Below are 57,671 nucleotides of genomic sequence, written 5' to 3' on the forward strand. Positions count from 1 at the left end.
GCATCGGCAAAATCCTCGCCCAGCATGCGCTCGGTCAGCCCACTGACGTTTCTCTCGCGCCCTACGCGCTCGACCGGTTCGCCAGCGGCGCGCTGCTGGCGGGCAAATACGGCTCCGGTGCGGTCTCCTGACTGCGGGACGTAAAGGATGCGCCAGTCATGACAATCGATCTTCCGGTTCCGGTCAAACGTGTGGTGGATGCCATCGTGTGCGTGCGGGTAAGCGCAATCCGACCTCACTCATACAGGGCCAGATATTCATGCAGCGACTGAAGAACGGCGGCGCCCTCTCCGACAGCGGCGGCGACTCTCTTCACCGAGCCGCTGCGAACGTCGCCGACCGCGAAGATGCCCGGTCGGCTCGTTTCCAGAAATCGCGGCGGGTGGTCTGACGCACTCGCCTTAAGTGCGTCGGAGCCGGTGAGCACGAAGCCGTTCCTGTCCAGCGCAACACAGTTTCCGAGCCAGCCGGTATTGGGCTGCGCACCGAGAAACAGGAAGACGTGCCGGATCGGCTTCTGTTCGATCTCCCCTTGCCGGTCCCACTTGATCGATTCAAGCCGCGCCTCGCCGTAAAGCTCGGTCACCTGGGTCCGCCGATGAACGGTGATGTTGGACGCCGCATCGATGCGCCTGATCAAATAGTTCGACATGCTCGTGCTGAGTCCGTCGCCGCGAATCACGATGTGGACATGCCGCGCAAATCCCGCGAGGAAAACCGCTGCCTGACCGGCTGAATTTCCGCCGCCAACGATGATCAGTTCTTCGTTGGCACAAAACGCGGCCTCCATGAAGGTTGCGCTGTAGTAAACGCCGCGTCCCTCGAAATGCTCGAGGTGCTCCAGCGGCGGTTTCCGATAACGCGCGCCAGTCGCGACGACGACGGCGCGAGCATAGACGTGCTCGTCGTAATTGAGCCGAATGTGAAAAGGCGGTGCGTCCTGGCAATCGATGCCGAGCGCTTCAATAGGTACGCCGACCTCGGCACCGAATTTGCGGCATTGCGACAGGCCGCGGCCGGCAAGCGCCTGGCCCGAGATGCCCGTTGGAAACCCGAAGTAGTTTTCTATCTTTGAGCTGGTGCCCGCCTGGCCACCCGGCGCCTTGGTGTCGAGGACCGCGACCTTCAAGCCTTCTGAGGCCGCGTATACCGCCACCGCGAGACCTGCAGGTCCGGCGCCCACCACGACCACATCGAAGCGCTCGCCATTCAGCCTGTCGGGACTGAGACCGATTGCATCAGCCACGGCGCGGTGCGTCGGGCACTTCAGAACGTGACCTTGCAGCGTGATGACCACCGGTATATCCGCTTCCGTCGCGCCATGGCGTTCGAGAAGCGCCCGCGCTTCCTGATGCTCGACGATATCGAAGTAGGCCGATGGCTGAGCGTTGCGGCTCAGAAAATGCCGAAGACGGAACGTGGCCGCAGACGCCGAACTGCCAATGACCAGAATGCCCCCGCTCTGGTCCTGAATGAAAGCGACCCGGCGCAGGATGAACGCACGCATGATCGTTTCACTTAATTCCGCTTCCGCGACGACGAGCGCGCGCAGCGATTCCTCGTCGACAACGATGACTTCGCAATCGCTGGTGGCGCGCGCCGTTGCCACCGCGGCGCGGCCGGCAAGCGTTCCGACCTCACCGGTGAAGCTGCCCGGACCGTGCGAGCCCAGCACATGGAGATTGTCTCCCGAGCCTCTCGTCGCCTCGATTGTTCCCGAGACGATGGCGAACACGGGAATGTGCCGGTCGCCTTCGGAGAACAGCACGTCGCCCTTTTCCAGCTTGCGTCGTTCACCGTACCTCTCCAATAGGGCAAACTGCCTTTCATTCAGCGTTGGAAAGATCTGATGGTGACGGCTGCCGCCTGAATCCAGTTCTCCGGATCCGCGCGAAGATTTATCGCTCATGGACGCATTCCAAATGAGTGGGCACAGATTGTGACCCTGGTGAGCACCTTGAGGGCACGAATAGTCAAAAGGACTGGAGACTGCACACCCGCGCTATTCGTACTGATTGTGTACCTGAATTTCGTCTGCAGTAAAGCGCGTGAAGCTGGCTGGCTCGCTCGCACGATGGCTGTGATTCAGCGGGCCGCATCAGACAACCAACGCCGCACCCGCCCCACGCCCTGCGTGTGCCAACGCCAGCGCCAGCCTTGCCCCTACCTCGGCATTGTGTTTCACGAGCGCGATGTTTGTCGCCAGGCTGCGTCCACCCGTCAGCGCCTTGATGCGCGCCAGCAGGAAGGGCGTCACGGCCTTGCCGGTGATGCCTTGCGCCGTGGCCTCGGCGAGCGCCTGCTGAGTCAGCGCGTCGATCTCTTCGACACTCATCGCTGCCGCTTGCGGCACCGGCGTGCTCAACACCACGCCGCCCACGAGGCCCAGGTCCCACTTGGTACGGATGAAGCGCGCCTGCTCCGCCGCGTCGTCCAGCCTGAAGTCCGCACGAAAGCCGCTGTCGCGCGTGTAAAACGCGGCGAAATTGTCCTGCTCGCAACTGAGCACCGGCACGCCGTGCGTTTCCAGGTATTCCAACGTGAGTCCGATGTCCAGGATGGACTTCGCCCCGGCGCAGACCACCGCCACCGAGGTCTTCGCCAGTTCCTGCAGGTCGGCCGAAATGTCGAAGGTTTCCGGCGCTTCCCGATGCACGCCGCCAATGCCGCCGGTCACGAAAACCTCGATGCCGGCCAGCGCGGAACATATCATCGTGCCGGCCACTGTCGTGGCGCCAAGCCCGCCGCCGGCCAGCACCGCCGGCAAGTCGCGGCGGCTGACTTTGTGCACCTGGTCAGAGCGGCCGAGCAGTTCCAGCTCGTCGTCCGAAAGGCCGATGCGGATTCGCCCGCCGATCAGTGCGATAGTCGCGGGCTCGGCGCCCAGGTCACGGATCAAGGCCTCCACTTCGCGCGCAGTGCGAACGTTCTCCGGATAGGGCATGCCGTGAGCGATGATGGTCGATTCCAGCGCCACAAGCGGGCGGCCGGCGGCCTGTGCGGCGGCCACGGGCGCGCTGCAGGTCAACCATGGGTGTGCAAGGTCCGCGACCATGTCGATGTATTCGGTGATGTAATTCGCCTAAGTATGCAACACAAGGCCGGTCCACGGGTCGCGTGCTGCAGCGCGATGGCGCCTATCATTAAGCTACCGTCGAGAGAATGTCGAGCGTCTGACGGGTGTCGCGCACACGGCGCTCGTGATGCAAAAGGAACGACACCGACGCGCCGAGCGCGTGGGATGGTCGATTTCAGGCCGGGAGGTTCCATGCCACCGCTACGCGCAAGCAATCTGCTCCAGTCGAAGGAAGGCGCCCGCCTCCATGGTCCGGAACTCGACCGCTGGCGCCGCTGGGGACCGTATCTGAGCGAACGGCAATGGGGCACCGTTCGCGAAGACTACAGCGAATACGGCACCGCCTGGGACTACTTTCCGCACGATCACGCGCGCAGCCGCATGTACCGCTGGGGCGAGGACGGCATTGCCGGATTCGGCAACGACCCGCTCGACTGGTGCGTATCGCTCGCGCTCTGGAACGGACACGATCCGATCATCAAGGAACGGCTCTTCGGCTTGACGAATGAGCAGGGCAATCACGGCGAGGACGTGAAGGAGCTTTACTTCTATCTCGACGGCACGCCAACGCATTCGTACATGAAGATGCTGTACAAGTATCCTCACGACGCGTACCCGTACCAGGATCTGATCGACGAAAACCGTCGGCGCGGCGCCGATCAGCTGGAGTATGAAATACTCGATACGGGCGTGTTCGACGACAACCGCTACTTCGACGTCTACGTCGAGTATGCGAAGCACACCCCCGACGATATCGTGATGCGCGTTACCGTCGAAAACCGCGCGGATCAGCACGCGGCGCTTCATGTGTTGCCGCAATTCTGGGCGCGCAACAGATGGGCGTGGTCGGGCAAGCCCGGCAAGCCGTCGCTCACGCTGGCGTCGGATACAGAGAAAGGCGCGTACGTCGTCGCGCACAATCCCGCGCTCGGAACGACGATCGTGACAGCGTCGGCGCAACAGCCGATCGAGTGGCTCTTCTGCGAAAACGAAACGAATGTGCGCCGCATTTTCGGCTTCGAGGGAGCGGGGCCGTTCAAGGACGGCTTCAATGACTACCTCGTCGACGGCGACGAGCAGGCCATCCGGCGCGACAAGGGCACCCGCGCCGCCGCGCATGTAGTCCTGCGGTTCGCGCCTCATGAGCGCTCGGTGCTGTATCTGCGCTGGCGTCCCGAATCGTCCCTGGCCGCGGCTCGGGATGACGCGCCGCTCGACATGGACGCGCTCTTCGCGCGCCGGCACGCGGAGGCCGACCAATTCTATGCGGCGCTTCAGCACGACATTCCCGACGCCGATGCGCGGCTCGTGCAGCGTCAGGCGCTCGCCGGCATGCTGTGGTCGAAGCAGTACTACCAGTTCGACGTGACGCGCTGGCACGACGGCGATCCCGGCCAACCGACGCCACCGAGAGCACGCAGGCGCGGCCGCAACGCGGACTGGCGGCACATGTGCAATGGCGACGTCGTGTCGATGCCCGACAAATGGGAGTACCCATGGTATGCGTCGTGGGATCTCGCGTTTCATGCGGTCGCGTTCGCCATGATCGATCCCGACTTCGCGAAGAAGCAATTGCTGCTGCTCGTGAAAGAACGCTACATGCATCCGAACGGGCAATTGCCTGCCTACGAGTGGGCGTTCGGCGATGCGAATCCGCCGGTTCATGCATGGGCGACATGGCGTGTGTATGAACTCGACCGCGAGGTGACGGGCGTTGGCGATCACGCCTTTCTCGAAGTCATGTTCCACAAGCTGCTGCTCAATTTCTCGTGGTGGGTCAACCGCAAGGACGCGGACGACCGCAACATCTTTCAGGGCGGCTTTCTTGGGCTCGACAATGTCGGCATCTTCGACCGGTCCTCGCCGCTGCCGACCGGCGGCCGCATCGATCAGGCCGATGGCACGGCATGGATGGCCTCCTACGCGCTCGACCTGATGCAGATCGGCCTCGAACTGGCGATGACGAACAGCGCCTACGTCGAAATCGCGGTGAAGTTCTTCGAGCACTTTCTGTATATCGCGGAAGCGGTCAGTTGCAGCGAAGGCTGCAGAACAGGGTTATGGGACGGCCAGGACGAATTCTTCTACGACGTGTTGCATCTTCCGGACGGTACCCGTGTGCCAATGCGCATTCGTTCGATCGTCGGACTGATTCCGCTGTTCGCCGTGCACGTGCTCGAGGATCGGGTGTACGGTCATCTGCCGGGATTGCGCGAACGGCTGGCGTGGTTTCTCGACCATCGGCCGAATCTGGCAAAGCTGGTGTCACGCTGGACCGAGCCCGGCACCGGTAACACCACGCTGCTCTCGCTGTTGCGCGGGCAGCGGATGACAGCGCTGCTGCGCCGCGCGCTCGACGAAAGCGAGTTTCTCTCCGAGCACGGCGTGCGCGCGCTGTCCCGTGTACATCGCGATGCACCGTACGTCTTCGGCCATGACGACGTGAGCGTCTGCGTTCAATACCAGCCGGCCGAATCGGACTCGCGTGTTTTCGGCGGCAATTCGAACTGGCGCGGGCCAGTCTGGATACCGGTCAACTACCTGCTGATCGAATCGCTGTATGAGTTCCATCGCTATTACGGCGATGAGTTTCGCGTCGACTATCCGACGGGATCGGGCAACCGTTTTTCGCTGGGCGAGATTGCCGACGACCTTGCACGGCGGGTCACCACGCTCTTTCTCAAAGACGCACAAGGCGTGCGGCCCGTGATGGCCGCCTATCCGATGCTGCAAGCCGACCCGCGGTCGCAGGATCTCATCCTGTTCCATGAATACTTCCACGGCGACAATGGACGAGGCGTCGGCGCTTCGCATCAGACCGGCTGGAGCGGGCTCGTCGCGCTGCTGCTCCAGCCGCGCATGATGAAGCTATCCCATGTGGCGCTCGATGTTGCATCGGTGGCCACGCCGGTGGGCCCGCCGGTGACCGAAGAGACCGCACCGGTTATGGCCCGGTAGCGTTCCGGCCGCCGGATGTCGATGAAACCGGGCGGATTTTCCGGGCAACAAAAAACCCGCGAAGCCTTTGGCTATCGCGGGTTTCAGAACTTTGTCGGAATCGGGCGGAATACTTCCTGGTGCCGGGGACCGGACTCGAACCGGCAAGCTGTGAAGCGGCGGATTTTAAGTCCGCTATGTTTACCAATTTCATCACCCCGGCAGGGGTCGGAACCACACGTGGACGCGAATTCTACCATTGCCCGGCGAGCGCACCAAACCGGCCCAGTCCGGTCGTAATCCACCTCCACCCTCGCCCGCAGGGACAAAAACCGGAGTCATCCGCAAGTCATAAACCTTCCCGATAATCCGCTCACGAAAACGTTTACAACCTGAGCGGAAAACGATGAGCCCAACGATCAAGGATGTGGCCGCCCACGCGGGTTTTTCCATCGCCACGGTCTCGCGCGCGATCAACGCGCCGCACACCGTGAACCCGGTCACGCTCGACAAGGTGCGTCAGTCCATCGACGCCCTCAACTTCCGCCCCAGCCCGCTCGGCCGCCAGCTGCGCGGCGAGCGCACACGCCTCATCGGCGTGATCCTGCCGACGCTCGCCAACCCCGTGTTCGCCGAATGCCTGCAAGGCATCGACGAGCTCGCCGCGGCGCAAGGCTACCGGCTCATGCTGATGACCACCCAGTACGATGCCGACCGCGAACGCCACGCCATCGAAACGCTGCGCGAACATCGCGTGGAAGGCCTGATCCTGACCGTCGCCGATGCCGACACGCACCCGCTGCTCGACGAGCTCGACCGCGCCGGCCTGCTCTATGTGCTGATGCATAACGACACGGCGCGGCGTCCGTCGGTCTCGGTCGACAACCGCCTCGCCGCGTTCGACGGCGTACGCATGCTGATCGCGCACGGCCATCGCCGCATCCTGATGCTCGCAGGCACGCTCGCCGCCTCGGACCGCGCCCGCCAGCGGCATCTCGGCTACGCGCAGGCAATGCAGCAGGCCGGCCTCACCCCCGCGCCCGCGCTCGAAGTCGATTTCAACGCCGACGAACTGGCGCCGTCCGTGCTCGCGCATCTGACCAGCGGCCCGAACCGCCCGACCGCTCTCTTCTGCAGCAACGATCTGCTCGCCATGGTCGTGATGCGCGGCCTGCGCCGGGCACGGCTGCAGATTCCGCGCGACATGTCGATTCTCGGCTTCGACGGACTCCCGATGGGCGAATTGCTGTCGCCGCCGCTGGCAAGCGTCTGCGCGCCGAATCGCGAGATCGGCTGCGCCGCCTGGCGGCGTTTGCTGGCCCGCGTAACCGGCACTGACGAAACGTCAGGCGAAACGTCGCCCACGCTGACGCTGCCGCACAGCTTGCGCGAAGGCGCCACCATCGCGGCGATTTCGAGCCGTACCGACAATTCGCCGGTGCGCGCTTCAACGTCGGCCGAGAGACCGTTTGCATGAGTCGTTTGCCCAAACCGCGCGCTCAAGCCGTTCGCCATGCCCCGTTGCCACGCCTCGTTGAATCATCCAATTCGAACCCCGAACCACCCGCTCTCTTCCGCTCCAGGAGACCCGCAGTGATCCGCTCTTCAACACGCTTTGCTTCATCGATCAAGCCGCTCTGGCATCGCCTCGTCCGCACGACGACTACCGCGCTCGCGACCGGCATGATCGTCGCCACCGCGCTCGCCGCCCTCGCGCCGCAAGCGGCCCACGCCGACGAAACCGCGATCTGCTACAACTGCCCGCCCGAATGGGCCGACTGGGCGAGCCAGATCAAGGCGATCCAGCAAAAGACCGGCATCCGCGTGCCGTTCGACAACAAGAACTCCGGCCAGTCGATTGCGCAACTGATGGCCGAGCAGAAGAGCCCGGTCGCGGACGTGGTGTATCTCGGCGTCTCGTCGGCGTTCCAGGCGAAAGACAAAGGCGTCATCCAGCCGTACAAGCCCGCGCACTGGGACGACATTCCGGCGAACATGAAGGACCCGCAAGGCTACTGGTTCACGATCCACTCGGGCACGCTGGGCTTTTTCGTCAACAAGGACGCACTCGAAGGCAAACCGGTGCCGCGCTCGTGGGCCGATCTTCTGAAGCCTGAGTACAAAGGCATGATCGGCTACCTCGACCCGTCGAGCGCGTTTGTCGGCTATGCGGGCGCGGTCGCGGTGAATCAGGCACTCGGCGGCACGCTCGACAACTTCGAGCCGGGCCTCGACTGGTTCCGCAAGCTGAAGGCCAATGCGCCGATCGTGCCGAAGCAGACCGCCTATGCGCGCGTGATGTCCGGTGAAATCCCCATCCTGCTCGACTACGACTTCGACGCCTACCGTGCGAAGTACAAGGATCACGCCAACGTCGAGTTCGTGATTCCGCAGGAAGGCACGATCTCGGTGCCGTACGTGATGAGTCTCGTGAAGGGCGCGCCGCATGAAGCGAACGGCAAGAAGGTGCTCGATTTCGTGCTGTCGGACGAAGGCCAGAAACTGTGGGCCGACGCTTATCTGCGCCCGGTGCGCGCGAATGCGATGAGTCCGGAAACCGCCGCAAAATTCCTGCCTGCAAGCGACTATGCCCGCGCCAAATCGGTCGACTTCGGCAAAATGGCCGAGAAGCAGTCGAGCTTCGGCGAGCGTTATCTGCAGGTGATGCATTGAACGACGTCACGTTCCCGCTGCGCTGGCGCATCGCCTTGATCGCGCCGGCGCTGGCGGTCTTCATCGCATTCTGGCTGCTGCCGATGGGGGCGCTCGCGCAGATTAGCGGCGACGGTCACGCATTCGCGACCTATCGCGCGATGCTGACGAATCCGCGCTACATGTCGAGCCTCGGCGCGACGGTCGTGTTGTCCGCAGCGGTCACGGCGACGACGCTGGTGCTCTCGGTGATCGCCGGTTTGCTGCTGGCGCGCCGTGAGTTTCCGCTCAAGCGCACGCTGCTCGCGCTGCTGACGTTTCCGTTGGCATTCCCTGGCGTCGTGGTCGGCTTCATGGTGATCATGCTGGCCGGACGCCAGGGTTTGATCGGCGCGTTGTCGCTGAAACTCACCGGCGACCGCTGGGTGTTCGCCTACTCGATGAGCGGCCTCTTTCTCGGTTACCTTTACTTCTCGATTCCTCGCGTGATCGTCACGGTAATGGCATCGGCGACCAAGCTCGATGCTTCGCTCGAAGAAGCCGCGCGTTCGCTCGGCGCATCGTCATGGCGTATCACGCGCGACATCGTGTTGCCCGCGTTGTCGCCGGGTCTGATCGCTGCGGGCGCCGTATGTTTCGCCACCGCGATGGGCGCCTTCGGCACCGCCTTTACCCTGGCCACCGACATCGACGTATTGCCGATGACCATCTACACCGAGTTCACGCTGAACGCGAACATGGTGACCGCCGCGGGCCTGTCCATCGTGCTCGGCATCGTCACGTGGGCCGTGCTGGCGTTCGCTCGCAGCGTGAGCGGCTCGGCTGTCGCGGCAAGCGCATGAGCGGCGTGTTCAAACCCGACGACAAGACTTCGATGAATTCCATCACGGCTCCCGTCAGGCAGCCCGCAAAACCGCGCGCGCGGCGATTCGGGCTGCCCACCTCACGCGCGTGGCTCGCAGCCGGACAATGGCTCGTTACGCTTCTGCTATGCGCATTTCTGATCGTACCGGTCGTGATGTCGATCATGGCCGGACTCACGGTCAATTACTTCAAGGGCATATCGAGCGGACTCACGCTGCGCTGGCTCGGCGAAGTGTGGACGCAATATCACGGCTCGGTATTTCTCTCGCTCGAAGTGGCCGCGGCGACCTTGCTGATCACGCTGCTGACCGGCGTGCCGGCCGGCTACGTGCTGGCGCGCAGCAAGACGCGGCTCTCGCGCATCATCGAAGAGTTTCTGGTGCTGCCGATCGCCCTGCCCGGCCTCGCTTCCGCGCTCGCGCTACTGGTGGTCTACGGCGGCTTCACGATGTTTCGCATGAGCGTCGCGTTTATCGTCGTCGGGCACGTGGTGTTCACGCTGCCGTTCATGGTGCGCGCGGTCGCCGCCGTGTGTGCGAGCAGCGATCTGCGCACGCTGGAAGAAGGCGCCGCGAGCCTCGGCGCGAGCTTCTTTCAACGCTTCGTGACGATCGTGCTGCCGAATGCGCGGCCGGGGATCGTCGCAGGCGCATTGGCTGTGCTGACACTGTCGATCGGCGAATTCAACCTCACGTGGATGCTGCACACGCCCGACACCAAGACGCTGCCGGTCGGTCTCGCCGACACCTATGCATCGCTACGCATCGAAATCGGCAGCGCCTACACGATTCTGTTTTTCATCATGACGATGCCGCTGCTCGTCGCAATGCAATGGCTCGGCGTCGATGCGACCGGTCAGCGCAGCGCGGGGAAACAACGCACCGCTGCCCGCCGTTCGAAGCCTACACCGACGTCCCCATCATGAAACTCGACTCCGTTCCCATCACGCTCACGCAATGCGCGAAAACGTTTCGCGGCACGCGCGTGCTCGAACCGCTCGATCTGCACATCGGCGCCGGTGAGACGCTGGTATTGCTCGGCCCGTCCGGTTGCGGCAAGACCACCACGCTGCGCATGATCGCGGGCCTCGAGACGCCCGACGCCGGCGGCAGCATCGCATTCGGCGACGAAGACGTCACCGCCCTGCCGATCGAAAAACGCCAGGTCGGCATGGTGTTCCAGAGCTACGCGCTGTTTCCGAATCTGACCGTGCGCGGCAACATCGGCTACGGACTGAAGATCAAACGCGTGCCGGCTGAAACCGCACGGCAACGCGTCGACGAATTGCTCGCGATGATGCGTCTCACCGCGCACGCGGACAAACCCATCGATCAGCTATCGGGCGGCCAGCGTCAGCGCGTTGCATTGGCGCGCGCACTCGCCGTGCAACCCCGCGTGCTGCTGCTCGACGAACCGCTGACCGCGCTCGACGCGCGTTTGCGCGACACCTTGCGCAGCGAGATGAATACGCTGCTGCGCGAACTGGGCATCACGACGGTGTATGTGACCCACGATCAGGCCGAAGCGATGGAACTCGGCGACCGCATCGTCGTGATGAGCGCGGGGCGCATCGAGCAGATCGGATCGCCGCGCGACATCTACTACCGTCCGGCGAATCGCACGGTCGCGCAGTTCGTCGGCACGATCAACCGGCTGGCAGGCGAACGGCGCGATGGTCTGCTGACAACCACGGGCGGCGCCGTCCCCCTTCCCCCTGGTTCCGCGCAAACGGGCACGGCCAACGAATATTTCTTCCGCCCTGAAGACGCATATCTCGCCGACCCAGCCAGCGCACAATTGCGCGGCAACATCGAAAGCACGGCCTTTCTCGGCGAGCGCACCCGGCTGACGATCGGCGGCGCGGCACCGGACGCCTTGCTGATCGACGTCGCGGGCCGCGTGGAACTCGCGCGTGGCACACCGGTCGGGATTTCAATCGTGCAGGACGCGCTGATTGCGCTATCGTAATGAGATAGCGCCGTGTTTCTGGCGCGCCATAAAAAGGACATCCCCATGCTACTGGCTCAAATCAGCGACCTGCATATCAAACGGCCCGGCGCGCTGGCTTATCGCCGCGTCGACACCGGCGCCTATCTCGCGCGCACCGTCGCCGCGCTCAATGCGCTGGAGCCGCGTCCCGACGCGGTGATCATGACCGGCGACCTCGTCGACCAGGGCGACCCGGAGCAGTACGCGCACCTCAAAACCCTGCTCGCGCCGCTCGAGATTCCCTACTTCCTGATGGTGGGCAATCACGACGAGCGTACTGCGTTGCGCGCGGCGTTTCCCGAGCGCGCCGAATTGCATAGTGGCGGCGAGTTCGTGCACTACGCGGTCGATGTCGGACCGCTGCGCGTGATCGCGCTCGATTCGATGGTGCCAGGCGAAAGCGCCGGCAATCTGTGCGATGCACGGCTCGCCTGGCTCGAGAACCAACTCGATGCGGCACGCGGCAAACCGACGGTGGTCGCGTTGCATCATCCGCCGTTCGTCTGCGGAATCGGGCACATGGATGAATTGCGGCTCGATCCCGCTGCCGCCGACAAGCTCGCCGCGTTGATCGCGCGTTATCCGAACGTGGAGCGGGTGATCTGCGGCCATGTGCATCGGCCGATGTTCGTGCGTTTTGGCGGCACGATCGCGTGCGCGGTGCCGGCGCCCGCGCATCAGGTCGGGCTCGATCTGCGCGACGACGCGCCCTCCGCGTTCGTGATGGAGCCGCCCGCGTATGCGCTGCATCGCTACGATCCGGCGACGGGCATCGTCACGCATCACGCGTATGTCGACGCAGCGGATGGCCCGTATCCGTTCTACGAGCCTGAGGGCGACCTGATCGATTGACGGTGTCGCCTCGCCGCTTCAGGCGGCGACGAAAGTTTGCCGCACGCGCTCGGACAGCCTGAAATACGGTATCCCGAGCGCGGCGGCGGCGAGGGCCTGAATGAAGCCCTCGAACGGAATGGCGATGTCGATGCCGATCACGTGGGTCATGTGATCGCCGAGCAGATAGGCAAGGACTCGCATGACGACAATCGCCAGCAGCCACGCCTGCACCTGCACCGGAAAACGCGCCGATTTGCGGCGTGCGAGCAGCGCCAGCCAGCCTGCGCCGGCAACGATGAACGATCCGATGATCACGTCGCAGCCGACCATCGCGATCACGGTGCGATACCAGCCGTGCGTTTCAGGGCGCACGAATACCGCCAGCAGTTCCCATTCGAGCATCAGCTTGAGCGGATCGCGCAATGCGACCGCGGTTGAAAGCGCCCATGCGGCAAGGCCGATCAGGGCGATGAGCAGCCCGCCGCCGATTCGTCGGGGTTCGGGTTTCGAGGATGTGTTCATGAAGTCGGTCACGTAGTGGATCCTGTTGCGCGCGCCGATTCTACGAACGAAAGCCGAACGACCATCTCATTTTGTCCGCGAAGCCTGCGGGAAGCGCTCAGCGCCGAACCGGGTTTCCGCTTTTGGTTGCGCGGCACCGGTCTCGCGCCGGCATACCTTCACGCCCATGCGGCGCCGCAAACCGCGTGAGGGGCCGTCAGCACGATCGTTCCCGCTCCGGTATGATCGGCACGCTTGAGGACCGCGCATGGGCCGGTCCATCGACAGCCCCCTCTCATGTCCACATCCGACGCTTCCACTCCCGCTTCCGCCGACCGGTCGTTGCGCGGCTTGCTGCTTCTGCTCGCGACGATTGCCGGTGTGGCCGTTGCCAACATCTACTACAACCAGCCGCTGCTCGACAATTTGCGGCAATCGTTCCCGAACAGCGCGTCGTGGGTCGGCGCGGTGCCGGCCGTGACGCAGCTCGGCTACGCAGCCGGGATGCTGCTGCTCGCGCCGCTCGGCGATCGCTTCGATCGACGCCTGCTGATCCTGTTGCAGATCGCGGGCATGTGCGTCGCGCTGGTGCTGGCGTCCACGGCGCCGACGCTGCCGGTGCTGATCGCCGCGAGTCTCGCGATTGGCGTGCTCGCCACCATCGCGCAGCAGGCGGTGCCGTTCGCGGCCGAACTCGCACCGGCTACCGAGCGTGGCCATGCCGTCGGCACGGTGATGAGCGGATTGTTGCTGGGGATTTTGCTGGCGCGGACGGCGGCGGGCATCGTCGCCGAGTATTTCGGCTGGCGCGCCGTGTTCGGCGCTTCGGTGGTCGCGCTGCTGGTGCTGGCGGTGGTGATCATCATGCGCCTGCCGAAGAGCAGGCCGACCTCGACGCTGCCGTACGGCAAGCTGCTGGTCTCGATGTGGCACCTGGTGGTCGAGCATCGCGCGCTGCGCGAAGCCTCGCTGACCGGAGCGGCGATGTTCGCGGCGTTCAGCATTTTCTGGTCGGTGCTGGCCCTGCTGCTGGCGGGCGCGCCGTTTCATCTTGGACCGCAGGCGGCCGGGCTATTCGGAATCGTCGGCGCCGCGGGGGCAATGGCCGCGCCGCTCGCCGGCAAGTTTTCCGACCGGCGCGGGCCGCGGGCCATTATCACGATATCGATCGTGCTGGTGGCGATTGCGTTTGTGGTTTTTGCGTTGTCGGCAAAGAGTATTGCCGGATTGGTGATCGGCGTGATCGTCCTCGATATTGGTGTACAGGCTGCGCAGATTTCCAATCAATCGCGGATTTATGCGTTGAAGCCCGATGCGCGAAGTCGCGTGAATACCGTTTATATGGTCGCCTATTTTATTGGTGGCGCTGTCGGGTCGGGAGTGGGCGCCGCGGTTTGGCCGACGTTCGGGTGGGTTGGCGTGAGCGTTGCCGGGGTTGCTTTTGCCGGACTGGCGGCGTGGAATCATTTGAGGCTTGCCGCCGGCATTCAAGCTTAGCGATTGTTTGCCTGTGCGGCGCTTGTGTTTGTCTGCCGACGGCGCCGGTCTTTCCTTGACTCGTTATGGGTTATCGGCGCCGCCCCTGCGCGGGCGGCACTTTCTCACCGACGACGCAAACGCCGGAGCGCGCCTACAATAGAGTGGCAGCGCCACCGATAGCGCCGCCCCGTCATTTTCAACAGACAATCGGACCGGATCGACCGGTGTGGGCCCGGTCAAACGAAAGCTAGCCAGGCTAGCGCGCGCCGTAAGCCTTGAGCACGTCAACCAACGTATTCTCGACAAGGAGAACTATCATGAATCGACTAATCGCTTTGCTTCTCATTGCAGGGACGGCTGCGCTCGCGGGTTGCAATACGATGGCGGGAGTCGGACAGGATATTTCGAAGGGCGGCAACGCCATCACGAACTCAGCCGAACAGGCGAAGTAAGTTAGCGACAGCCAATCGTCCGCCGGGCACCTCCCGGCGCCTTGCCATGCAGGATTCTTCATAGCCCGTCGCGGGAGATCGCGGCGGGCTTTTTTTATCGTCTCTTTTTTGTCGGCTCTATCGCATGCCATGCACGCAGGCGGGTTCGCGAGCTTATTGCCCCGTCAGCGTGTTCGTCAGCTCGACGCTCGGCGTGCTGGTGTTGCCGTTCTGTGCAATCAGCAGATGGATCCGCCCCGGCATGAGCTGTCTCAGCAACGCGTGTGCCGCAGGGTTCGATACAGCTGCCGGCACCGAAAGAATGCCTGACGGACCTGCGGGTCGCGCGGATTAGAATTTTTCCTCGGCGGGTTGGCGCGTTCGGCGGTGTATCGTTCGCGCACAACCCATACTTACACGGTCCCCTGCATGTCTTACCCACATTTACTCGCTGAACTCGACCTCGGCTTCACCCGCTTGCGCAATCGCGTGGTGATGGGTTCGATGCACACCGGCATGGAGGATCGTTTCTGGAACTACCCGAAACTGGCCGCGTATTTCCGTGAGCGCGCGAAAGGCGGCGTCGGCCTGATCGTCACGGGCGGAATCTCACCGAACCGGCAAGGCTGGCTGCTGCCTTTCGGCGGCACGCTGAACTCGGTGTTCGATCTGCGCAATCACCGCTTGTTGACCGACGCCGTGCATGCCGAAGGCGGCAAGATCGCGCTGCAGATCCTGCATGCGGGCCGCTACGGGTATCAGCCTTTTGTCGTGTCGGCGTCGGCGCTCAAGTCGCCGATCTCGAAGTTCAAACCGCGCGCGCTCACCGAAGCCGGCATCGCGCGAACCGTGCGCGACTACGCACGCTGCGCACGCCTTGCCCAGCGCGCCGGTTACGACGGCATCGAGATCATGGGCAGCGAAGGCTATCTGCTCAACCAGTTCCTGTGCCCGCGCACGAACCGGCGTACCGATCGCTACGGCGGCAGCATCGAGAACCGCATGCGGCTCGCGCGCGAGATTGTCGAGCGCGTTCGCGCGGCGTGCGGCGAACGCTTTATCGTGGTGTACCGGCTCTCGCTGATCGATCTGGTCGAAGGCGGCAACACGTGGGAAGAAACCGTGCAGGTCGCCCAGGCGCTCGAAGCCGCCGGCGTCACGATGTTCAACACCGGAATCGGCTGGCATGAGGCGCGGGTGCCGACCATCGTGACCTCGGTGCCGCGTGCCGCATTCGCTGCACTAAGCGCGCGGTTGAAGGCTGCCGTCAAGGTGCCGGTGATCGTGTCGAACCGCATCAACACGCCCGAGGTCGCCGAGGAACTGCTCGCTCAGGGCGCGGGCGATCTGGTGTCGATGGCGAGGCCGCTTCTCGCCGACCCGGAGTTCGTGCTGAAGACGGCCGAGGGACGCGCGCACGAAATCAACACCTGCATTGCCTGCAATCAGGCCTGCCTCGATCACACGTTCAAGAACCAGCGTGCAAGTTGTCTCGTGAATCCACGCGCGGGACGCGAGACCGAGCTGATCTATCGGCCGATCGCGGGCCAGCGGGCCGCGCGCTCGGTGGCGGTGGTCGGCGCGGGTCCGGCGGGACTTTCCGCGGCGACCGTTGCAGCGTCGCGCGGGCATCGCGTGACGTTATTCGATGCGAGCGCAACGATCGGCGGCCAGTTCAATCTGGCGATGCGCGTGCCGGGCAAGGAAGAGTTCAGCGAAACGATCCGCTATTTTCAGAGCCAGTTGGAGCGGCATCGCGTCGACGTGCGGCTCGATACGCGCGTCGATCCTGCATTGCTCGCGGCCGGCGGTTACGACGATGTGATCATCGCCACCGGCATCGTGCCGCGGAGCCCGGCGATCGCCGGCATCGACGGGCCCAACGTGCTGTCTTATGTGGATGTGTTGCGCGGCGCGCCGGTGGGACGACGCGTCGCGGTGATCGGTGCGGGCGGGATCGGTTTCGATGTCAGCGAGTTCTTGCTGCATCGTTCGGGCGACCCGCTGCCCGTTCCGCGCGATACATGGCTCGACGAATGGGGAGTCGACCTTGCGGTGCGGGAACGCGGCGGATTGAAACCGCCGGCGCCGGCCCAGCCGGTCCGCGAAATCTGGCTGCTGCAGCGCAAGACGGGCAAACTCGGCATGGGGCTCGGCAAGACCTCGGGCTGGGTGCATCGCGCGACGCTGGCAAGAAACGGGGTGAAGATGCTCGGCGGCGTGTCGTATCAGGAGATCGGCGAACGCGGTTTGAAGATCGCGCGTGACGGTGTCGAAGAATGGCTTGAAGTGGACACGATCGTCGTGTGTGCGGGACAGGAGTCGTTGCGCGACCTGATTCCGGAGACAGCGGCACGCGCTGCGGATGGATCGAATCGCGCGCGTGGGACCGGCCGCGCAAACGGCGCTAAAGGCGCGAATGGCCCGACCGGTACGAACGGTCCGCGCTATCACGTGATCGGCGGCGCAAAGGTGGCAACCGAACTGGACGCGAAACGCGCGATTCGCGAGGGCGCGGAGGTGGCAGCGGCGCTCTGAAGCAACGCAACGTGGAAGACAATGAGCTGGCGACGCGCAACAGACAGCAGGCCGCCGCCCTCCTCAGGCAAGCCCCTTCTTCCGGTAATCGAACCAGAAAGACAGGCCCACGCTGGCCAGAATCACGATCGTCGCGATCACCGTCGAATGCGTGACCGGCTCGCCGAGCAACAACGCACCGAGCGCCACCGCAACCACCGGATTCACGTACATGCAGCTGCTGGCGATGATCGGACTCGTATGCCGGATCAGAAAACCATACGCCACGTAGGCAGTCATCGTCCCGATCAGCATCAGATAGACGAAGGCCAGCACCGGCAGAAAATGCACGTCCATCATCCGCTCACCCGTCACCCAGGCGACTATCGTCGACATCGCGCCGCCAAGGCCGATCTGCAACGACGTCGAGAGAAACAGGTCCGACGGCAGCTTCAGCCGCCCGGCCAGATGCGCGCCGCCGGCCCAGAAAAGCGCACCGCACAGAATCGCCAGGCTGCCGCCCGCCGATCCCGACGCGCTGTCGCCATGACTCAGGATTGCAATGCCCACCAGCCCGAGACCGACCGCGAACCATTCGCCTCTGCCGATCTTGCGCCCCGCCACCGCCGCGATCACCGTCGCGAACAGCGGCACAGTCGCGACCATCACAGCGGCGGTGCCGGTGCCGACCGTGCGCATGCCGTAGGCCAGCATGCCGCTCGACAAGCCGACCAGCATCGTGCCGACAAGGCCGGCATTGCGGATTTCAACCGCGCTCGGCCAGACCGGCGTGCGGCGTGCGGCGAAGATGAAAAGCCCTATTCCGGCAAACAGATTGCGTAACCCGGACAGCAGCAAGGGCGGAAACGAACCGAGCGCGACGTGCACGGCGAGATACGTCGACCCCCACACGAGATAGACGACGGCGAGCGCTAGCGCGATTTGCCCATTACGGGACTGCGGCAAACGGATCGGAAAACCGCGCGGGAAGCCACGCGATGAACCACGCGAAAAGCGGCTGGGAAGTTGCGGCGCCATGTGTTCAGCCCGCCCATGCCGCTCGAGGTGCTGCGCCCCCGCTGAAGACCCTGTATCGGGATGGCGGACACCGCATCGGCGATGCGGTCTGACGGGCGAGGCTGGCGGACATGTCGGTGGAACGGAAGGACGATAGATGGCCAATGGGGCCACAACGCCGCGGGGATCGATGGAAATCGACCCGCGGCTACACACGCCAAATGTTCGGCGCGCATCGCATTATGCAGTAAGCGCCCACCGCGCCGGCTGAAAGAATCGTAACTTTTTTGCGTGCCTGCAACAGAAAAGCCGGGGACGTCGCCCCGGCTTTGGACCCACCCGCGACACCGGCGCTCAAGCTATGCAACCGGCATCGCCGGCAAAGCTCAGTTGGCCATGGCGCCCGATGCTTCGTGCTTCATGCCCATCGCGTCGCCGCCCTTCTTCATCTTGTCGTGCTTCTTCATGGTGTCCTTCTTCATGCTGTCCTTCGACATGGTGTCTTTGGACATCGAATCCTTCGACATTGTGTCTTTGGACATCGAATCGTTGGACATGGCGCCGCTTGCCTGAGCGAACGCGGCGCCGCCGCTGGTCAGGAGGGCGACGGCCATTGCTGCGATTGCGAACTTTTTCATGGGATGACTCCGTTTTGTGATGGATGATTCTGAACCGGCTTCCAGGTGGCGCCGGGGTGCTTCCGAAGCTTCTGCCGCCCGGGGTCGCGCGTCCGTCATTGCACGCGCCGACCCGCGCGCGTCAGGAGCCTCCGAACCAGTTGTAGCCCTGGTCGACCCAATAGCCGCCAGGGAACGTGTTGGTGACGAACATCTCGACGATGTGTTTCGGATTCTTGTAGCCGAGCTTGGTCGGCATGCGCAGCTTCATCGGGAAGCCGTATTTCGCGGGCAGGCGTTCGCCGTCGTAGGAAAACGTGAGCAGCGTTTGCGGATGCAGCGCGGTCGGCATGTCAATGCTTTCGTAGTAGTCGTCGGCGCATTTGAAGCCGACGTACTTCGCGCTCGTGTCCGCGCCGATGCGCCGCAGAAAATCGGCAAACGGCGTGCCGCCCCAGCGGCCGATGGCGCTCCACCCTTCCACGCAGATATGCCGCGTAATCTGCTCGGCATGCGGCAGTGCGTACAACTCGGGCAAGGTCCAGACACGCTGACCGGTCACGAGGCCGCTGATCTTCAGCTTGTAGTCGGAAGGGTCGACGTCGGGGACCTCGTCGATGCCGTAGAAGGCGTTGAACGGAAACGGCCGCGTGATCTGTGCTTCGGTGTAGGTCGGTGCGAGCTGTTTCGGATCGAACAATGCGGCTTGCGCACGGTCGTTCAGACGCGACACCGCCATCAGGAATGCGTTGACCGAGTCGTTGTCGGTGAGCGAGCAGCCCGTCAGCATCGACAGGCCGCCGAGCGTCAGCAGGCGCTTGCCGAACAGGCGCCGCGACGGCATCGCGAGTTCGTGCCGCGCGTCGATCAGGATCGCGTCGCGGTCGAGCTTGCTGTCACGCATCAGTGCGAGCGTTCGATCGGGTTGTGTATCGGGCTTGGTCATGATTCGATGTCCTTAAGCTTTGCGTATCTGCGTATCCGTGCGTGTATCGGTGAATTAGCGTCCGCGCAGCATCGCCAGCAGCGAGCGCGGCACGAGCGCCACCATCACCAGATGCACGACGATGAACGCCGCCATCAGGGACATGGCGCAGAAGTGGACGACACGCGCGTTGTCGTAGCCGCCCATCAGTTCGCGCAGCAGCGGAAACTGCACCGATTTCCAGATCGCGAGGCCCGAGAGCACCAGCACGATCAGATCGCACACGACAAACAGGTAGGCGAATTTCTGCACCGCGTTGTAGACACGCAGATCGGCATGCGAAAGCTTGCCGGTCAGCGCGGCGATGAAATCGTGCAGCACGGCGCGCGGCGAGACCGGCAGGAACTTGCGCACGAAGCGCCCACTGACCAGATTCAGCGCGAGATAGACCACACCGTTGAAAACCAGCAGCCACATCGCCGCGAAGTGCCATTGCAGCGCGCCGCCGAGCCAGCCGCCGAGCGTGATTGCCGGGGGAAACATGAAGTCCTTGAAGATCGGCGACGCGTCGTAGATGCGCCAGCCGGACAGCATCATCACGATGGCCGCGAGCGCGTTGAGCCAATGCGTGACGCGCACCCACACCGGGTGAATCGTGCCGCTCCGCGGCGTGGCGGGCGGAGCGGTTTCGCTGAGCGCATGAGGGGTTGCCATGAGAATCTCCGATGAAATGGGGCGTGTCGCGGGGCCGTCGCGCGATCAGTGGCAGGCGGCCAGTTCGCCCACTTGCAATACGTCGCCGGTTGCGGCGTTCTCGACGAAAGCGACGACGCCGAAGGTGTCGGCCGGCGCATTCGCATCGGCATCGTCGATACGGATATCGCGGCGGATTTGCGCGTTGCCGGCAACGAGCGGCACGGGGCCGATCCACTGCCGCACGACGCGTTCGTGATGCAGCGTCGCGCCGCTGTTTTCCCCGGCTCTGACCTGCGAGTTCAAGGCGTTCTGGTAGACCGCGACGTAGGCATTCAGCGCGGCGGTGGCATCGGCCACCTTGCTGGTGAATTGCGCATCGACATTGAAGGCGCCCTTCGCCTGGGGTTTCAGCTCAAGCGCCACATTCGCCTGCGCCGGTTCGGCGACGACCTTGCCGATGCGGCTCTGAAAACTGTCGCGTTGCGACCAGCTGCGCAGTTCGCGGCCTGACACGAAAACCTCCGGCGTGTAAATGGTGTGGCCGCCGGCGAGGTCAGTGAGGGTTTGTTGACGCTCGGTAAAACGATGCTGGGAGAAGCGGTCGGTCCAGCCGAGGCTATTCCAGTAGTCCACATGCAGGGCCAATGGCACGATGCTCTGGCTTGCACCGCTGTTTTTCCACTGGCTCAACCAGTTGTCGGCGGGCGGGCAGCTGCTGCAACCTTCGCTGCTGTAGAGCTCCACGAGCGCAACGCGGTGCGCCGGGCTGCGCGACGCGCATACGGCAGCGGCTGCGGTTGCAAGGCCGCTGGCTGAAAGGGTTGTCAGCGCCATGGCTAGCGCGATTGCGCGAGTGACATGGCGGTTGACATGCCGATTGGCGTGGCGGGTTCGTGCGGTTTGCATGGCGTGCTCCATCAGGATCTGCACGTTTGTCGAACCACGAGACCGCTTATGACAGCCGATTCGAATTTTTATTTTGGTTTGGGATGTCCGCCTACGGTCCCGACCGTTTCATGCTGTTGATGCCCGCGGGGCGCGATGCGTCTCCATGCTTGCGGGCGAACTGCCCCGCAGCGCCCCGCGGAGGGTGCCTCAATCGTAACTCACGACAACCGTCACGCGGGTATCCGGCGCGGCATGCTTCGGTGCAAGCGACAACACCCCGCCATCGCGGCCAACCCGGTAGTGCCCATCGCTGGCGGCGCGAAACACACGTCCACCGCTATCGACAAACCGCTCAGCCAGCGTGTCACGCGCCGCCGTGCCATTCGTCGTGCCATTGCTCACCTGAAGCGCGACATCGGCGCCCGTCGCCACGCCCGGCGGAGCGCTAAAGGTCAGCGTGACCGCCGAACCCGTCTGCGCAAGCTGCCCGCCGGTCGCATCGACGCGCGCGCCGGTCTGAGCCGGGGCCGGCGCCGCCGAAATCGCCAGTTGCGGCGCCACGATCGCGCCCGAGAAACTGATCGTTCCACCACTCGCGGCCACCGCCGGCATTGGTGCCGCAACCAGCGTTGCCATCGCCGCTACCGCGCTGAGCGCCCGAAACCGCCCTGTTCCCGTTTTCATCAGCACCTCTCCTTAAGCCGTCTCAAACCGCATCGCGCCATTGACGCGCCGCCCACCGCTAACCGCTCGAATGGGCAACGGCCGCCCCTACAGGCGGATTAACGGCAGCGCCGCGCCGGCCTTGAACGACAACGCGCGATACAGGCATGCCGCGGCGCGTATCCACGGCACCTGCAGGCCGCAAATAAAGAGACGCCCGGCTCGTGCTAACATTCACCTTTCAGTTGCGTCGATCGAGCTTTCGTTCCGGCGCTCGCCCCATACTTTTCGCACTCTGCCCACTATCCCGATGCGCGTTCCGTTCTCCCGAGCCCTCACCCGTTTGCGCCCCCGCCGCGCAACCGGTTGCGCGCGCGCGGACGTCGCGACGCTTCACGCCGGCCAGCCGTCCCGAACGCTCCCGCTTCTCGCCGCCCGGCGCCCGATCTAACGCAGCTTCCCTCCATTGCCGGGGCCGCGTCGTCGGGCTCCGGGCCGATCTCATCCGCACGCTGTCCCCTTACAAGCAGATCGAATTGGAGAACCCGTCATGAAAAAGACGAAAACCTGTTACCTCACCGAACTCGACGTCGCCCGCCTTGAAAAGCATGCGGCCGCGCCGGGTGCCGACGCCAAATTGCAAGACATGCTCGACGACGTTCTCGCACGCGCCGTGATCGTCGAATCGCGCAACATCCCAGCGAACATTGTCACGATGAATTCGCAAGCCACGCTGGTCGACGAAACCAGCGGCGAGCAGATGACCTGGACAGTTGTCTATCCGCCCGATGCGGACTTCGCGCAGGGCCGCCTGAACGTGTTTTCGCCGTTGGGTCTTGCGCTGCTGGGCGCCAAACGCGGTGAACGCATCCGCTTCACGCCGCCGAGCGGCACGGAGAAGGTGCTGAAGCTCGACAAGATCCTGTTCCAGCCGGAAGCCGCCGACGATTTCACGCTGTAAACCACGCACACTCGCAGGCACATTCGCAGCGGCACTCGCAGCCACATTCGCAAGCCCATTCGCGACGCAAAACGCTGCGCCGCATCATTCCCGGCAGCCCTATCACAATAAGAATAGTGCGTGGCTGACCGGCGTTATCTCCGACATCTGACTTTTTCAAGACGGGTTGCCAAGCAACGCCCGGGCGGTGTATCGTGTGCGCTGCTAACGCGGGGGTCCTGCGTGGCACGGAGGTTGGAGGTCCGTGTTGCGTGGGTGAGAAATACCCTTTGAACCTGATCTGGATAATGCCAGCGCAGGGAAGCGTACGGATTTCGCACCTGGTCTACCGTTTCATCTCTCGCGAATCCGACAACTTCCGTCTCGTCTCCTGCTTAGCGGCCCCACATAGCTTTGCATGGAGATACGCATGAACGCCAACCCGAAGTTCCTTTCCGCCGACGCCCACGTCGATGCCGCCGCCGTCGCGCCGCTGCCGAATTCACGCAAGGTCTACGTGACCGGCTCGCGCCCCGATATCCGCGTGCCGATGCGTGAAATTTCCCAGGCGGATACGCCGGACAGCTTCGGCGGCGAGAAGAATCCGCCGGTCTATGTCTACGACACGTCGGGCCCCTACTCCGATCCGGAAGCCAAAATCGACATCCGCGCCGGTCTGCCCGCGCTGCGTCAAGCCTGGATCGAGGAGCGCGGCGACACCGAAGCGCTGACGGGCCTGTCGAGCGACTTCAGCCGCGAACGCGCCGCCGACACCGCGACCGCCGATCTGCGCTTCAAAGGCCTGCACCGCACGCCGCGCCGCGCCATCGCCGGCAAGAACGTCTCGCAGATGCACTACGCACGTCGCGGCATCATCACGCCGGAAATGGAATACATCGCGATTCGCGAGAACCAGCAACGCGCCGCGTATCTGGAAAGCCTGAAGACGAGCGGCCCGAACGGCGAAAAGCTCGCCGCGATGATGGGCCGCCAGCATCCGGGCCAGGCGTTCGGCGCGAGTGCATTCGGTCCCGATGGCCTGAAGGAAATCACCGCGGAATTCGTGCGCGAAGAAGTGGCGCGCGGCCGCGCGATCATCCCGAACAACATCAACCATCCGGAAAGCGAGCCGATGATCATCGGCCGTAACTTCCTCGTGAAGGTGAATGCGAACATCGGCAACTCGGCGGTAACCTCGTCGATCGGCGAAGAAGTCGACAAGATGACCTGGGCGATCCGCTGGGGCGGCGACACGGTGATGGATCTGTCCACCGGCAAGCACATTCACGAAACGCGCGAGTGGATCATCCGCAATTCGCCGGTGCCGATCGGCACGGTGCCGATCTATCAGGCTTTGGAAAAGGTCAACGGCAAGGCCGAAGACCTGACGTGGGAAATCTTCCGCGACACGCTGATCGAACAGGCCGAGCAAGGCGTCGACTACTTCACGATTCACGCCGGCGTGCGTCTGCAATACGTGCCGCTGACAGCGAAGCGCATGACCGGTATCGTCTCGCGCGGCGGCTCGATCATGGCGAAGTGGTGCCTCGCGCATCACAAGGAAAGCTTCCTGTACGAGCACTTCGAAGACATCTGCGAAATCATGAAGGCGTATGACGTCGCCTTCTCGCTCGGCGACGGTCTGCGTCCCGGCTCGATCTACGATGCGAACGACGAAGCGCAGCTCGGCGAACTGAAGACGCTCGGCGAACTCACGCAGATCGCGTGGAAGCACGACGTGCAGACGATGATCGAAGGCCCCGGCCACGTGCCGATGCAGTTGATCAAGGAGAACATGGACCTGCAACTGGAATGGTGCGACGAAGCACCGTTCTACACGCTGGGACCGTTGACCACGGACATCGCGCCGGGTTACGACCACATCACCTCGGGCATCGGCGCGGCGATGATCGGCTGGTTCGGCACGGCGATGCTCTGCTACGTGACGCCGAAGGAGCACCTTGGGCTGCCGAACAAGGACGACGTCAAGACCGGCATCATCACGTACAAGCTCGCCGCGCATGCCGCCGATCTGGCGAAGGGCCATCCGGGCGCGCAGGTGCGTGACAACGCGCTGTCGAAGGCGCGTTTCGAGTTCCGTTGGGAAGACCAGTTCAATCTCGGTCTCGACCCGGACAAGGCACGCGAGTTCCACGACGAAACGCTGCCGAAGGATTCGGCCAAGGTCGCGCATTTCTGCTCGATGTGCGGCCCGCACTTCTGCTCGATGAAAATCACCCAGGACGTGCGCGAGTTCGCCGCGCAACAAGGCGTCACCGACGACGAAGCGCTGAAGAAAGGCATGGAAGTGAAGTCGATCGAGTTCATGAAGAAAGGCGCTGAAATTTATCAGCGGCAGTAAGGGTCGGAATGGCGGGCGCGTTGGCGCGCCCGCCATTCGAACCTTCTGCGTTATCGCATTGCAGCTCCAAAGCCCGCCACCGGCGGGCTTTTGCGTTTCTACACGGGCAGGCACGCCGCATGCTGGCTGAAGGGAAACATTTGATTACGAAACCGACACCTTGCTGACAAGCGCACACATCTGGATACGGCGTGCGGCGATAAGATCAAAAAGCAAGGACGATGGTTTATTTCCACATGACCATTCCCGGACACAATGAATGGAGTCAGCATCATGAAATCGATTCGTCAACTCGGTACGTTTGCGACGATCGTCGCGCTTGTCGCAAGTCTTTCCGCATGTGAGGGCATGACCACGCGGCAACGCGACACGGTAATCGGCGCGGGTGTGGGCGGCGTGGCGGGCGGGCTGATCGGCGGCAATGCACTGTCGACGATTGGCGGTGCGGCGGCAGGCGGCATCATCGGCAATCAGGTCGGCAAGTAAAAGCTGGCGACGCGTTCCTGCGAAGCCGGCTCAAGGGGGCAACCGTCTCGACTGCCAACGCCGAACGTCGCTCGCATCGACGGGCGTGCGTGCATGAGGACACACGACGTATGCGACCCGCACCATCTTGAGTGCGTGGCAAGTTGCTTTGCAACGAGGTGAAATACGCCGTTACGGTTTTGCAATCCTGTCTGCGCCACGGCGGCGTAAGCTCAAGCCATTACGCCCCGAATCGCGGCGTCCGATGCAAACAGGAGCGCGTCATGAAGTCCCCCGTCTTCAACTCTCTTTGCGCGATCGGCCAGCGGCTGCCGCGCGGCTTGCCCCGTCTGTCCCGAACCGGCATCGCGCTAGCCGGCGCGGCCTGCGCGTTGGCGCTGTCCGGCTGCTATTACCCTTACGGCTACTATCCGGGCTACTACCCGTATTACGCCTACGGCACGGTCCCGGCCAATGGCGCTCAGCAGGAAATACCTCTGGGGACCGCCGGCGATTCGGCCACCTCGCAACAGCAGCAGGCGCGGGCCAATTCGCAATCCCAGCCGCCGTCGTACGCGGTCGCCGAGCCGCCACCGCCCGTGTATGTTGCGCCCGCCTATCCGGTCTACTATCCGCCGCCGGTGTATCCGGCCTATTACGGCTACCCGGGCTGGTACGGGCCATCGGTCTCGATCGGTTTCGGTTTTGGTTGTTGCGGCCGTGGGTGGGGAGGCCGCGGCCACTGGCACTGAGCCTAAGCACTGAATCTGACTGCCGAATCTGACCGCTGAATCTCATCGCTGAATTTCACGGCCGAATCTCACCGCTGAATCTCGCTGACCCACTTTGACCGTCCCGTGCCCGCATGTGTCAGGGCACGGGACGGACCCACGCGGCTTAACGCGCGCACCCCGCATCGTCCGAAAACCGGCGTGTCCGCCAGCACGCGCCATGCCGCACGGGACCGGCCTCACGCGCATCAAGCCGCGACGATCCCGGCAGACAAGACTCGTGCGCCCTTCTTTCCTCCGCCCGTACTTTCCCTTCTTGACGCGCCCCAATCGGGCCCTATGCTTGGGAAAGCCACACGCAGTACCCGTTTAAATAAGCGACCCGGTCCGTCTTCGACGCGCCGCCGACGCTCATCCGTCCTGCCAGAGCGACGCGCCCCGTAGTGCGTAGTCCCGCGTCGAATCGAACAACAACGAAGGAGACGTGATGTTTCACCAACTACTCACTCCAGTCGGCAATTCGCTATTGCTCTCGTTTCTCGTCGCCGCCCTGCCGATCATCGTCGTGCTGCTATTGCTCGGCTGGGCGCGCCGGCCGGCCTGGCAGGCGTCGCTCGCCGGCCTGATCGTCGGGCTGATCGTGGCGATTTTCGTCTGGCAGTTCCCGGTGGGACTCGCGGCCGCTTCGGTCGCCAACGGTGCGGTGTTCGCCTGCTGGCCGGTGATGTGGATCGTGTTCACCGCGATCCTGCTCTACAACATCTCGCAGCGCTCGGGCCGCTTCGCGGCCTTCCGCATGTGGATGATCGATAACCTGCCGAACGATCGCCGCGTCGTGCTGGTGGTGATCGGCTTTTCGTTCGGCGCGCTGTTCGAAGGGATTTCCGGCTTCGGCACGCCGGTCGCGATCACCAGTTCGCTGCTGATCCTGCTCGGCTTCCCCACGCTCGAGGCACTCACCTTCACCTTGATCTTCAACACCGCGCCGGTCGCGTTCGGCGCGCTGGGCGTACCGATCACGGTGCTCGGCGCGGTCACGCACCTGCCGGCCGACTCGCTCGCCAAGATGGTCGGACGGCAATTGCCGTTTTTCGCCTTGTTGCTGCCGTTCTACGTGATCGGCGTGTATGCGGGCTTTCGTAACATGCTGCGCGTGTGGCCGGTGCTGCTGGTGTCGGGCGCCAGTTTCGCGCTGACCCAGTTCGTCACGGCGAATTACGTGAACTACAGTTTGACCGACGTGCTGTCGTCGCTCGTGTCGCTGATTCTCACCATCGCGTTCCTGCGCGTCTGGCGGCCCGCCGCCGATCCGAAGTTCGCGATCAACATCGATCGCGTGGGCGAGGTGCGCGGCAAGATCAGTGGCGGCCAGGGCTGGTATCCGTGGATCATCGTCTCGGCGGTGGTGATCGTGTGGACCGTCGCCAAGATCTTCCTGATCGGCGACGTCAAGGTGCCGTGGCCGGGCCTCGACAAGGCCGTGTTCATCACCCTGTACAACACGCCGTACGGCGCGGTGTGGGACTTCCAGCCGCTCGCCACCGGCACGGCGATTCTGGTGGCCGCCATCATCACGACGCTCGTGACGGGTCTGGGGGTGCGCGAATTCGGCAAGGCCATTGCCGACACGTGGGTCCAGACGCGTATCGCCATTCTGACGGTGGCGACCATCGTCGCCCTCGCCTATCTGATGAACTACTCGGGGCTCACCTATACGCTCGGGCTTGGCGCCGCGTCGGTCGGACCGTTCTTTCCGCTGGTATCGGCGTTCCTCGGCTGGGTCGCGGTGTTCCTGTCGGGCAGCGATACGTCGGGCAACGCGCTGTTCGGCAACCTGCAGGTGGTGGCGGCCCATCAGTTGAACCTGAGCCCGGTCCTGATGGCGGCGACCAATTCGTCGGGCGGCGTGATGGGCAAGATGATCTCGCCGCAAAACATCTCGACCGGCGTGGCGACGACCGATCTCAAAGGCAAGGAAGGCGTCGTGTTCGCCAAGACCTTCAAGCATTCGATTCTGCTGACGGTGGTCCTCGGCTTACTGGTGTGGGTGCAGCAGAACTTCCTGCAGGGAATGATCCCGCACTGACGCGTGCCCGGCCCGTCGACGTCACAGCGCGCTTGCCGACTCCTTGAAACGGCAAGCGTGCGCGATGGGCCTGACCGCCGCCGCATCGCCGCATCGCCGCATCGCTGCACCGCCGCATCGCCGCATCGCCGCATCGCCGCATCGCCGCATCGCCGCAATATAATTCACGCTCCGTGGACACCTGCCCCGCCGGGCGTGTAATTCCGTATTTATCGCCCCAATGTCATCGTAATTTTTCTCACATCAGCGTGAGAATTGCTCGTTTTGCAGCGGCTTTGACTGCGTCTACGATGGCGACTATCGGACGCCCCTTATCCCCCGAATCTTGCCGTTTCATTCCAGCCTGAAACGTTTCGCGCGATCGCGCTGCTACGATGCATGGGCGTCCCGACTCAACCGCGCGTGGCGCCACGACAATGAATGCCAAAAGCCTGCTGCAATTGCTGATCCTCGCCGCCCTGTGGGGCGCCTCGTTTCTGTTTATCCGCGTCGGCGTGACCGACTTCGGCGTCGCGCCACTGATGGCGTTGCGCGTCGGCATCGGCGCGGCCTTTCTCGCTGTCGTCCTGATCGCACGGCGGCCGCTGCGCCAGTCCGCGGCGATCCTGCGCACGCGCGCCTTTCCGCTGCTGGTGGTGGGCATTCTGAATTCGGCGGCGCCGTTCTGCCTGTTCGCCTATGCCGAGCTGACGCTGTCGGCGGGCGTGACGTCCGTGATCAATGCGACCACGCCGCTGTGGGGCGGGCTCGTCGGCTTCCTGTGGCTGCGCGACCGTCTGAGCGCGCTGCGCACGCTTGGTCTGGTGATCGGCTTTCTCGGCGTCCTGATGCTGGTGTGGGATCAGATCGCCGCGCCGAACGGTTCGGCCGCCACACCGCTGACCACCGCGCTCGCGGCGGCCGCCGCACTCGGCGCCACACTGCTTTACGGCGTCGCCGCCAATTACACGAAGCGCCACCTGACCGGCGTCGATGCATTGACTGTTGCGACCGGCACGATGACCGGCGCGACCATCGTCCTGCTGCCGCTCGCCGTGATCTACTGGCCGGCCGCGCCGATCTCGCTGCACGCATGGGCCGCGGTCATCGCGCTGGGCATCGCGTGTACCGGCGTCGCTTACATGCTGTTCTTCCATCTGATCGCGGTGGCCGGGCCGGCACGCGCGATTACGGTGACCTTCGTGATTCCGATCTTCGGCATTCTATGGGGTGCGCTGTTTCTCGGCGAAACCGTGTCGCCGGGCATGCTGGAAGGCTGTGGCGTGATTCTCGTCGGTACCGCGCTTGCCACGGGCGTGGTCAAGCGCCTGCCGTGGGTCGGGCCGCGCCGCGCCGACACCTGAAAGCCGCCTCGCGCGATACGTTCGGCGCGATCCGCTCCTCGCCCAGGCGAAAGCCGCGCCGACACCGAAACACAGCGTTCGCGCGATGTCTCCAACATCGCCGGTTGTCCGCCTTGCACTGTTCGTCGCGTCAACAGCCTCTTAGCCCATTCCTCGCCGCCAAAAAAATAGCCCGCACTCCGTTGGAGTGCGGGCGAAACCGTCGCCCTACGAGGATAGGCGACGGGGCCACCGAGGCCGCGCGCCATGCGCGCCGGCCATCATCGGGCTAAGCACCGGTTCGTTCGCCGGTGCTGAAAGGGTCTGGAAATCGCCGCTCGGACAAGCGTCGCAAGCTCACGCCGGATGTTACGAATCCGGCCCCATGAGCCTTTAAAAGCAGCTTGCGTGCCAGTTATGAAGACCCGCAAGAAATAGTTCGCAAATCATTGATTTTTATTACATTTTTTTGCGAAGAAAGGGGGTATGCAGGGTCCGGCGAAGGAGTATCGCGAGTTACGTCACCGGGGTAACGTCACGTTACATGCGGCCGCACAGGGAGACGGCCGCGCGGACTTGCTTCATGCGTTTGAAGCAAGCCGGCCATCAACGCACCGGCCATTTCGCACGTTGTGCAGCAGTAGACCGGACCCGCAATTCCGTTGACCGCCGCGTCTCGCGCCGCTCCAGCGCCGCGCCGCAGACAAGCGCCAGGACGAGCAAGCTCGCCGCCCACATCCAGTAAGGAATCACGTCGAACATGGCCATCCCCCGTCAAGCCTCGCCGGTTCATACCGGTGTTTCAGACAGAAAGCAAAACACGTGCTCGCCGTGATAGCGGCCTATGGCTTGCGGCGCCACCGATAAATTGCGGACGTAAAAAAACCCGCCCGGTTTGCCTTCCGGGCGGGCTCTCAGACAGCGTTCGCTGCTTGCTATGTCTTCGTTCAGCGCAACTGGTCGACCATCAGACCCATGATCTGCTTGGCCTGCGGGCTCTGATCGATGGTTCCCTTGTCGTCGACCACGGCCACGCGGGTCTGATCAGGCGTCACCGCACGCACGTTCACGAGATACTGCTTGGCGACCTTTTCCTTCTTGCCGTGGAACACCTGGCTCCAGAAGCCCTGCTCCGCCGACGTCAGATCCTTCGGATCGACGTAGCGCACGAAGTACAGACCGCGGCTCGCATCGCGATCGTCGACAGTGAAGTTGCTACGGTCGAGCGCGAGGCCCACGCGCAGCCACGCACGGTCATACGGCTCGCTGAGCGTCAGCTCGGTGGACGAGAACTGTGCCGCCGTGCTGTTCGCCGCGTCATCCGGCATGGGCGGTTGCGCCGACAGCGCGACGTTTTGCGCCGCTGTCGCCGCAGCCGCCGATTTCGCACCTGCCGTAGCCGCGTTCGGCGCCGTTTGCGCTCCCGCCGGCGAGAGTTCGGCGCTTTGCGTCGTACGCGAATCGGCCAGCGCCAGCGCCGCCATCAGCCGCTTCAGGTATTCCTGTTCGAGACCCGGATCGTTCGGCTTGGCCTCCCACTTGGTCGAGTCGCTGTTCGTGCCGCTGATCGCCTCGCGCATGCCCTTCTGGCTGATGAATACGTAGGTGCCGCCGTTCGGCGCCGCTTCGAGACGCGTGCGGTACTTGTTGCGCACGGAGCTCACATAGCTGTTGCCCATGGCCTTTGAGAGCGTGTCGCGGATCAGGCCTTCGTTGATCTGGGCGCGCGTTTCGTTCCAGTCCGTTTCCATCACGCCCTTGTCGCGCTGATCGACCACCAGCAGGAAACCCTGTTCCTGCCAGAAACGGCGAATTTGCGCCCAGGCCTGGTCGGGCGCCTTGTTGTCGATTACAAGCCAGCTTTCCGTTCCGTCGCGCTGGATGTGCATGCCGTTCACCGGCGGCACCACCGTCAGGGTGTTGGCGGCCGGTGCTTGCGCCTGAACCTGCTTAAGCGTGGACAGCGAGGTTTCGCCGCCTTGCGGGGGCAACGAACGCTGATCGGACGTCTCATCGATCATGTTCGGCGGTACGGCAAGTGACACTTGCTTCGATTTCGAGTCGCTTTTGTAGTCGATTTTGGTCGGCGACGACGTACCGCAGCCGGCGACCAGACCGCCTGCCATCAGCATTACTGCAAACCGCTTGGTAAGACGAAGATCAGTCATGTTCGGGGAATCCTTCCGCTACGCCACGGCAAGTTTCCGTGGATCAACCCAACATTTTACCGATCCCGGCGGGACATGTGCAAAAACCGGGTTTTGCCCATGAATCGAGCGGTGCGCGGATGGCATGGCGCGGGCTGAGTCGACCGGCGCCGAGGCCGCCGAATCGCCCCGGCTTGACACACTTTCCGGCACGGGAAAGAGCGCCGGTTCATGACCGCGATCCTCACCCTCGGCCGCGGATTTAACAATCCACAACACTTCCCAAGCACCAATCAGATACGCCCTACTTCATTGTCAGACCCTTGTTTTAAAAGACACTTTTCATCCTCGTCACAGGCTATTTTCGAGATTGCCTGAAGCGGCGCACGTCCCTCCTGACAACCTTCAGGAAACCTGAGTGTTATCTTGAATTGAACGTCTCAATAAAGATTGAGCGCCTCCACTGCGAGACAGGTTGCCATGCCAAATCCTTCTTCCTTACCGGCTCTTGCCGTCCCGGCAATGCTGGCTGCCCTGCTGTGCGCCAGTGCCGGCGCGCACGCCGAATTAGGCGGCACGATGCCCATCCTGGCCAATTCAACAGCCGCGGCGCCCCAAACCCTGCTGAACGGCGCCTTGCGCCTGCGCACGCTGACTGACTCCGGCACCACCATCAACGAGTACGCCACGAATAGCGGCCAGATCATCGCTTACACGTGGCAAGGCCCAACCATGCCGGATCTGCGCGCGCTGCTGGGAAAGTACGCCGACGCCTACAGGACGGGCGCCGCCGCGTCCGCGCCGGACGGCAATCTGCATGCCTCGCGGGTGGTTCGCCCGGACGTGATCGTGGAATCCGGGGGGCCGATGCGCGGCTATGCGGGACGCGCGTGGCTGCCGGCCGCCTTGCCCCCCGGCGTCACAGCCGGCGATTTCCACTGACGCCGCGCTCATGCTGTGAGAACAACGCCTCGACGATCGATTGCCGACACCATCATGAAAACCGCTTTCCCGTTCCATGCCCTGCTTCATGCCTTGCCCCATGCCCTGCTCCTCGTCTGCGCGGCGCTCGTCGGCTGTGGCGGCGGTAGCGGCGGCTCCGCCGGCTCGTCACAGACAGCAGCAGACAGTCCGGCCAGCAGTCCGAGCGCGGCCGGCCCATCAGGCGCCAGCACGCCAGCTGGCGGCGCCGTCTCGAGCACGGCCACCTCCGTCCCGCAATCGAACACACCGAACGTCCAGCCGATCACGGTCACCACGGCGCCGGGTCTGACGCGCAACATGCTGACAACCAGCGTCACCGTCTGCCAGCCCGGCACCGGCAACTGCGCGACGATCGACAATATTCAGGTCGACACCGGCTCGAACGGACTGCGGATTCTCGCGTCCGCGCTACCGGCCCGCCTCTCGCTCGCGGCGGTGGCTTCCGGCAGCGGCGTGACGGGCGAGTGCGCGGTGTTCGGCGGCGGCTACGCGTGGGGCGCGGTGCGCAGCGCGGACGTGCAGATGGCCGGCCAGCTGGCCGCCTCGATCCCGATCCAGCTGATCGCCGACCCAGCGCTGCCCAACGTGCCGACCGACTGCGCCGGCTCGGGCCCGTCGATGCTGAGCGTCGCGAGCCTGCGCGCCAACGGTATTCTCGGCGTCGGCCTGTTCTCGGCCGACTGCGGCGGCGGCTGCGTCAATACGGCGCTGCCCCGCTGGTACTACAGCTGCGACACCAGCGGCGCCTGCCTCGCGAGTGCGCAGGCGCTTGCGCAGCAGGTCACCAATCCGGTCAGCCGATTCGCGCTCGACAACAACGGCGTGGTGATCGACCTGCCGGCGATCGCCGACGCGGGCGCGGTAAGCGTGTCAGGCTCGCTGATCTTCGGAATCGGCACTCAGGCGAACAACGCGCTCGGCGGCGCAAGCGTGGTCAAGGCAAATCGGGTCACGGGGTATGTGGTCACCGCCAGCGCCGGCCGGACGTATGCGCAAAGCTACGTCGACAGCGGCTCGAACGCGCTCTTTTTCAACAGCGACCAGTTGCCGCAATGCGGTTACTGGTACTGCCCAAGCTCGACGCAAACAGCGAGCGCCTCGATCGTTGGCACCGATGGCGCGACGAACACGGTGTCGTTCGAGATCGGCAATTCGCGCACGCTCTTCGCGTCGTCGAACAACGCGTTCGACAACCTGGCCGGCATCGCCAGCAACAGCTTCGGCTGGGGCCTGTCGTTCTTTTTCGGACGGCGGGTCTACACGGCGATCGCGTCGCGTGCGACGTCGGCCGGGCCTGGTCCGTATTTCGCCTTCTGAGTGCTCGATGCCGGCATCCGCCTTAAGCAAACTGCGGCGTTGGGCGGCCTCGATTGCGCGCGCGAGCAGCCCTCCTGCCAACGTCAAACTTCCGCACTGAAACAGATAAATCCCACAGCCCGTTCGGATTTTCCCGCGTGGAAAATTCCCAAATTCTCATCGCGGCCTTATTTGATACGGCCTGACTGCAATAATCGTCCGTTCCGGCTAGCGTCGTCCCGATATCGTTAGTCCTGCCTATCTAATAACAGCCAAACGATGGACCTCACCTTTTCACTCGACCATTTCGAGCACCTTGTTTATACGCAACAGCACGCTCAGGCCTCGGTCCAGCTCATCGCCGCACTCGCATGCCTGCAGCACACGCGCGGCGAACTGGACGCAAGTTTCCAGGCTTCGGGCATGATCGGCCTGTCTGCCGGAGAGCAGCGCCAGCGTTTCTGCACGCGCCTGACAAGCGCCGCGTCGACGTTGTTCGCCGACCCGGATTTCCGGCTGCCCACCGAGTGCTTCAGATTGCTTCTCACGCTGCATGAATGGATCGGCGTGCTGTTCTCGGTCACGGCGGCGGGCAATGCGGACCACGTTTCCCGGCATCTGAATCCCCGCGGCCCGGCAGACGGTCAGTTTTTACCGGGAGACGGCTTCATCGAGAAGCTATGCGTGCTCTACTCGACCGAGTCCGAACTGGAACTCGACTTCGCCGCGCTCTGGGCCTACGACAAAACCATCGCGGCCTGTCTCGCGCTCGTGTTGCTGGCACCGGCGTTCAAGGGCTCGCCGAACGCGCATCTCAAGCGTGAGGCGCTGCTGGAGTGGCTGCCGGGCAAGCTGCGGCAAATCGACGACCTCGACGCGCTGCCATCGGCCGTGCTGCACAACGCCTATATGTTCTGCAGCTATGCCGACACGCCCCGGCGGCATGCGATCAAGCAGGACATCAATGTGCTGGTGCGCCGCAAGCTGGAACAACTCGGTCTTGCCGACCTGCCCGCAGCGAAACCCACGCCTGCCCGAGGCAAACCGCGGCGGCGCAAGAAGCCCTTGATGGTAGTCGTGCTGGAGTGGTTCAGCGGCGCCCATTCGATCTACCGCACGCACTCGCGTACGCTCGAAGCCGCGCGCGAACATTTCGAGGTCGTGGGCTTCGGCTTCGGTTACGCCGTCGACGAAGTGGGGCGGAACATCTTCGACCGTTTCATTGAACTGGAGCAGCCGGAATACGTCGGCCAGTGTCTGAAGACGATTCGCGACTTTGCCGAAGCCGAGCAGCCGGACGTGTTGTACATGCCGAGCGTCGGCATGTTCGTGCTGACCGTTTTCATGTCCAACCTGCGCATCGCGCCGCTGCAGATCGCCGCGCTCGGCCACCCCGCCACCACGTACTCCGACAGAGTCGACTACATCAGCGTCGAAGAGGACTATGTCGGCGATCCGGCCTGCTTCAGCGAACGGCTGATGAAGCTGCCGAAAGACGGGCAACCGTACCGTCCGTCCGTGGCGCTGCCGGACATCGTCGCGCAGATTCCGTCGCGCCGCGAGACGCTGCAGATCGTCATCACCGCGAGCGCGATGAAACTCAATCCCGGTTTTCTCGATGCGTGCCGCGAGATCGGCGCGCGCGCCGCGACGCCGGTCGAGTTTCACTTCATGAGCGGCGTGCCGTCAGGTCTGTCATTCGACCGTCTGCGCGATGTCATCGCACGCGCCGTGCCGGGCGCCGTCGTGCACGACTTTCATGACTACGCCGCGTATCTGGCGCGCGTCAACCAGTCCGATCTGTTCCTCAGCCCGTTTCCGTTCGGCAACACCAACGGTATCGTCGATTCACTGACGCTCGGCTTGCCAGGCGTATGCAAACGCGGACCGGAAGTGTTCGAGCAGATCGACGGCGCGCTGTTCGGACGCATGGACATGCCGTCGTGGACCACCACGGACAGCGTCGAGGCGTATATCACGGCGGCCGTGCGAATGATCGACCAGCACGACGAGCGCACGGCGCTGCGCCAACACCTGATCGATACGCAGGCGGTGCAACGCTGCTTCGAAGGGCGGCCGCAGGCCTTCGGCGAAAGCGTGCTGAAGCTGATGCGCGAAAACAAAAGCCGCCTCGCGGATGGGGCGGCTTGAGGTTTGGGATTCGCGGTTTGCGGTTTGGGATTCGCGGTTTGCGGTTTGCGGTTGGCGGTTGGCGGTTGGCGGTTGGCGGTTGGCGGTTCGCAGTTCGCAGTTCGCAGTTCGCAGTTCGCAGACCGCAGATCGCAGTTGACGAGGCGCCGGCGAAATCCGGCTAACCTCGTCGTGAGCGAGGTTTTACTCCGCGGCTTCGCTGGCAGCGCCATCGGGCGGCGTGGCGAACTTTGCCGGCGCCAACCAGCTGAATACGCTGAGCGCGGACCCGTGGAACGTGCACTCGGCGGCCGCTGCCGTGTTGATCTTCTTCGGCTTGGCCGGTTTGAGCGAAGCTGCCTCGCCTCCCGACGCGGCGACGCTTGCCGAAGCGGCCGACGCAGCCGAAGCCGCTCCAGCCGTCACGCCCGAGGCAGCCGCAACGGAGGAAGCCCCCTCCACAGCCGACGCCGCACGCGCGTCGGAAGCCGGGTGAGGCGCATTCGCCAGTTTCGCGGCGGAAGCTGCCGCCGCTGCCGCCGAAGCGGCCGCAACCTCCGACGCCGTCATTACATGCTCGATCGATCCTTCGACAACCACCCGCGAGCCGTCGATAGCGGCGCCCGTATGAGCGATCTTCAGCGTATCCGGCGACGTGGCGGCCAGCTTGCTTCGCATCAACTGCTCGCATGCATCCGAGTTCTTGTAGACGGCCGTGCAGGCCGCCAGCAGCGCGGCAGCGGTCGTGACGCAGGCGATAGAGAGAATCCGAATCTTCATTGATGTTCCGTTTTGCAAGCCGTCGGCAATTGTAGCTTACGGGCTGACCGATCGGCATCGCCGCCGACCACGGGATGGCAAGGCATCGCGCGGGAAGTTGCCGAACCGCGCATCGCGCCAGACAAAGAGACGGCTTGACCGCGACGGCTTGCATCGGCATCGTGTTGACCGGCCGCCATGTCCGTGACGCGCCGCCTCTTCACCCGTACCCGCTTCATGGATGCGGATTCGCATTTTCCACTGTGCATTGACCGGCTTTCCCGCATGTTCAGCCTTGCCCTGCTCGCGGTCGCGGCGTATGCCGCCACCAACATCGACAACCTTTTCGTGCTGCTCGCCTTTCTTGCTGAAACGGGCGGCCAGCGGCGTCGCGTGATCGCCGGGCAGTTCGCCGGTTCGCTGACCTTGATCGCGGGGTCGATTCTGCTCGCTGCCCTATTGACACGATTGCCGGCCGGCTATGTCGGTTTGCTCGGCATCATGCCGATCGTCGTCGGCCTGAGCAAAGCGTGGACGCGTTTTCGCCCCGGCAACGCGGATCAGGAACGGGAGGCGAGCACTCGCTCACCGGCCACGCCGACTGCGGCCGGCGCAGCTTCGTCATGGTGGACAGTCGCGTGCGTGGCGGTCGCCAACGGCTCGGACAATCTCGCCGTCTACGTGCCCTTGTACGCGAGTCATTCGCATGGCGAGGGCATGCTCATCTCGCTGGTGTTCGTCGCCATGATCGGCCTCTGGTGCGCAGGCGCGGTATGGCTGGTGGAGCATCCGTTGCTGGGCGCGCCGATCCGGCGCTACGGCACGGCCTTGCTGCCGCTGATCCTGCTGGTCATTGGCGTCTCGGTGATCGTGCAGAACGATACCCTGCGGATCGTGTTCGGGATATGAGCCGCACGTGGTTACCGAGGCACGACGCAGCACGACCGGCCGTCGCCCGCGCGAACGCTCGGTTCGGCGGCACTTACGGCTGCATTTACAACGGCATTTACGGCGGCACGTAGGTGCACGTCGGCGCGCACATTGGCGCCTCGTATCCGGGCTAATACCGCAGGTGCATATCGCTATGCCGAATGGCGATTTCTTTCCTGCCTGATCGCGCCCGATAATGGGTGCCATGAACGCCCACCCCACTCCCCAGGCCCGCGCGCTACGTTCCACGCTCGTGGCACTGAGCGCGGCGCTGCTGCTGGCCGCCTGCGCCGCTCCGACAGCATCGACTTCCCCGACGGCGGCCGATTCCGCTTCGCTCGATGCCGCCATTTCCGGACCACAGCGCAGCGACAAGAACCGCGCACGCGATGTCTACCGCCATCCGAAGGAAACGCTGCAATTCTTCGGCGTGACGTCGTCGCAAACCGTGCTGGAGATCGCACCCGGTGGCGGCTGGTACACGGAGATACTCGCGCCCTATCTGCACGACCACGGCACGCTGTACGAGGCGCAATACGACAGCCCGGACCCCGCGTCGGCGGCGGAAGAGCAGGCTGGCCGGGCATCGTTCGCGCGCAAGCTGGCGGCTGCACCGGCTGTCTATGGCAATGTGGCGGCCGGCACGCTGAGAGCGGGTCAATTCAGCGGCTTTCCGGCAGACGGCAGCGTCGACCAGGTGCTGACCTTCCGCAATATCCACAACTGGATCAAGGACGGCCAGATCGACGCCAACCTGCGCGCCTTTTACGCGGCACTCAAGCCGGGTGGCATCCTCGGTGTCGAAGAACATCGCGCCGCGCCGGGCACGTCCTTGCAACAGACGATCGACAGCGGCTATGTAACCGAAGCCTATGTCATCGAACACGCACGCGCGGCCGGTTTCGAACTGGCTGGACAAAGCGAGGTGAACAGCAATCCGCGCGACACGAAAAACTATCCGCACGGTGTGTGGTCGCTGCCGCCCACGTATGAAGGCCGCGACGTCGACCGGGCGAAGTACGCGGCAATCGGCGAATCGGATCGGATGACCTTGCGCTTCGTGAAACGCCGGTGACAGGTACGACCGGCGCGGCCAGCCGGGGTTCGGTCCGGGGTTCGGTCCGGGGTTCAGTCCGGGGTTCAGTCCGGGGTTCAGTCCGGGGTTCGGTCCGGGGTTCAGCCGGGGTTCAAGCACGAGTTCCAGCCCAGACTCAAGCACGCGCCGGCCAGGCTATGCCGTTCCCGCCGGCGCGCGCTTCGCCGCGCCACGCTTGACGACGTCTCAATAATATGTTCCTATTGCGCACTATGTACCGCGCCCAGACCACCCCATCGCTACTACTAGCCCGCTCTACCGGGCTAGGTCTGCTGCTGCGCGCTTCCATCTGATACACCCGAAGCACCGCTCAATTCCCCAGTAACTGACCCAGCCCCGGTTTCCGACCGGCGGCCATGCTTTGTCTTTTCGTCGTCCGGTCGACACCCAGGTTGATCGATCCCAAGGATGATGAAAATGTTGAAGAACCCCGCTACCAAGTACCACTCGTTCAAGCCCATCAATTTGACCGACCGCCAGTGGCCGTCGCGCGTCATCACGCGTGCGCCGATCTGGATGAGCACCGACCTGCGCGACGGCAATCAGGCGCTGTTCGAGCCGATGAACGCGCAGCGCAAGATGCGCATGTTCAAGACGCTGGTGCAGATCGGCTTCAAGGAAATCGAAGTCGCTTTTCCGTCTGCCTCGCAGACCGACTTCAATTTCGTGCGTGAGTTGATTGAAGGCGGGCACATCCCCGACGACGTCACCATCGAAGTGTTGACGCAAGCTCGCGACGACCTGATCGAACGCACCTTCGAATCCTTGCGTGGCGTGCCGCGCGCCATCGTCCATCTGTACAACGCGACCGCGCCGGAATTCCGCCGCATCGTGTTCGGCCTCGAAAAGAGCGGCGTCAAGGAACTCGCGCAAAACGCCGCGCGCACGATGAAGCGTCTCGCCGACGCCGCACCGGAAACGCACTTCACGCTGCAATACAGCCCGGAAGTGTTCAGCGGCACCGAACTCGAATTCGCGAAGGAAGTATGCGACGCCGTGTTCGACATCTGGCAACCAACGCCCGAACACAAAGCGATCGTCAACCTGCCGGCTACCGTCGAAATGGCCACGCCGAACGTGTACGCGGACCAGATCGAATGGATGCATCGCAATCTCGCGCGTCGCGATTCGCTGATCGTTTCGGTGCATCCGCATAACGATCGGGGCACGGCCGTGGCTGCCGCGGAACTGGCGGTGATGGCGGGAGCGGATCGTGTCGAAGGGTGTTTGTTCGGCAATGGCGAGCGTACCGGCAATGTCGATCTCGTGACGCTCGCGTTGAATCTGTACACGCAGGGTGTCGATCCTGAACTCGATTTCTCGAACATCAATGAAGTCGCGCGTACCGCCGAGGAATGCACGCAGTTGCCAGTGCATCCGCGCCATCCGTATGTCGGCGATCTGGTGTTCACCGCGTTTTCCGGCTCGCATCAGGATGCGATCAAGAAGGGGTTCGCCGTGCAGAAACCGGATGCGGTCTGGGAAGTGCCTTATATGCCGATCGATCCTAGCGATCTCGGGCGGACCTATGATTCGGTGATTCGCGTGAATAGCCAGTCCGGCAAGGGTGGCATTGCCTATCTGCTCGAGCAGGGTTATGGCGTTGTCTTGCCGCGCCGTCTGCAGGTCGATTTCAGCTCCGCCGTGCAGCGCTATACCGATGACAGCGGGCAGGAAGTGACGCCTTCGCAGATCTGGGAATTGTTCCAGCAGGAGTATGTGCAGAGTGCTGCACCGATTCGCTATATCGGACATAGTCTGTCCGAGCGCGGCGATCGCGAGCATATCAAGCTGACCGTTGAGATTCATGGCTCGCGGCGCGTTCTGAGCGGTGAAGGGAATGGGCCGCTTGATGCGTTGATGCATGCGATGGGTGTGCCGGTGCGGATTCAGCACTATGAAGAGCGGGCTTTGACTCAGGGCGCCGATGCGCGCGCTGTTGCCGTGGCCGAGATGGCCGGGGCGGATGTGGCTGGGAGCGCGTTTGGGGTTGGCGTCGATGCCAATCTGGTGACGGCTTCTATTCGGGCTGTGATTAGTGGGGTTAATCGCGCTTACGCGCGGGTTAATGCTGCTGCGCAGGAGCGGTTTTTTGAGGTGGCGCTTACTGATGACGCGGAGCGTGTGGCTGTTTGAGGTTGGCCTTTCCTTGGTCTGGGTTGGGTGCTTTTTCTTGAATTGTTTGTGGTCTATTAGCGTCGCCCCTGTGCGGGGCAGGCACTTACTTCTCTTTGCCGCCGCAAAGAGAAGTAAGCAAGAGAAAGCGGCTCAAACCACTCCTGCTAAGCGGGCTCCGTAGCTCACACAGGGTAGTGGTGCATCTGGAATCTGTGGTCGTGCACCTGCTTGCGCTTGTGACTAGGGAGTCATACCTCCCGACTTGCACTGCGTGCTCGCCGGAAGAGTCTGCTTCAAACCAGTGGTCTGTTTTTGTTTGTCGTTTTTTTTTGGGGCGCTTCGGCGCCCCTCTTCCGTTCTATTATGTCGGCGGTTGGCGACTGACTGGTTTTTTCCCGCTGCTCCCGTCAGCGCTGTTCTGTCCATTCGTCCGGCAAGCTGTGGGTCAGCGTCGATACGAAGCGCTCGGTTTCCGGTTTGCTCGGGTTCATGAAGACGTCCCGCGAAGGGCCCGCCTCGATCACTACGCCGTTGTTCAGAAACACTACGTCTCGCGCAATCGTCGCGGCAAGCCGCAAATCGTGCGTCGCCATCAGCATGGTCATGCCTTCCGTGGCGAGCTGCTTGAGTACGTCCACCACCTCCGCGGCCAGTCCGGGATCGAGTGCGGAGGTGGGCTCGTCGCATAACAATACTTCCGGCGATGGGGCCAACGCCCGCGCAATTGCCACGCGCTGCTGCTGGCCACCGGAAAGCGTCGAGGGCCATGCGTCGCCCTTGTGGGCAATGCCGACTTTCTCAAGCAACTCGTCCGCGCGTACCCGCGCTTTTTCCTTGTCCCACTTCTGGACGGTCAGCAGGCCTTCCATGACGTTCTGCCGTACCGTCAAATGCGGAAACAACTGGAAATTCTGGAATACCATGCCAGTGCGGCGGCGAATCGTCAGCACCGCCTCGCGCGATGGCTTGTGGTCGCGGCTGAATTCGAGGCGCTGATCGCCCAGTTCGAGAAATCCGGCCTCCGGAATTTCCAGCAGATTCACGCAACGCAGGAGCGTACTCTTGCCGCTGCCAGACGGGCCGATCAGTGCCGTGACGTTACCCGAAGCGAGCCGCAGGTCGACTGAACTCAGCACCCGATTCTCGCCGAAGTACTTGTCGATTTTTTCCAGTCGAATCATCAGTTGCCCGCGTGGAAAAGTGCGTGACGGCCAAACTTGCGCTCGAGCCGGACTTGCGCCGACGACAATACCGAACTGAACACGAGATAAACCAGCGCCGCCTCCGTGTAGAGAATCAACGGCTCATAAGTCACCGACGCAATCCGCTGCGCCGCCTGAAACACCTCCGGGACCGTCAGCACCGCGGCAAGCGAGGTGTCCTTCACCAACGCGATAAACGAGTTCGACAGCGGCGGCAGCGCGACGCGCGCCGCCTGCGGCAAGATCGCGCGGCGCAGCGCCTGCTCGCGCGTCATGCCCATCGAGTACGCCGCCTCCCACTGGCCCTTCGGAATCGACTCGATCACGCCGCGGATCACTTCCGAGTTATACGCGCCGACATTCAGCGAAAAGCCAATGATCGCCGCCGTCAACGGATCGAGCACGATGCCCACGTTCGGTAGTCCGTAGAAAATCACGAACAGTTGCACCAGCAACGGCGAGCCGCGAAACAACCACACGTAGAAGCGCACGCACGCGACCGCCCACCGCGGCCCGAACAGCCGGACCAGCGCGACCACAAACGCCAGCACGATCCCGATCGCGAACGATGCCAGCGTGAGCGGCACGGTAAAGACAAGCCCCGCGTACAGCAGGGGCCACAGCGACTGCGCCATCAGATGCAACCATGCCGGCATGATTCAGACTCGCAGATGACGCTTATTGGGAAACGTCTTTACCGAAATACTTCTGCGAAATCTTCGCGTAAGTGCCGTCTTTCTTGATGTCCGCGAGCGCCTTATTGATTGCCGCCTGCAATTCCGGGCTGCCCTTGCGAATCAGCACCGCGGATTTGTCGCTGCTATCCGCCGCCGTATCGAGTGCGGCGATCTTCACTTTCGCGTCCGGCTTGTGCTTCTTGAAATCCAGGAACGACAGCGAATCGTTCACGGTCGCATCGACCCGGCCCGCGGTCAACAGGTCGACCGATTCGTTGAAGCCCTGCACAGGAATCACCTCGGCGCCATGCGCGGCCGCGATCTTGCCGAAGTTGCTGGTCAGCGTATTGGCCGACTTCTTGCCCTTCAGGTCGTCGAACGTCTTGATCGTGGTGTTGTCCGAGCGCACGATCAGCGCCGCGTGCGAGGTGATGTACGGGTCCGAGAAATCGTATTTCGCCTTGCGTGCGTCGGTGACAGCGACTTCGTTGATCACGGCGTCGTAGCGGTTCACGTCGAGACCGGCGATCAGGCCGTCCCATTTGCCTTCGACGAATTGCGGCTTGACGCCGAGGCGTTGCGCGATCTCCGTGCCGATCTCGACGTCGAAGCCGGTCAGCTTGCCGGATTCATCGTGATACGTGAACGGTGCGTAGGTGCCTTCGGTGCCGATCTTGAACACGCCCGCGGATTTGATCTGCGCGAGTTCGTCAGCGGCGAATGCCGGGCTCAGGGTCACCGCTTGCAGCAACGCGATCAGTAAGATGGAACGAATCGACTTCATGAGGTGGCTCCGTAAAATTTGCTACGTCAGTTGCATGGTTTTGTGTGCGGCATTCCGCCGACGGTCAGACCCGGCAGAGTGGGCGGACTGTAGCAAACGGTCTGCGTTTTTACAAAGGATCAGGTTTCCGATCAATATGCGCTTGCGTGCTAAGCGGACAGCCAAGGCGTCTCGTGTAACGTTGAATGCGACTCTACAGCAGATATGGCAGACGCGGCATGCATCGCACCACGGAACGCGTGGCGGGCGCCATCGGGGAAAACGCGGGAGGGGTGTCGCCGCGACGAATGCGCGACGTTGAAAAACGGGCGGCACGGGCGGCACGCCGAGGCCGCCCGTCAGATTGCAAACGGCTTACCGCTCCACTGGGTGCGGCTCCTTCCGTTTGTTGGCAACCCGGATCGCATCGAAGTAAGCCGGATTCGGCGGACGCTTCAGATAGCGTCCTGCGCCACGCACTGCCCGCAGCTCGCCATCGGTCCACGCCAGCGCGCCGCGCGTGAGCGTATGCATCGCCACGCCCTGCACCGTCATCCCTTCGAACACGTTGAAGTCGACCTTCTGATGATGCGTCTTCACCGAAATCGTTTTACTCGCGTTCGGATCCCACACCACAAGGTCGGCATCGGCGCCCACGCGAACCGCACCCTTACGCGGATACAGGTTAAAAATCTGCGCGGCGTTCGTTGAAGTGATGCGCACGAACTCATTCGGCGTAAGGCGCCCCGAATTCACGCCGTGATGCCAGAGCACCGCCATGCGATCTTCGACGCCGCCGCAGCCGTTCGGGATCTTGGTGAAGTCCTCGCGGCCCATTGCCTTCTGCGACGCACAGAACACGCAGTGATCGGTCGCGGTGGTGTGCAGTTGGCCCGCCTGCAAGCCCCGCCACAATGCTTCGCGATGCTCCGCGGAACGGAACGGCGGGCTCATCACATGCGCCGCCGCGCGGGTCCAGTCGGGATCGCGATACACCGCTTCGTCGATCACCAGATGGCCCGGCAGCACTTCGCCGAACACCCGAAGGCCCTCGCTGCGGGCGCGGGCGATCGCGTCGACCGCATCCTTCGCGGACACGTGGACGATATACACCGGCACGCCCAGCACCTGCGCAATGCGAATCGCCCGATTGGCAGCCTCGCCCTCCACCTCCGGCGGCCGCGACAGCGGATGCGCCTCCGGCCCGGTAAAGCCCTTTGCAAGCAACTGACGCTGCAGCTGAAACACCAGTTCGCCGTTTTCCGCGTGCACGGTGGGGAGCGCGCCGAGTTCGAGCGAGCGCGAAAAGCTGTTCACCAGCACTTCGTCGTCGGCCATGATCGCGTTCTTGTAGGCCATGAAATGCTTGAAACTCGACACGCCGTGTTCGTGCACCAGCGTGCCCATGTCGCGATAGACCGAATCGTCCCACCACGTCACCGCCACGTGAAAACCGTAGTCCGCCGACGCCTTTTCCGCCCAGCCGCGCCACTCGTTGAAGGCCGCCATCAACGGTTGCTTCGGACTCGGAATCACGAAGTCGATGATGCTGGTCGTGCCGCCGGACAAACCCGCGGCCGTGCCGGTGTAGAAATCGTCGCTGGCTGTCGTGCCCATGAACGGCAATTCCATATGGGTATGCGGATCGATGCCGCCGGGCATCACATACTGCCCGCCCGCATCGACGATCGTGGCGCCGGCCGGCGCCTCCAGGTCCGCTCCGATCTGCAGGATCGTGCCACCGTCCTGAGGGTCCGCACACAACACGTCCGCACGATACGTGTTCTCCGCGTCGATAATCGTGCCGCCGCGAATCAGGGTCGTCATGTTGCCGCCTCCTTATGAACTGCTGGTTTCGGTGCTACGTACTTCTTTCGCTTCGCGCGTGGCGTATGGACACACTCAGGCACTCGCCACGCGCGCGCTCGGTCCCTTGCTCAGCTTCATCCACGCGCTGTATACGATCGACGCCAACGCGAGTCCGACAAACCATGCATAGGTATAGAGTGTGTTGAAAATCGCCGGCACATTCGGGAACGATGCCGGAAACGCGGTGTGCAGGAAGCCCGGCAAATTCGGCAGCACGCCGATCACGAGCGCCACCACCGCGCCGATATTCCAGCCGCCGGTGTAGCTGTACTCGCCATGCTCGTCGAACAGCTCGCGCGGATCCAGCCGCGTGCCGCGAATCAGGAAGTAGTCGACCATCAGGATGCCCGCCACCGGGCCGAGCAAGGCCGAGTAGCCGACCAGCCACGTGAAGATATAGCCCTGCGTGGTGGCGAGAATCTTCCACGGCATCATCACAATGGCGATGGTCGCGGTAATCATGCCGCCGACGCGATACGAAATGCCCTTCGGCCACAGGCTCGAAAAATCATAGGCCGGCCCGACGAGATTCGCGGCGAGATTGCAGCACATCGTATCCAGCGTCAGGATGATCAGCGCAAGGCCGACGCCGATGCCCGTCATGCGGCTCGTCAGATCGATCGGGTCCCAGATCGCCTTGCCGTAGATCACCACGGTCGCCGACGTCACCACCACGGAGATCACCGAGAGCAAGGCCATCGGCACCGGCAAACCGATCGACTGGCCGATGACCTGGTCGCGCTGCGTTTTGGCAAAGCGCGTGAAATCGGGAATATTCAGCGCGAGCGTCGCCCAGAAGCCCACCATCGCCGTGAGGCCGGGCCAGAACGTCGCCCAGAACAGGCCCTCCTTCTTGCCGCCCGCCACGAATTGCGACGGCGCCGACAACATCGAGCCGAGACCGCCCGCCTTCGAGGTGGCCCACCAGACCAGCGCGATACACATCACGATCTTGATCGGCGCGGACCAGCTTTCGAGCCAGCGAATCGAATCGGTGCCGTGCACGATGAAGTAGATCTGCAGCGCCCAGAACACGAGGAAACATGCGAGCTGCGCTAGCGAGATGTCGAGGAACGGCAAGGCCGCGCCGTGCAGCGCATTGCCGGTCAGAATGTTCAGCAGCGTGTAGATCGCGCTGCCGCCAAGCCATGTCTGAATGCCGTACCAGCCACACGCGACGATCGCCCGCAGCATCGCCGGCAATTTCGCACCTTGCACGCCGAAGGAGGAGCGCACCAGCACCGCATAGGGAATGCCGTGCTTCGCGCCCGCGTGACCAATCAGCAACATCGGCACCAGTACGATCAGGTTGCCAAGCAACACGGTCGCCACCGCCTGCCACGGCGACATGCCCTCCTCCGTCAAACCGGCCGCGAGCATGTACGAGGCGATGTTCATCACCATCCCCACCCACAGCGCGGCGAAGTGATACCACCGCCACGTGCGCTGCACGACGCCGGTCGGCGCAAGGTCGTCGTTGTAAAGACTGCTGCCCTGCGCGCCGGCCGCGAACTGCGGATCGACGGGTTGCGCTGTCTGCTTCATCGAAAGATCTCCACTGATCGTTGAGGCCCGCGCGGCTTCTGATGGCGCGTCAGGCCTTGGGGAAAACTACAGGTTCAGTACAAGCGCTTTGTTTCCTTTCTCACAGACCGCTCATGTTTCAGGCTGCTTTTACGGCGTGCGCATGAGCAGGCTCGGCGATTTGCGCCGCGTCCGTCTTGTCGCTCCCACCGGCATCCACCCGTGAAGGGTTGTTCGGATGCGTGGTCCAGTTCGCGTATTCGCCGCTGTCCACCCGCTCCATCGTGATGCACTGCTCGACCGGACACACATGCATGCACAGATTACAGCCGACACATTCGGAGTCCATCACTTCAAAATGCCGGACGCCATCTTTTTCTTTCATGATCGCCTGATGAGCGGTGTCTTCGCAGGCGATATGGCAGAGGCCGCACTGGATGCATTTGTCCTGGTCGATGCGTGCCTTGATGTCGTATTTGAGGTTCAGGTATTTCCAGTCGGTGACGTTCGGCACGGCGCGGCCGCGAATGTCGTCGAGCGTCGCGTAGCCTTTTTCGTCCATCCAGTTCGAAAGACCGTCCGCGAGATCGGCGACGATGCGGAATCCATAGTGCATCGCCGCCGTGCAGACCTGCACGCTGCCCGCGCCGAGCACCATGAATTCGGCCGCATCGCGCCACGTCGAAATACCGCCGATGCCGGAAATGGGCAGGTTCGGCGTTTCCACGTCTCGAGCGATTTCGGCCACCATGTTCAGCGCGATCGGCTTCACCGCCGGGCCGCAATAGCCGCCGTGCGTGCCTTTGCCGTCGACCATCGGCAATGGCGACATCGCGTCGAGGTCCACCGCGACGATCGAGTTGATCGTGTTGATCAGCGACACGCCATCCGCACCGCCTTTGTAGGCCGCACGCGAGCCGAGGCGGATGTCGCTGATATTCGGCGTGAGTTTGACGAGACACGGCAGCTTCGTGCCTTCCTTGACCCAGCGCGTCACCATTTCGACGTACTCGGGCACCTGGCCCACCGCCGCGCCCATGCCGCGCTCGCTCATGCCGTGCGGGCAGCCGAAATTCAGTTCGACCGCATCGGCGCCGGTATCCTCGACGAGCGGCAAGATCCACTTCCAGTCGCGTTCGTTGCACGGCACCATCAGCGAAACGATCATCGCGCGATCCGGCCAGTCGCGTTTGACCTGGGTAATTTCCTTAAGATTGACGTCGAGCGGACGGTCCGTGATCAGTTCGATATTGTTCAGGCCGGCGATGCGCTGGCCGTTCCATTGCACTGCGCCGTAGCGCGAACTGACGTTCACCACATGCGGGTCAAGGCCCAACGTCTTCCATACGACTCCGCCCCAGCCCGCTTCGAACGCGCGGTTCACGTTATAGGCTTTGTCGGTCGGCGGCGCGGAGGCGAGCCAGAAAGGATTCGGCGACGTGATGCCGGCAATCGTACAGCGCAGATCGGCCATGTTCGGCTCCTTGGGGACTGCTGTTTTGTTGTCTGGTTGAATGCGTGGCTTAAGTGGCTTGAGCGGCTTAAGTGTCTTGAGCCGCTTAAGTTGCTGGAGCCACTCAGGCGGCTTTGACGGCTGTGCGGGCGAACTGAGCGTCAATCGCGGCGGCGGCGATCTTGCCGTCCTGCACCGCCTGTACCGTCAGATCGATTCCGCCTGTCGCCGCGCAATCGCCCCCCGCCCATACGCCGGGCAACGAGGTTTGTCCGTTTGCATCCACCGCGATGCGGCTGCCGTCCAGCGTCAACAGTTCACGCTCGATGCCCACAGGCACCAGCGTCTGCCCGATTGCCTTGAGCACCATATCGGCTTCGACCACGAAGCGCTCGTGACTGCCATCGCCCGACGCGCGTTCGAATTCGACACCGGTGACCACGCCGTCTTCTCCGATCAAACGCGTCGGCGTTGCGTGCGTGACCAGCGTGACGCCGCTGGTCTGCGCAAAGTCGCGCTCGGCCCAGGTCGCGCTCATCGATTCGACACCGCGGCGATACACCATCGTGACCGACGTCGCACCGAGCTTGTGACTTTGCACGGCGGCATCTACTGCCGTATTGCCGCCGCCGATCACGACGACCCGGCGGCCCACCGGCACCGTGCCGAAGTCGCTTGCGGACCGCACCTGTTCGATGAAGTCCACTGCGTTCATCACGCCGCTCAGGTCCTCGCCTTCCATCGCCAAGGCGCGCACGCCCGTGAGGCCGATCGCGAGGAAGACCGCGTCGTGCTGCTTGCGCAGCGCGTCGAGATCCACCTCACGTCCTAACGCCACGCCGTGCCTGATCTCGATGCCGCCGATCGAGCACAGCCACGCCACTTCGCGCTGCGCAAAATCGTCGACGGTCTTGTAGGCAGCGATGCCGTATTCGTTCAGGCCGCCCGCTTTCTCGTGGGCGTCATAGACGGTCACGTTATGGCCGGCCAATGCAAGCCGATGCGCACAGGCAAGTCCGGCCGGTCCCGCGCCGACCACCGCGACGTGCCGGCCCGTTTCAGCCGCGCGTTTGAACAACGCCTCGCCGCGCGCCATCGCCCAATCGGTCGCGTGACGTTGCAGCGCGCCGATCGCCACCGGTTTTGCATCCTGATGGTTGCGCACGCATGCGCCCTCGCACAGAATCTCGGTCGGGCAGACGCGCGCGCACATGCCGCCCATCGGATTCGCCGACAGAATATCGACGGCCGCGCCCTTCAGATTGCCGTTGCCGATCTTGCGGATGAAACTGGGAATGTCGATCTGCGTCGGACACGCGTTCACACACGGCGCGTCGTAACAGTAGTGACAGCGGCTCGCCGCCGCGGCCGCGGCACTCGCGTCGAGCAACGGCGCGATATCGGAGAACTCGCACGAGAGTTGATCGGCCGATAGGCGGTGCGCCGCAATATCGCCGGTTTGCTTGATGGCCATACACGTTCCTTCTTCGATATGAGGACGTAGCCGGTCCTGCCGGCTGCGCTGAAGCGGGGCCGGGACGGCTTGTTTTATGGGCACTACGGTGAGGCTGGGGATTCACCCAAAACCCGCAACTACAACCGCTACCGCTAAAGCGCTATGAAACCGGCTCGCACGCTCGTTCGAGCATGGCGTGCAGCAAGACATTCGCGCCCGCTTCGATCCATTCGAAGGTCGCGTCCTCGATCTCGTTGTGACTGATCCCGTCGACGCACGGCACGAACACCATCGAAGTCGGCGCGACTTGCGACAGATAGCAGGCATCGTGTCCCGCACCGGACACCATGTTGCGATGCGGATAGCCGAAGCGTTCGGCCGCGGCGCGTACGGACTTCACGCAGGCTTCGTCGAAAGCGACCGGCGCGTAGTAAAAGATCTGCTCGAGCTCGGTTTCCAGACCGATCGTGCTCGTGATCTTCGCGACACCCTCGCGCAGCGCGGCATCCATCTTCGCGAGCACGGCGTCATCCGGATGACGGAAGTCGACGGTAAAGAACACGCGGCCTGGAATCACATTGCGTGAGTTCGGATAGACCTGCATCATGCCGACCGTCGCGCAGCCGAACGGCGCGTTGTCCAGTCCGATGCGATTGACGAGATCGACCACGCGCGCGGCACCCAGCAACGCATCGCGACGGCGCGGCATGGGCGTCGGCCCCGCGTGCGCCTCCTGTCCCGTCAGCGTGATTTCGTACCAGCGCTGACCTTGCGCATCGGTAACCACGCCGATCGTTTTTTGCTCGGCTTCGAGAATCGGCCCTTGTTCGATGTGCAATTCGAACGCGGCATGCAAGGGACGGCCGCCGCACGGCAGATCGCCCGCATAGCCGATGCGCTCGAGTTCCTCGCCGATGGTCTTGCCCTCCACGTCCTTGCGCGAGAGGCCGTAGTCCAGCGTGAAGACGCCGGCGAACACACCCGAGGCGACCATGGCGGGAGCGAAGCGCGAGCCTTCCTCGTTGGTCCAGATCACCACTTCAACCGGATGTTCGGTCTCGATGCCGTGATCGTTCAGACTGCGGATCACTTCGAGTCCGCCGAGCACGCCGTAGATGCCGTCGAAGCGGCCGCCGGTCGGCTGCGAGTCGGCATGCGAACCGGTCATGACCGGCAACGCATCGGGATTGCGCCCGGCGCGCCGCATGAACACATTGCCCATCTGATCGACACTGACTGTGCAACCGGCTTCCTTCGCCCAACTGACGATCAGGTCGCGCCCCTGTTTGTCGAGGTCGGTCAGCGCCAATCGGCAAACACCGCCTTTGGGCGTCGCGCCGATCTTCGCCATCGTCATCAGGCTGTCCCACAGCCGCTTGCCGTCGACCTTGATCGACGTAGCGGGTTCGGAGTGCTTCAGCGCTTCGGATACCGCGTTCATTCGTCTCGCTCCTTTCGGTGAACCGACATGAAACTGGTGCAAGGGCGGCGGGTTTTGGGGCGTGGCCGCACAGCGGCAGTGCACACTCGATGCCTTCGATCGCCTCTCATAGAGAGGGCAAACCCTGGGGCATCCCCCGCTCTCTCAATCCTGTCCAGTTGGACAGGTTGTAGACGATTTAGCCCGCCAAATCAATACCTTTCGTACGGCAGGAAACATAGCGAGAAGCGTGCCATTGCACCGCAGCACGCATTTTTCGATCGCCTCGAATGCGCGTGTCCATCCGCGCTCAAACGACTAGAATGAAGCGCGACGCGGCACACATGCCGTTGAAGGCCAACATGAGAGACGACAACGTGGCTGCCGACATCACGGAAAACGACGAGACCCAGGACGAAACGCGCGCACCTTTGCGGCGGCGCAAGGCGCACATTCGCGAGTCGAACGAAGCGCATTTACTGGCATGCGCCGAAGCGGTTTTCGCGGAGCGAGGACTCGACGGCACCAGCACGGCGATGATCGCGGAGCGCGCCGGCTTACCGAAAGCTAACCTGCATTACTACTTCCCGACAAAACTCGCGTTGTACCGGCGCGTGCTGGAAGACCTGTTCGAAGACTGGCATCGCGCGGCGGATACGTTCGAATGCAGCGACGATCCTGTCGAAGCGATCGGCGGATATGTACGCGCGAAAATGGAGTTGTCGCGTCGCCGGCCTTTAGGTTCGAAGGTGTGGGCGAGCGAGATCATTCACGGCGCGGAACATATGGAGGACATTCTCACCGGGCGCGTGAAGCCGTGGCTGGACAGCCGGGTGAAGGTGATCGACGGCTGGATCGCGCGCGGGCTGCTGGCGCCGGTGGATGCACAAACGCTGATGTACATGATCTGGGCGACCACCCAGCATTACGCCGACTTCGACGCGCAGATTCGCGCGCTCAAAGGCAAACGGGCGCTGACGCAGAAGGCGTTCGAAGCAACGACGGAGGAAGTCGTGCAGTTGGTGATTCGTGCGTGTGGGGCGGTGTCGCCGGCGCAGCACGAAGAAGGCACGGACCCGTCGAGATGAAAAAGCCCGGCTGCGTTTTTCAAAAACAGCCGGGCTCCTATTCCGTTGTGCGATGCCTCTCCCGAGGCCCGGCCGTTCAATACGTCTCCAGATGCAGCCGCCCTTCCCGCTTCAGCTTCATCCATAGCGCTTCCCAGTCGAGCTGATGCTGCTCGCCGATGTCCTTGAGCGCCTGCAGCACGCCGTCTTCCATTCCCTTCAACCCGCACACGTAGATATAGGTGTTGTCGTCCTTCAGCATCTGCGCGACATCGACCGCGCGTTCGCGCATCGCATCCTGCACGTAGCGTTTGGCTTGACCCGGCGTGCGCGAAAACGCCAGGTTCGTATCGATGAAGTCCTTGGGCAGATTCGTCAGCGGTCCGAAGTACGGCAACTCTTCTTTCGTACGCGCCCCGAAGAACAGCATCAGCTTGCCGGTCGCGCCTTTCAGACGACGCCTTCTGCGATACTCGGTCATCGCGCGCATCGGGGCCGAGCCGGTGCCCGTGCAAATCATCAGCAGATGCGAGTTCGGGTGATTCGGCATCAGGAAGGTGCCGCCGAACGGACCGATCACGGTCACCACGTCGCCCTTCTTCAGATCGCACAGATAGTTCGAGCAGACTCCGTCGAGCGCGTCGCCGTGCTGCTGGGAAACGCGCTTCACGGTTAGAGAAACGTTGTTGTAGCCGGGCCGTTCGCCGTCGCGCGGACTCGCAATCGAATACTGCCGCGCGTGATGCGTGCGGCCATCCGCAGTCGCGCCCGGCGGCAGAATGCCGATCGACTGACCCTCCAGCACAGGAAAAGGCATCGAGCCGAAATCGAGCACGATGTGATGGATGTCGCTCTCGGTCGAGCCGTCGGTAAGCCGGTAGTTGCCGACCACCGTCGCGGTAGTGGGCTCCTTGTGCGTATAGAGATTCACGTACGGCTTCGCCGCGGACCACGGCGGCACGACCGACCCGCGCACGGTATCGACTTCAATGCCGCTTGCGTCCGCCGATGCATCGCCCGACGATCCCGCAGCCGCATCTTCCGCGGCCGGCACGGCCATCGTGTTCTGCTCGGGCAACACGTCCCATTTGAACTGCTCGTCGATGGAATACGCGTCGGCTTTCAACACGGTGCGCCAGTTATCGATGGCGCCGGTCGGACACGGCGGCACGCACGCCATGCAACCGTTGCAGACATCCGCCTTGACCACATAGTTGTTCTCGTCGTGCGTGATCGCATCGACCGGGCAAGTCTCTTCGCAGGTATTGCAGCGAATGCAGATCTCCGGATCGATCAGATGCTGCCTGAGAATTTCGATCGATACTGAGCCGTTCATGACTTCCTCCACCAGATATTCGCGCGAATACGACGCCGCACGCCGCACGTTTTCTATCGCCGTGCTCAGTTAAAGCGCACGTATTCGAAATCGACCGGCTGACGGTTCACGCCCATTGCCGGCGGCGCAATCCAGTTCGCGAATTTGCCTGGCTCGACGACGCGGCCCATCAGCGAAGCGACATACGCGCGATCTTCGGGCGTGGCGAGCCACTTCGCTTCATTCGCGGCCCATTCGGTCTCGCCGATCACACGGCCATCCGGCGACACGCGGGTGCCGGCAAACGTGCCGATCTGCCGGTTGAACGCTTTATGCGGCACCGTCATGCGGAAATCGATGCCGGCCTTTTCAAGCACCTTGTTCCAGCGGCCCACGCCCGCCACCGAATCCTTGATGTAGTCGTCGCGCAGCACTTCATTCATGGCGTTGAGCATCGGCACTTCCCGCTCCACCAGCTTGCCGTCCAGCACGTCGAGCAGCTTGTAGCTTTGACCGTTCAGTTGATGATCGTCGTCGCGCTTGTTCTCTTCATAGCGGCCCTTCAGACCCGAGCTATAGAACGTGGCGGCGTTGGACGAATGGTCGGCCCCGAACAGGTCGATCGTGACCGAGTAATGGAAGTTCAGATAGCGCTGGATGGTCGGCAGATCGATCACGCCGGCCGCGCGAATCTTCGCGACGTCGTCCGTGCCCAGTTCGTTCATCACTTGCGCCGTGCGCTGGATCACGCGCGACACGCCCGATTCGCCGACGAACATATGATGCGCTTCTTCGGTCAGCATGAACTTCGTGGTGCGCGCCAGCGGATCGAAACCCGACTCGGCGAGCGCCGACAGCTGGAACTTGCCGTCGCGGTCGGTGAAGTACGTGAACATGTAGAACGCGAGCCAGTCCGGCGTTTTCTCGTTGAAGGCGCCAAGAATGCGTGGATTGTCTTCGTCGCCCGAACGGCGGCCGAGCAGCGCCTCGGCTTCCTCGCGACCGTCGCGGCCGAAATAGCGATGCAGCAGGTACACCATCGCCCACAGGTGGCGCCCCTCCTCCACATTCACCTGAAACAGGTTGCGCAGGTCGTACATGGACGGGGCGGTCAAACCCAGATGCCGCTGCTGCTCGACCGAAGCCGGTTCCGTATCGCCCTGGGTGACGATGATGCGGCGCAGATTCGCGCGATGCTCGCCGGGGACGTCCTGCCACGCAGCCTCACCCTTGTGCTCGCCGAAATGAATCTTGCGATCCTGCTCGCCGGGCGTGAGGAAAATCCCCCAGCGATAGTCCGGCATCTTCACATGATCGAAATGCGCCCAGCCGCCCGCGTCGACGCTTACCGCCGTACGCAGATACACGTCATACCCGTGCGAGCCTTCCGGGCCCATATCGCCCCACCACGACAGAAAATTCGGCTGCCATTGTTCGAGCGCGCGTTGCAATGCACGGTCGTCGGCGAGATTGACGTTGTTCGGAATCTTTTCGCTGTAGTTGATCGATGACATGGTCGGTTCCTTGATCGGAAACTGCAATGCTTGAGTATGAGGGCGCGTATCAGGCGGATGGCGTCGCTTTCAGTTGCGTCGCGGCGGAAAGAATCAAACGCGCGAGACGTCGAATTGCGCCTTGCTGCCCTTGCCGTACACCTTGAGCGCGCCCTTCTCGCCCACTGCGTTCGGCCGGTTGAAGATCCAGTTCTGCCAGGCGGTGAGACGCCCGAAAATACGCGTCTCCATCGTTTCCGGGCCGTTGAAGCGCAGATTCGCTTCCAGTCCGGTCAATGCATCCGGCGACATCGCCGCGCGTTCTTCAAGCGCGATGCGGATTTCGTCGGCCCAATCGATATCGTCGGGCGAGGCGGTCACGAGACCCAGGCGCTCGGCGTCAACGGCCTTGATCGCCTGGCCGATCTTCGCGCGCACGGCGTCGAGCGGCCCGGCCTCTTCATAGAAACGCCGGGCGAGGCGCGATTGATGCGTGACCATCGGATAGAGACCGAAGTTGACTTCCGACAGCGTGATCGCCGGCTCCTCGTCTTCGTTGCCCGGCAGTGCCGCCATATAGCTGCGGTCGGCGGCGAACGCGAGTTCCGCGAAGGTGCCGGCAAAGCACGAGCCCGGCTCGATCAGCGCGAACAGCGAACGCGACGACACGTCGATACGCGCCAGCGTGCGGCGCAGGAGGCCGATCGTCTCGCGCACGAACCAGTGGTCCTTGTGCTGCATCAGCGTGGCGTCGGTGGCGAGCAGATTGCGGGCGTCGCCCTCGGTCTTGAAGACCCAGGTGCCGACCTCGAGCTCGTTGGTGCGCATCGACAGGATCGCGTCGTCGAGTTCGCGGGCAAACTGCAGCGGCCACCAGCTCGTGCCTGCAGCGACGATCGCGTCGATCTCCGTGGCTTGTCCCGCTTGCGGCGCCTTCGCCGTGAAGGTCGCGATGCGCTTCGCACGATCGATCGTGACGTCGAGCGTTTTATAGGTCAGGCCGTCTTCGCGATCGGTGCGTTCGATACGGGTGAGCATGACGCCTTGCGCATCCGACGGACGATCGCTTTGCTCCGCGAGTTCGAGTGCACGCGCCTGTATCGTCTGATCGAACTGATTCGGCTTCACGACTTCATCCACGAGACGCCATGCTTTTGCGCGTTCGCCGCGAATACCCTCGACCACGGTGCAGAAGATGTCCGCACGATCGTGCCGCACCTTGCGTTTATCGGTGACACGCGTCAGGCCGCCCGTGCCTGGCAGCACGCCCAGCAGCGGCACCTCCGGCAGCGATACCGACGACGAGCGGTCGTCCACCAGATAGATTTCGTCGCAGGCGAGCGCGAGTTCATAACCGCCACCGGCGCACGCACCATTCACGGCAGCGAGAAACTTCAGACCTGAATGACGCGACGAGTCTTCGAGACCGTTGCGCGTTTCGTTGGTGAACTTGCAGAAATTGACCTTCCACGCATGCGTGGACAGACCCAGCATGAAGATGTTCGCGCCCGAGCAGAACACACGGTCCTTCAGGCTCGTCAGCACCACCGTTTTGACTTCGGGATGTTCGAAGCGGATGCGCTGTATCGCGTCATGCAGTTCGATGTCCACGCCGAGGTCGTACGAATTCAGCTTCAGCTTATAGCCGTCGCGGATGCCGCCGTCCTCGGCGATGTCGATGCCGAGGGTCGCGACGGGACCGTTGAAACTCAGCTTCCAATGCTTGTACTGCGAGGGATCGGTGCGGTAGTCGACCGGCGCGATTGCCTGTTCTGCTGTGGACATGGGGCGTCTCCTGACTGGACGATGCAAAACTTGTTTTTGAACAATAGTGCATCATCACACCCATGTAAAGCACTTTAGTGCATATTTGCTAGTAAACCCTGGACACGGCACTGCACGTCAGCCCACCCCTGCTTCGTCCGGTGATTCCGCCGCGAGCCTTGCGGCAAGCCGGTCACGCAGCTGCAAGTAGGCGTC

The 57,671-nt window shown here is 63.2% G+C and carries 49 protein-coding genes, 1 tRNA gene, 1 pseudogene and 1 riboswitch (2 of these 52 cut by a window edge); of the genes and pseudogenes, 24 read left to right on the forward strand and 27 right to left on the reverse strand.

All coding sequences use genetic code 11. The features are described from left to right. On the forward strand, positions 1-131 hold the end of the coding sequence (locus DSC91_RS19285; protein WP_115780424.1) for an NAD(P)/FAD-dependent oxidoreductase. Its footprint begins 1,057 nt before the window's first position; 131 of the gene's 1,188 nt are visible here — the last part of the coding sequence; its start codon lies beyond the left edge, outside the window; its stop codon occupies positions 129-131. 104 nt (positions 132-235) lie between these two features. On the opposite strand, the gene DSC91_RS19290 is transcribed toward DSC91_RS19285, so the two are convergent. Beyond that, a complete protein-coding gene (locus DSC91_RS19290; RefSeq protein WP_115780425.1) occupies positions 236-1,909 on the reverse strand; it encodes an FAD-dependent oxidoreductase in 1,674 nt (557 codons plus the stop codon). Positions 1,910-2,098: 189 nt separating this feature from the next. After that, on the reverse strand, positions 2,099-3,055 hold the full coding sequence (locus DSC91_RS19295; protein WP_115780426.1) for a pseudouridine-5'-phosphate glycosidase: 957 nt from the start codon (positions 3,053-3,055) through the stop codon (positions 2,099-2,101). Between the two features lie 213 nt (positions 3,056-3,268). On the opposite strand from DSC91_RS19295, the gene DSC91_RS19300 reads away from it, so the two are divergent. Then, positions 3,269-6,034: an MGH1-like glycoside hydrolase domain-containing protein gene (locus DSC91_RS19300; RefSeq protein ID WP_115783348.1), complete on the forward strand. Its 2,766-nt coding sequence runs from the start codon at positions 3,269-3,271 to the stop codon at positions 6,032-6,034. 117 nt (positions 6,035-6,151) lie between these two features. Here the strand turns inward: DSC91_RS19300 and DSC91_RS19305 are convergent. Then, positions 6,152-6,236, reverse strand: a tRNA-Leu gene (locus DSC91_RS19305). Between the two features lie 183 nt (positions 6,237-6,419). Between DSC91_RS19305 and DSC91_RS19310 the strand changes: the two genes are divergently transcribed. From DSC91_RS19310 to DSC91_RS19335, 6 genes are all read left to right on the forward strand, one after another. Continuing rightward, positions 6,420-7,490 (forward strand): LacI family DNA-binding transcriptional regulator, encoded by a 1,071-nt coding sequence (locus tag DSC91_RS19310; protein ID WP_115780427.1) that lies wholly within the window; start codon positions 6,420-6,422, stop codon positions 7,488-7,490. A gap of 116 nt (positions 7,491-7,606) precedes the next feature. Beyond that, entirely contained in the window at positions 7,607-8,686 is a 1,080-nt protein-coding gene (locus tag DSC91_RS19315; protein ID WP_115780428.1) for an ABC transporter substrate-binding protein, read from the forward strand. Further along, positions 8,683-9,507 (forward strand): ABC transporter permease, encoded by an 825-nt coding sequence (locus tag DSC91_RS19320; RefSeq protein WP_115780429.1) that lies wholly within the window; start codon positions 8,683-8,685, stop codon positions 9,505-9,507. The genes DSC91_RS19315 and DSC91_RS19320 overlap by 4 nt, the downstream gene beginning before the upstream one ends. A 32-nt stretch (positions 9,508-9,539) precedes the next feature. Continuing rightward, on the forward strand, positions 9,540-10,454 hold the full coding sequence (locus DSC91_RS19325) for an ABC transporter permease (RefSeq protein WP_115783349.1): 915 nt from the start codon (positions 9,540-9,542) through the stop codon (positions 10,452-10,454). Further along, complete coding sequence (locus DSC91_RS19330; protein ID WP_115780430.1) at positions 10,451-11,497, forward strand: ABC transporter ATP-binding protein; 1,047 nt, start codon at positions 10,451-10,453, stop codon at positions 11,495-11,497. The genes DSC91_RS19325 and DSC91_RS19330 overlap by 4 nt, the downstream gene beginning before the upstream one ends. A 45-nt stretch (positions 11,498-11,542) precedes the next feature. Continuing rightward, positions 11,543-12,370: a phosphodiesterase gene (locus tag DSC91_RS19335; protein WP_115780431.1), complete on the forward strand. Its 828-nt coding sequence runs from the start codon at positions 11,543-11,545 to the stop codon at positions 12,368-12,370. Between the two features lie 18 nt (positions 12,371-12,388). On the opposite strand, the gene DSC91_RS19340 is transcribed toward DSC91_RS19335, so the two are convergent. After that, positions 12,389-12,874 carry a DUF2569 domain-containing protein gene (locus tag DSC91_RS19340; protein ID WP_115783350.1) on the reverse strand — a complete coding sequence of 162 codons (486 nt, stop codon included), beginning with the start codon at positions 12,872-12,874 and terminating at the stop codon, positions 12,389-12,391. Between the two features lie 276 nt (positions 12,875-13,150). On the opposite strand from DSC91_RS19340, the gene DSC91_RS19345 reads away from it, so the two are divergent. Both DSC91_RS19345 and DSC91_RS19350 read left to right on the forward strand, forming a co-directional pair. Then, positions 13,151-14,350: an MFS transporter gene (locus tag DSC91_RS19345; RefSeq protein ID WP_115780432.1), complete on the forward strand. Its 1,200-nt coding sequence runs from the start codon at positions 13,151-13,153 to the stop codon at positions 14,348-14,350. Between the two features lie 299 nt (positions 14,351-14,649). Next, a complete protein-coding gene (locus tag DSC91_RS19350; protein ID WP_115780433.1) occupies positions 14,650-14,784 on the forward strand; it encodes an entericidin A/B family lipoprotein in 135 nt (44 codons plus the stop codon). A 153-nt stretch (positions 14,785-14,937) separates the two neighbouring features. Here DSC91_RS19350 and DSC91_RS19355 read toward each other — a convergent pair. Beyond that, positions 14,938-15,039 (reverse strand): annotated as a pseudogene (locus DSC91_RS19355) (DUF4397 domain-containing protein); the annotation flags it as partial. 153 nt (positions 15,040-15,192) lie between these two features. Here DSC91_RS19355 and DSC91_RS19360 point away from each other — a divergent pair. Continuing rightward, positions 15,193-17,301 (forward strand): NADPH-dependent 2,4-dienoyl-CoA reductase, encoded by a 2,109-nt coding sequence (locus tag DSC91_RS19360; RefSeq protein WP_115780434.1) that lies wholly within the window; start codon positions 15,193-15,195, stop codon positions 17,299-17,301. Positions 17,302-17,364: 63 nt separating this feature from the next. Here the strand turns inward: DSC91_RS19360 and DSC91_RS19365 are convergent, their stop codons facing one another. The 7 genes from DSC91_RS19365 to DSC91_RS38540 all read right to left on the reverse strand — a co-directional run bounded on the left by DSC91_RS19365 (position 17,365) and on the right by DSC91_RS38540 (position 22,320). Next, a complete protein-coding gene (locus DSC91_RS19365; protein ID WP_115780435.1) occupies positions 17,365-18,318 on the reverse strand; it encodes an EamA family transporter in 954 nt (317 codons plus the stop codon). Between the two features lie 365 nt (positions 18,319-18,683). Continuing rightward, positions 18,684-18,935 (reverse strand): pentapeptide MXKDX repeat protein, encoded by a 252-nt coding sequence (locus DSC91_RS19370; RefSeq protein ID WP_115780436.1) that lies wholly within the window; start codon positions 18,933-18,935, stop codon positions 18,684-18,686. Positions 18,936-19,056: 121 nt separating this feature from the next. Further along, positions 19,057-19,860, reverse strand: a complete 804-nt coding sequence (locus DSC91_RS19375) for a molybdopterin-dependent oxidoreductase (protein ID WP_115780437.1) — start codon at positions 19,858-19,860, stop codon at positions 19,057-19,059. 54 nt (positions 19,861-19,914) lie between these two features. Beyond that, complete coding sequence (locus DSC91_RS19380) at positions 19,915-20,553, reverse strand: cytochrome b/b6 domain-containing protein (protein WP_115780438.1); 639 nt, start codon at positions 20,551-20,553, stop codon at positions 19,915-19,917. 45 nt (positions 20,554-20,598) lie between these two features. Further along, the gene (locus DSC91_RS19385) at positions 20,599-21,441 is read right to left on the reverse strand and encodes a DUF1223 domain-containing protein (RefSeq protein WP_115780439.1); all 843 of its coding nucleotides are present in this window, start codon (positions 21,439-21,441) and stop codon (positions 20,599-20,601) included. 189 nt (positions 21,442-21,630) lie between these two features. Then, entirely contained in the window at positions 21,631-22,107 is a 477-nt protein-coding gene (locus tag DSC91_RS19390; protein ID WP_115780440.1) for a hypothetical protein, read from the reverse strand. A gap of 87 nt (positions 22,108-22,194) precedes the next feature. Continuing rightward, positions 22,195-22,320 (reverse strand): hypothetical protein, encoded by a 126-nt coding sequence (locus tag DSC91_RS38540; RefSeq protein WP_268238790.1) that lies wholly within the window; start codon positions 22,318-22,320, stop codon positions 22,195-22,197. 316 nt (positions 22,321-22,636) lie between these two features. Here DSC91_RS38540 and DSC91_RS19395 point away from each other — a divergent pair, with 316 nt between their 5' ends. The 6 genes from DSC91_RS19395 to DSC91_RS19420 all read left to right on the forward strand — a co-directional run bounded on the left by DSC91_RS19395 (position 22,637) and on the right by DSC91_RS19420 (position 30,013). Further along, complete coding sequence (locus DSC91_RS19395; RefSeq protein ID WP_115780441.1) at positions 22,637-23,047, forward strand: GreA/GreB family elongation factor; 411 nt, start codon at positions 22,637-22,639, stop codon at positions 23,045-23,047. A gap of 201 nt (positions 23,048-23,248) precedes the next feature. After that, positions 23,249-23,367: riboswitch (TPP riboswitch) on the forward strand. An 89-nt stretch (positions 23,368-23,456) separates the two neighbouring features. Further along, positions 23,457-25,388: a phosphomethylpyrimidine synthase ThiC gene (gene thiC / locus DSC91_RS19400; RefSeq protein ID WP_115780442.1), complete on the forward strand. Its 1,932-nt coding sequence runs from the start codon at positions 23,457-23,459 to the stop codon at positions 25,386-25,388. A gap of 273 nt (positions 25,389-25,661) precedes the next feature. Then, entirely contained in the window at positions 25,662-25,874 is a 213-nt protein-coding gene (locus DSC91_RS19405) for a glycine zipper 2TM domain-containing protein (protein ID WP_115780443.1), read from the forward strand. 263 nt (positions 25,875-26,137) lie between these two features. Then, positions 26,138-26,605, forward strand: coding sequence for a hypothetical protein (locus DSC91_RS19410; protein ID WP_115780444.1), 468 nt, complete (start codon positions 26,138-26,140; stop codon positions 26,603-26,605). A 466-nt stretch (positions 26,606-27,071) separates the two neighbouring features. Beyond that, positions 27,072-28,670 carry an L-lactate permease gene (locus DSC91_RS19415; RefSeq protein ID WP_115780445.1) on the forward strand — a complete coding sequence of 533 codons (1,599 nt, stop codon included), beginning with the start codon at positions 27,072-27,074 and terminating at the stop codon, positions 28,668-28,670. Between the two features lie 416 nt (positions 28,671-29,086). Next, positions 29,087-30,013 (forward strand): DMT family transporter, encoded by a 927-nt coding sequence (locus tag DSC91_RS19420; RefSeq protein ID WP_115780446.1) that lies wholly within the window; start codon positions 29,087-29,089, stop codon positions 30,011-30,013. A gap of 585 nt (positions 30,014-30,598) precedes the next feature. On the opposite strand, the gene DSC91_RS37880 is transcribed toward DSC91_RS19420, so the two are convergent. Both DSC91_RS37880 and bamC read right to left on the reverse strand, forming a co-directional pair. Further along, entirely contained in the window at positions 30,599-30,754 is a 156-nt protein-coding gene (locus tag DSC91_RS37880) for a hypothetical protein (RefSeq protein WP_167470515.1), read from the reverse strand. 185 nt (positions 30,755-30,939) lie between these two features. Next, on the reverse strand, positions 30,940-32,160 hold the full coding sequence (bamC, locus tag DSC91_RS19425) for an outer membrane protein assembly factor BamC (protein WP_115780447.1): 1,221 nt from the start codon (positions 32,158-32,160) through the stop codon (positions 30,940-30,942). Between the two features lie 459 nt (positions 32,161-32,619). Between bamC and DSC91_RS19430 the strand changes: the two genes are divergently transcribed. From DSC91_RS19430 to DSC91_RS19440, 3 genes are all read left to right on the forward strand, one after another. Further along, positions 32,620-33,081 (forward strand): DUF2844 domain-containing protein, encoded by a 462-nt coding sequence (locus DSC91_RS19430; RefSeq protein WP_115780448.1) that lies wholly within the window; start codon positions 32,620-32,622, stop codon positions 33,079-33,081. A gap of 54 nt (positions 33,082-33,135) precedes the next feature. Next, positions 33,136-34,440 carry a DUF3443 domain-containing protein gene (locus DSC91_RS19435; RefSeq protein WP_115780449.1) on the forward strand — a complete coding sequence of 435 codons (1,305 nt, stop codon included), beginning with the start codon at positions 33,136-33,138 and terminating at the stop codon, positions 34,438-34,440. A gap of 258 nt (positions 34,441-34,698) precedes the next feature. Beyond that, positions 34,699-36,570 carry a glycosyl transferase family 1 gene (locus tag DSC91_RS19440; protein ID WP_115780450.1) on the forward strand — a complete coding sequence of 624 codons (1,872 nt, stop codon included), beginning with the start codon at positions 34,699-34,701 and terminating at the stop codon, positions 36,568-36,570. Positions 36,571-36,753: 183 nt separating this feature from the next. On the opposite strand, the gene DSC91_RS19450 is transcribed toward DSC91_RS19440, so the two are convergent. Next, entirely contained in the window at positions 36,754-37,329 is a 576-nt protein-coding gene (locus DSC91_RS19450; protein WP_115780451.1) for a hypothetical protein, read from the reverse strand. Positions 37,330-37,593: 264 nt separating this feature from the next. Here DSC91_RS19450 and DSC91_RS19455 point away from each other — a divergent pair, with 264 nt between their 5' ends. The 3 genes from DSC91_RS19455 to leuA all read left to right on the forward strand — a co-directional run bounded on the left by DSC91_RS19455 (position 37,594) and on the right by leuA (position 41,470). Then, a complete protein-coding gene (locus DSC91_RS19455; RefSeq protein WP_115783352.1) occupies positions 37,594-38,217 on the forward strand; it encodes a cadmium resistance transporter in 624 nt (207 codons plus the stop codon). A gap of 217 nt (positions 38,218-38,434) precedes the next feature. Beyond that, positions 38,435-39,313, forward strand: a complete 879-nt coding sequence (locus tag DSC91_RS19460; protein WP_115780452.1) for a class I SAM-dependent methyltransferase — start codon at positions 38,435-38,437, stop codon at positions 39,311-39,313. Positions 39,314-39,751: 438 nt separating this feature from the next. Next, on the forward strand, positions 39,752-41,470 hold the full coding sequence (gene leuA, locus DSC91_RS19470; RefSeq protein WP_115783354.1) for a 2-isopropylmalate synthase: 1,719 nt from the start codon (positions 39,752-39,754) through the stop codon (positions 41,468-41,470). A gap of 389 nt (positions 41,471-41,859) precedes the next feature. On the opposite strand, the gene DSC91_RS19475 is transcribed toward leuA, so the two are convergent. The 8 genes from DSC91_RS19475 to DSC91_RS19510 all read right to left on the reverse strand — a co-directional run bounded on the left by DSC91_RS19475 (position 41,860) and on the right by DSC91_RS19510 (position 51,837). Continuing rightward, the gene (locus DSC91_RS19475; protein ID WP_115780453.1) at positions 41,860-42,633 is read right to left on the reverse strand and encodes an amino acid ABC transporter ATP-binding protein; all 774 of its coding nucleotides are present in this window, start codon (positions 42,631-42,633) and stop codon (positions 41,860-41,862) included. Then, positions 42,633-43,310 carry an amino acid ABC transporter permease gene (locus DSC91_RS19480; protein ID WP_115780454.1) on the reverse strand — a complete coding sequence of 226 codons (678 nt, stop codon included), beginning with the start codon at positions 43,308-43,310 and terminating at the stop codon, positions 42,633-42,635. The genes DSC91_RS19475 and DSC91_RS19480 overlap by 1 nt, the downstream gene beginning before the upstream one ends. A gap of 22 nt (positions 43,311-43,332) precedes the next feature. Then, positions 43,333-44,115 (reverse strand): amino acid ABC transporter substrate-binding protein, encoded by a 783-nt coding sequence (locus DSC91_RS19485; protein WP_115780455.1) that lies wholly within the window; start codon positions 44,113-44,115, stop codon positions 43,333-43,335. A 354-nt stretch (positions 44,116-44,469) separates the two neighbouring features. Next, positions 44,470-45,921: a dihydropyrimidinase gene (gene hydA, locus DSC91_RS19490; RefSeq protein ID WP_115780456.1), complete on the reverse strand. Its 1,452-nt coding sequence runs from the start codon at positions 45,919-45,921 to the stop codon at positions 44,470-44,472. Positions 45,922-45,996: 75 nt separating this feature from the next. Then, positions 45,997-47,508 (reverse strand): NCS1 family nucleobase:cation symporter-1, encoded by a 1,512-nt coding sequence (locus DSC91_RS19495; protein WP_115780457.1) that lies wholly within the window; start codon positions 47,506-47,508, stop codon positions 45,997-45,999. Positions 47,509-47,626: 118 nt separating this feature from the next. After that, complete coding sequence (preA, locus tag DSC91_RS19500; protein ID WP_115780458.1) at positions 47,627-48,961, reverse strand: NAD-dependent dihydropyrimidine dehydrogenase subunit PreA; 1,335 nt, start codon at positions 48,959-48,961, stop codon at positions 47,627-47,629. 103 nt (positions 48,962-49,064) lie between these two features. Beyond that, complete coding sequence (locus tag DSC91_RS19505) at positions 49,065-50,414, reverse strand: NAD(P)-dependent oxidoreductase (RefSeq protein ID WP_115780459.1); 1,350 nt, start codon at positions 50,412-50,414, stop codon at positions 49,065-49,067. Between the two features lie 142 nt (positions 50,415-50,556). After that, positions 50,557-51,837, reverse strand: coding sequence for a Zn-dependent hydrolase (locus DSC91_RS19510; RefSeq protein WP_115780460.1), 1,281 nt, complete (start codon positions 51,835-51,837; stop codon positions 50,557-50,559). A 302-nt stretch (positions 51,838-52,139) separates the two neighbouring features. On the opposite strand from DSC91_RS19510, the gene DSC91_RS19515 reads away from it, so the two are divergent. Then, on the forward strand, positions 52,140-52,904 hold the full coding sequence (locus DSC91_RS19515; protein ID WP_175171785.1) for a TetR/AcrR family transcriptional regulator: 765 nt from the start codon (positions 52,140-52,142) through the stop codon (positions 52,902-52,904). Between the two features lie 76 nt (positions 52,905-52,980). Here DSC91_RS19515 and boxA read toward each other — a convergent pair whose 3' ends face one another. The 4 genes from boxA to DSC91_RS19535 all read right to left on the reverse strand — a co-directional run. Next, entirely contained in the window at positions 52,981-54,219 is a 1,239-nt protein-coding gene (boxA, locus tag DSC91_RS19520; protein ID WP_115783357.1) for a benzoyl-CoA 2,3-epoxidase subunit BoxA, read from the reverse strand. A gap of 65 nt (positions 54,220-54,284) precedes the next feature. After that, entirely contained in the window at positions 54,285-55,712 is a 1,428-nt protein-coding gene (boxB, locus tag DSC91_RS19525) for a benzoyl-CoA 2,3-epoxidase subunit BoxB (protein WP_115780461.1), read from the reverse strand. Positions 55,713-55,805: 93 nt separating this feature from the next. Next, the gene (boxC, locus tag DSC91_RS19530) at positions 55,806-57,476 is read right to left on the reverse strand and encodes a 2,3-epoxybenzoyl-CoA dihydrolase (RefSeq protein WP_115780462.1); all 1,671 of its coding nucleotides are present in this window, start codon (positions 57,474-57,476) and stop codon (positions 55,806-55,808) included. Between the two features lie 117 nt (positions 57,477-57,593). After that, positions 57,594-57,671: the end of a helix-turn-helix transcriptional regulator gene (locus DSC91_RS19535; protein ID WP_115780463.1), read on the reverse strand. Its footprint extends 903 nt past the window's final position; 78 of the gene's 981 nt are visible here — the last part of the coding sequence; its start codon lies beyond the right edge, outside the window — the gene reads right to left on this strand; the stop codon is at positions 57,594-57,596.

This window comes from Paraburkholderia caffeinilytica (assembly GCF_003368325.1).
GTDB classification, from domain to species: Bacteria; Pseudomonadota; Gammaproteobacteria; order Burkholderiales; family Burkholderiaceae; genus Paraburkholderia; species Paraburkholderia caffeinilytica.

Excerpts from the sequence above, each read along its gene's own strand:
- boxB (WP_115780461.1), bottom strand. The coding sequence starts at position 55,712 with ATGTCATCGATCAACTACAGCGAAAAGATTCCGAACAACGTCAATCTC.
- boxA (WP_115783357.1), bottom strand. The coding sequence starts at position 54,219 with ATGAACGGCTCAGTATCGATCGAAATTCTCAGGCAGCATCTGATCGAT.
- bamC (WP_115780447.1), bottom strand. The coding sequence starts at position 32,160 with ATGACTGATCTTCGTCTTACCAAGCGGTTTGCAGTAATGCTGATGGCA.
- DSC91_RS19510 (WP_115780460.1), bottom strand. The coding sequence starts at position 51,837 with ATGAACGCGGTATCCGAAGCGCTGAAGCACTCCGAACCCGCTACGTCG.
- DSC91_RS19485 (WP_115780455.1), bottom strand. The coding sequence starts at position 44,115 with ATGAAGTCGATTCGTTCCATCTTACTGATCGCGTTGCTGCAAGCGGTG.
- DSC91_RS19340 (WP_115783350.1), bottom strand. The coding sequence starts at position 12,874 with ATGAACACATCCTCGAAACCCGAACCCCGACGAATCGGCGGCGGGCTG.
- DSC91_RS19350 (WP_115780433.1), top strand. The coding sequence starts at position 14,650 with ATGAATCGACTAATCGCTTTGCTTCTCATTGCAGGGACGGCTGCGCTC.
- DSC91_RS38540 (WP_268238790.1), bottom strand. The coding sequence starts at position 22,320 with ATGTTAGCACGAGCCGGGCGTCTCTTTATTTGCGGCCTGCAGGTGCCG.
- DSC91_RS19310 (WP_115780427.1), top strand. The coding sequence starts at position 6,420 with ATGAGCCCAACGATCAAGGATGTGGCCGCCCACGCGGGTTTTTCCATC.
- DSC91_RS19380 (WP_115780438.1), bottom strand. The coding sequence starts at position 20,553 with ATGGCAACCCCTCATGCGCTCAGCGAAACCGCTCCGCCCGCCACGCCG.
- DSC91_RS19435 (WP_115780449.1), top strand. The coding sequence starts at position 33,136 with ATGAAAACCGCTTTCCCGTTCCATGCCCTGCTTCATGCCTTGCCCCAT.
- DSC91_RS19295 (WP_115780426.1), bottom strand. The coding sequence starts at position 3,055 with ATGGTCGCGGACCTTGCACACCCATGGTTGACCTGCAGCGCGCCCGTG.
- DSC91_RS19365 (WP_115780435.1), bottom strand. The coding sequence starts at position 18,318 with ATGGCGCCGCAACTTCCCAGCCGCTTTTCGCGTGGTTCATCGCGTGGC.
- DSC91_RS19325 (WP_115783349.1), top strand. The coding sequence starts at position 9,540 with ATGAATTCCATCACGGCTCCCGTCAGGCAGCCCGCAAAACCGCGCGCG.
- DSC91_RS19405 (WP_115780443.1), top strand. The coding sequence starts at position 25,662 with ATGAAATCGATTCGTCAACTCGGTACGTTTGCGACGATCGTCGCGCTT.
- DSC91_RS19430 (WP_115780448.1), top strand. The coding sequence starts at position 32,620 with ATGCCAAATCCTTCTTCCTTACCGGCTCTTGCCGTCCCGGCAATGCTG.
- leuA (WP_115783354.1), top strand. The coding sequence starts at position 39,752 with ATGTTGAAGAACCCCGCTACCAAGTACCACTCGTTCAAGCCCATCAAT.
- DSC91_RS19390 (WP_115780440.1), bottom strand. The coding sequence starts at position 22,107 with ATGAAAACGGGAACAGGGCGGTTTCGGGCGCTCAGCGCGGTAGCGGCG.
- DSC91_RS19335 (WP_115780431.1), top strand. The coding sequence starts at position 11,543 with ATGCTACTGGCTCAAATCAGCGACCTGCATATCAAACGGCCCGGCGCG.
- boxC (WP_115780462.1), bottom strand. The coding sequence starts at position 57,476 with ATGTCCACAGCAGAACAGGCAATCGCGCCGGTCGACTACCGCACCGAT.
- DSC91_RS19455 (WP_115783352.1), top strand. The coding sequence starts at position 37,594 with ATGTTCAGCCTTGCCCTGCTCGCGGTCGCGGCGTATGCCGCCACCAAC.
- DSC91_RS37880 (WP_167470515.1), bottom strand. The coding sequence starts at position 30,754 with ATGTTCGACGTGATTCCTTACTGGATGTGGGCGGCGAGCTTGCTCGTC.
- DSC91_RS19290 (WP_115780425.1), bottom strand. The coding sequence starts at position 1,909 with ATGAGCGATAAATCTTCGCGCGGATCCGGAGAACTGGATTCAGGCGGC.
- preA (WP_115780458.1), bottom strand. The coding sequence starts at position 48,961 with ATGGCCGATCTGCGCTGTACGATTGCCGGCATCACGTCGCCGAATCCT.
- DSC91_RS19440 (WP_115780450.1), top strand. The coding sequence starts at position 34,699 with ATGGACCTCACCTTTTCACTCGACCATTTCGAGCACCTTGTTTATACG.
- DSC91_RS19415 (WP_115780445.1), top strand. The coding sequence starts at position 27,072 with ATGTTTCACCAACTACTCACTCCAGTCGGCAATTCGCTATTGCTCTCG.
- DSC91_RS19460 (WP_115780452.1), top strand. The coding sequence starts at position 38,435 with ATGGGTGCCATGAACGCCCACCCCACTCCCCAGGCCCGCGCGCTACGT.
- DSC91_RS19375 (WP_115780437.1), bottom strand. The coding sequence starts at position 19,860 with ATGACCAAGCCCGATACACAACCCGATCGAACGCTCGCACTGATGCGT.
- DSC91_RS19505 (WP_115780459.1), bottom strand. The coding sequence starts at position 50,414 with ATGGCCATCAAGCAAACCGGCGATATTGCGGCGCACCGCCTATCGGCC.
- DSC91_RS19360 (WP_115780434.1), top strand. The coding sequence starts at position 15,193 with ATGTCTTACCCACATTTACTCGCTGAACTCGACCTCGGCTTCACCCGC.
- DSC91_RS19410 (WP_115780444.1), top strand. The coding sequence starts at position 26,138 with ATGAAGTCCCCCGTCTTCAACTCTCTTTGCGCGATCGGCCAGCGGCTG.
- DSC91_RS19345 (WP_115780432.1), top strand. The coding sequence starts at position 13,151 with ATGTCCACATCCGACGCTTCCACTCCCGCTTCCGCCGACCGGTCGTTG.
- DSC91_RS19475 (WP_115780453.1), bottom strand. The coding sequence starts at position 42,633 with ATGATTCGACTGGAAAAAATCGACAAGTACTTCGGCGAGAATCGGGTG.
- hydA (WP_115780456.1), bottom strand. The coding sequence starts at position 45,921 with ATGACGACCCTGATTCGCGGCGGCACGATTATCGACGCGGAGAACACG.
- DSC91_RS19495 (WP_115780457.1), bottom strand. The coding sequence starts at position 47,508 with ATGAAGCAGACAGCGCAACCCGTCGATCCGCAGTTCGCGGCCGGCGCG.
- DSC91_RS19420 (WP_115780446.1), top strand. The coding sequence starts at position 29,087 with ATGAATGCCAAAAGCCTGCTGCAATTGCTGATCCTCGCCGCCCTGTGG.
- DSC91_RS19300 (WP_115783348.1), top strand. The coding sequence starts at position 3,269 with ATGCCACCGCTACGCGCAAGCAATCTGCTCCAGTCGAAGGAAGGCGCC.
- DSC91_RS19515 (WP_175171785.1), top strand. The coding sequence starts at position 52,140 with ATGAAGCGCGACGCGGCACACATGCCGTTGAAGGCCAACATGAGAGAC.
- DSC91_RS19370 (WP_115780436.1), bottom strand. The coding sequence starts at position 18,935 with ATGAAAAAGTTCGCAATCGCAGCAATGGCCGTCGCCCTCCTGACCAGC.
- DSC91_RS19330 (WP_115780430.1), top strand. The coding sequence starts at position 10,451 with ATGAAACTCGACTCCGTTCCCATCACGCTCACGCAATGCGCGAAAACG.
- DSC91_RS19480 (WP_115780454.1), bottom strand. The coding sequence starts at position 43,310 with ATGCCGGCATGGTTGCATCTGATGGCGCAGTCGCTGTGGCCCCTGCTG.
- DSC91_RS19385 (WP_115780439.1), bottom strand. The coding sequence starts at position 21,441 with ATGCAAACCGCACGAACCCGCCACGCCAATCGGCATGTCAACCGCCAT.
- DSC91_RS19450 (WP_115780451.1), bottom strand. The coding sequence starts at position 37,329 with ATGAAGATTCGGATTCTCTCTATCGCCTGCGTCACGACCGCTGCCGCG.
- DSC91_RS19395 (WP_115780441.1), top strand. The coding sequence starts at position 22,637 with ATGAAAAAGACGAAAACCTGTTACCTCACCGAACTCGACGTCGCCCGC.
- thiC (WP_115780442.1), top strand. The coding sequence starts at position 23,457 with ATGAACGCCAACCCGAAGTTCCTTTCCGCCGACGCCCACGTCGATGCC.